This window comes from Larkinella harenae (genome assembly GCF_054780515.1).
Map to the genome: position 1 here is coordinate 57,672 of NZ_BAAGWE010000001.1, position 57,671 is coordinate 115,342.

The window sequence follows — 57,671 nt, forward strand, 5'->3', positions numbered from 1 at the left end:
TGGGTTCCAGCCGCGAACACGCGGCCTGGGCCTTGCACGACTACGGTTTTAAGGTGGTTATTTCCAGCTTTTTCGCGGATATATTCCGGAATAACGCCCTGAACAATTTTGTGTTGCCAGCCCAGGTATCGGATGCATTTCTGGCCGAAATTTTCAAGGCTATTGAAGCCGATCCCAAAACTGAAATCACGGTTGACCTGGTCAATCAGGAGATTGTGCTGGCAAACGGCCTGAAAGAATCGTTCGCCATCAATGCCTACAAAAAACAGTGCCTGATGAATGGATACGATGATATCGATTATCTGTTGAGCCTGAAAGAAGAAATCAAACAATACGATCTAGCCCATACTAATGCTGAATGAGTGAAGAGCGAATGAGCGAATAGCTTTGCAGACAAGCTATAATTGGCGGAGCTATTCCCTCATTCACCGCTCCGGCGGCCCGGTCATTCACTCATTCGCTCATTGAAAACGAATGAAGAAACACATTGTAGTCATCGCCGGAGACGGCATCGGTCAGGAAGTAACCGCTGTTGGAAAGCAGGTTTTAGACCGCATCGCGGAAAAATTTGGCCACGAGTTTACCTACGACGAAGCGCTGATTGGCCACGCGGCCATCGAAGCCACGGGTAATCCGCTGCCGGAAGAAACCGTTACCAAATCGAAACAGTCGGACGCTATTCTGTTCGGAGCCGTTGGGCACCCGAAGTACGACAACGACCCCTCGGCGAAAGTACGGCCCGAACAAGGCCTGCTGGGCATCCGGAAAGCACTCGGATTGTATGCTAACCTGCGGCCCATCAAGTTGTTTGATGAGCTGTTGCAGGCATCGAGCATCAAACCGGAGTTTTTGCAGGGTGCCGACATTCTGTTCTTCCGGGAGCTGACGGGCGATGTATATTTCGGCGAAAAAGGCCGTAAAGACGATGGAGATACCGCTTACGATCAGATGATCTACAGCCGTTACGAAGTGGAGCGGATTGCCGTTAAAGCGTTTGATGCCGCCATGACCCGCCGGAAAAAGCTGTGCTCGGTGGATAAAGCTAACGTGTTGGAATCGTCCCGACTGTGGCGCGAAGTTGTCCAGGAAGTGGCCAAACGGTATCCTGAAGTGGAAGTGGAGCATCAGTTCATTGATGCCGCTGCCATGCTGCTGATCAAAGATCCACGCCGGTTCGATGTGGTAGTAACGGGCAACCTGTTCGGCGATATTCTGACGGACGAAGCTTCCCAGATTGCCGGATCAATGGGCATGCTGGCGTCGGCTTCGGTGGGTGATACGACGGGCCTGTACGAACCCATCCACGGTTCGGCACACGACATTACGGGCAAAGGTGTTGCCAATCCGCTGGCGTCGGTGCTATCGGCTGCGCTGATGCTGGATATTTCGTTTGGTATGAAGGCCGAAGCCGAAGCCGTGGTTAGCGCCGTTGACCAGGTTTTGAAAGCCGGTTACCGGACCCGCGATATTGCGGATGCCAGCACCCCGGCTGACCGCATTTTAGGTACCGAAGAAATGGGAAAACAACTGCTTTCCCGTCTTTGATCACGAGCGAAAACTCTACCCAATCATATTTCTTTATCAACCATGAGCCAACGGATTTATATTTTCGACACCACCCTGCGCGACGGCGAGCAAGTGCCGGGTAGCCAGTTGACCACAGATGAAAAAATCGTGGTGGCGAAAGAACTGGAGCGTCTCGGCGTCGATATCATCGAAGCGGGCTTTCCCATTTCCAGCCCCGGTGACTTTCAGTCGGTCGTTGCCATTTCGAAAGCCGTTTCCGAACCGGTTATCTGCGCGCTTTCGCGGGCCAAAAAAGAAGACATTGATGCCGCTGGCGAAGCACTGAAGTATGCCAAAAGGGGGCGGATTCACACCGGAATCGGTTCATCGGATATTCACATCCGGAATAAATTCAACAGCACCCGCGAGCAGATTGTGGAACAGGCCGTGGCCGCCGTCAAACACGCTCGCAGCTATGTAGAGGATGTGGAGTTTTACGCCGAAGACGCTGGCCGGGCCGACCTTCAGTTTCTGGCTCAGTTGACCGAGGCTGTGATTGCTGCTGGGGCTACGGTTGTTAACCTTCCAGACACCACCGGTTATTGCCTGCCCGATGAATACGGTAAAAAAATAAAATACATCTACGAACACGTTTCCAATGTTCACCAGGCTACGATTTCCATTCACTGCCACAACGACCTCGGATTGGCCACCGCCAACACCCTGGCCGGTATTCAGAACGGCGCGCGTCAGGTGGAAGTGACCATCAATGGGATTGGTGAACGAGCCGGGAATACCTCGCTGGAAGAAGTGGTGATGGCGTTGAAAGTGCATAAAGAGCTGGGTTTTGAAACCGGTATTGATGCCAAACGGCTGTATCCGGTGAGCCAGCTCGTATCAGAAATGATGCGGATGCCGGTGCAGGCTAACAAGGCCATTGTAGGCCGTAATGCCTTTGCACATTCGTCGGGTATTCACCAGGACGGCTTCCTGAAACACGCGGAAAACTACGAAATCATGACTCCGCAGGAAGTGGGCGTACCTAAATCGTCGATTGTGCTGACGGCTCGCAGTGGTCGCCACGCCCTCAAACACCGACTGGAATTGCTGGGCTATCGGTATGACAAACCGACACTGGATACGCTCTACAAACGCTTCCTCGATATGGCTGATGTTCGTAAAGAAGTAAATGACAAGGACTTAATGGAATTGATTCGATAAGGAATTGCCATAAAGCCTGCCAGGCTTTTAAAAACTGGCAGGTTTCCAGACACATATCGGAAGGACAAGCCCCGCAAGCTTGTCCTTTTTTCGTTTCTTTACTGTATGAACTATACCGAAATACAACTGACGGTTTCGGCCGATTATACCGACATTCTTATGGCCGAACTGGCCGCCCTGGGTTTTGAATCGTTTGTAGAAACCGACGAAGGGCTGAGCGCCTATATTCTCCAATCGGATTTCGATGAAATTGCTATTCAGGAGGTTGTCGATAAATACGCCGATCAAACCGCAATAGCCTACCAGATCAATTCGTTAGAAAAAAAGAACTGGAACGAAGAATGGGAACGCAATTACCAACCCATTGAGGTTCAGGGTCAAATTCGTGTCCGGGCATCGTTTCATCAACCCAACGCTGAGTTTCGGTACAATGTGGTCATTAACCCGAAAATGTCGTTTGGTACGGGTCACCACGAAACAACGGCCATGATGCTTGAACATCAGTTGGGCGTTGATGCTGCCGGAAAAACCGTACTGGACGTGGGTTCGGGAACCGGAATTCTGGCCGTTCTGGCGGCTTTGCAGGGCGCAGAGCGGGTGGTTGCTTTCGATATTGAAGAATGGGCCGTCGAAAACGCGCGCGAAAATGCCGAGCTGAATGGTTGTTCGGTCATTGACGTGTTTCAGGGTACCATTCATGAGGTAAATCCGGCAGAACGCTTTGACATTGTATTGGCCAACATCAACCGAAATGTGTTGTTAGCGGATATACCGGCTTATGTGCAGTTGATGAAGCCAGAAGGAATTTTGCTGGTAAGCGGTTTTTACGAACAGGATGCCCCAGATATTGAAGAAAAAGGCCTTTCCGAAGGATTGATAAAAACCGGACAATTAGCCCAGAATAAATGGGTTTCAATAAAATTTAATAAACGTAGCCAAGAGCTTTAGCCCATATTTCTGACTCTGTTTGCGGGTTGGATGGCTGAGGCAGTGGATATGTCAGGAAGTTATGAGCAAGATATACCGTATAATCGTCGCCTTGTGGTTGGTTACCACCGCAGCAACGGCGCAAACCGTTAAGCTATCAGAAAATCCCGAGCAGTTTCTAACGGATTTGCAGAAACTAATGAATCCGGGGGGCGCATACACCCAAAAAGCCGGGAAAAACCTGGAAATGCTGTTTACGGAAAACCGGTTGTCGGCCCCGCAAAAAGAGCGGGTTGTGGCCCTGAGCCGGAAAATGAACGCCAAACGCTACCAGCCCGTTCAGCAGTTTGCACCGTTCTATGAGACCCTTTTTCATTTGCTCGTTACCCAGCAGGTCAGCCCGGCCGAAGTCGATAATTTTCTGACCATTGCGGAAAAATCGTTCGAAAAGTACGATCCCAAAACGTTGGCAAAAGTACTGGAAACCGTTCGTTTATTCGCCGAGAAACGGTTTTTGTATACCAGCAACTACAATAAATTACTCGCCAACGGAGGCACGTTTACGCTGCGCTTCGCGGATCAGACGAGTAACACGGCTATTGTTTCTGCCGACAGTGGTAAGACTGCCCAAAAACCGCAGCAATCCAAACCTGCCGAACCCGATGGCTGGGATTTGCCGCTCGACTCGACCGGAAAGGCCCAACCATTTCTCTCCGATTTCAACCGCAAACCTATGCCCGTCCTGACCGGGCCAGTTGTGGAAATCAGAGGTTCCGATCTGGTCATGACAACCGCCCATGATTCGGTCGTGGTGAAAAAAACCGACGGCGCATTGATGCTGAAAGACGGTATCTGGGTTGGCAAAGGTGGCTCCTTTTCGTGGGAATCAGCTGGGCAACCCGAGACGTTTGTTACCCTGGCCGACTACACATTTGCCGTCAATAACCCCAAATTTAGCGCCGATGACGTGACCCTGACGTTCAAACCGCTGGCAAAACCGGTAAAAGGAAAGTTTGAGTTTGACAGTAAAAAGCGGGTTGCCAAACAGCTTCCCTCCTATCCGCGGTTCATGTCCTGGTCGAATGATGTGAATTTGACCAATTTAGGCACCGGAATTTTGTATCGGGGAGGGATTGCGCTGGCCGGGACTCGGGTATATGGCTCGGCAGCTGATGGAAAGCCGGCCCTGTTGCAGGTCAGTTTTAAAGGGAAACCAGCTTTTAAAGCCAGCAGCCGACGGTTTGAGTTTGCCGATTCACTGATCGCCAGCCCGCTTGCGTCGTTTACGGGCTATATTGATGCCGCCGATACGCTTTACCATCCCGGTGTTACCTTCCGGTACGATCACACCACCGGAATCGCCCGATTGGGGAAAGCCGAAAAATCGGGGTATTCAGATACGTATTACAGCGACAGCTACCACAAGTTTTACATTCAGCCGGAGGTTGTTCGTTGGGACCTGCCGCGTCAGAAAGTGGATTTTTACCAGATAGCGGCTAAAAAAGAAGTGCCGGTACGATTTGAATCATTCGACTTCTTTTACCCGGAACGGTACGCCGGTATGTCGGCCGATTTTGGCTTTCATCCGTTGCAATTAGCCGCTAACTACATCACACAGAAGAAAACGCAGACGTTTTTTGCGGACGATCTGGCAAACCACTCCAAAATTAATCCTTCCGTAATGCGTACGGTTTTGCAGCGCATGGTGGCCCTGGGATATGTCGATATGAATCCTCGGACGGAGGAAATGCGCCTGAGCCGCAAAGGTGTGCTGTATGTACTGGCCAATGCCCGTCGACAGGATTACGACAGTTTTCTGATTCGTTCCACCTACGCATCCAACGATAGCACCACCAACGCGACCATCAGTCTGGCGGACAAATTTCTGACCATTCGGGGGGTTGAACAGTTCAGCATTAGTGACTCCTTAAAAATTACGGCAGTTCCGACGGATAAAACGCTGCGGATTGGCAAAAACCGTGCTTTTACACTGACAGGTCAACTGAAATCCGGTAACATGCGGTACACGGGCCGGGATCTGGGATTCAACTACGATCAGTTTTCGATGAATATGACCAAAATCGACTCGATCACGTTTACGCCCCAGGGTAAAAAACAGGAGATTGGCGGTGATATTCAGTATGAAAAGCCCGGAACGGTTTTTTTGGCCGACAAAGGAAACAAATCGGGTCGCCAGAAAGATAAAAAGACCACGCAGCGGCTGTTGATGCCGGAAGGAATGACGGTTTATTTCAACCAGCCTAACCGCGGTATACTGACCTACAACAAAAACGTTTACTTCAAAGTCCCGGCGGTGGACAATGACAGTCTGGGCAAAGGCGACATCGCATTTGATGGAACGTTCTACTCCGACGGTATTTTTCCGCCGATCAAAACGACGTTGAAGTCGATGCCCGACAACTCGCTGGGTTTTGAACACGCAGCACCGGCGGCTGGCTATCCCCTCTACGGGGGCAAAGGCAACCTGAAGTTTACGGGCAAGCTGGTGATGGATCGCAAAGGCCTGCGCGCTGAAGGAGTTATTTCGCACTTGAATGCTTCCCTACCCGCAAAAGATATTTTGATGATGACGGATTCGGTGGTGGCGTCAGGCGAGTCCGGACAGATCAAGGAAGGTTTACTCGGCAAAGCTTACTTTCCGGCGGTAGATCTCAAGAACTATACGATGAAGTGGTATCCCAAAGCCGACAGCATGAAGATTTCCACCACGGCCGATCATTTCAGTTTTTACAACGGTACTACGAATCTGGTGGGTGACTTGCTGGTACGCTCGGGGGGCTTGTTTGGAAAAGGTACCGTCAAGCGGACGGATTCGGAAGCACAATCGGAAAACATCAAATTTAACAAAGACGGTTTTACGGCGGGAAATGCGCAGTTTCGCGTAGTAGCTGATAAGGAGAGCAAAACCGCTAAACCGATGTTGCTGGGCACCCAGGTGGATGTCGATTTTAATCAGGTCAAAGGAGTCGTGAGCATTGCAACGACCAACGGAGGGACATCCATCAACGATACGCTTGTGTCAAGCCTAGAGTTTCCGAATGCTGCCTATAAAACGTCGATTAGCAAGGCTCAATGGAATATTGCGGCCAAAACCATCACGATGAAGTCGGCGAAAACGTCCACGTTTACCGCCACTGGCGAGGAGCAGGAAGGGCTGACGTTCAATGGTGCTTCGGCGGTTTACGATGTTGACAAAGCAACGCTTAATGTGAGTGGTGTTCCGTACGTCACGTCGGCCGATGCCCGGATCTATCCGGAAAAAGGACTGATTACCATCAAGCGCAACGGTGAAATGTTGCCGCTCAAGAATGCCCGTCTGGAGCTGGATACGACCAGTTTGTTCCATAAACTAAAGGGTGGTAATATTCAGGTTCAGTCACGAACGCGGTTTTCGGGGGATGCTGTTTATCAGTTCGTGGCGGCAAAGGGTGATACCGCCAACATTAAAATGGGTAGCTTCGAGTTGAAAGAAGCCGCCCCGGTTGCTTTGGCCTCCAACACCCGGAATGTGGGAAGAAGAGGTAAAAATAGCAATGAGCTCGCAAAAACGTATTATACCGTTGCCCGGGCTGATGTCGACGAACGGGACAATGTGATGCTGGCACCCAAAGTACAGTTTAAGGGCAGCATCACCATGATGGCTCCTGAACAGGATCTTAAACTGGAAGGGGCCATCAAGATGGCGCTGAAAAAACGGCCCAAGCTCGTGAGCGACTGGATTCCGATGAAGGAAAAAATTGGTGAAACATTCAGCATCAAAGTCGATGAGAATCTAAAGAACGACGGCAATCAGCCTTTGACGGCGGGTTTGCATTTCCGGGGGGCGGGGGCTGCCGGGCTTTATCCAACATTCTTATCAACGAAGGAAAGCGATAAGGACGATGATCTGTTTCGGGCGACGGGAGCGATGACCTACGACGAAAAAGGCAAGGTTTTCCGGATTGTGAAAAAAGATGCCACTGGGCTGGACGATATGGAAGGCGCTTTTACCTTCAACGATGCCACGGGCGTGATGAATTTCCAGGGAGCGCTCAATCTTATGAACACGGGATCGACGGGCAATACACCGAATAATTTTGTGTTTGCCGCCGGATCGGGCCGTGCTAATGTTGACAGTACGACGTTGCGGCTGAACGCCCTGGTTGGTTTTGCTCTGCCGATTCCACAGCCGGTCAACGCGGCCATTGCCGATAAAATGGTGAAAGCTAATCTGGATGAAAAGAACGACGAAGCTGCCGATGACGATCTGGACCGGCTGACGGCTAAACTGGCCGCTCTGATCGGGCAGAAAGCAACGGATGTTTACCGCAACAAGGCGCAGAATCAACACGTTTCGATTACCCAGGCAGCGCCCAAGTTTGCGGCTTCGCTGGTGTTGTCCAATGTTAATCTTCGCTGGTCGGATAAATACAATGCGCTGTATAGCATTGGTCCGGTTGGGGTGTCAAATATTGACAACGTGGATATCAATGCGCAAATGGAAGGATACGTAGAAATCCGGAAAGCCGATGGAGGTGATGAGGCTACAATTTACCTGGAAGCATCTCCGGATAGTTGGTTCTACTGGGACTACAAAGCCGGTGGTGGAGCCATGGCGCAATTGGCGCTGCTTACTTCCGATCAGGAGCTGAATGACCGCATCATGGCGGGCGGTAAAGCCGGGGGCAAGGGTTTGGCCATTGTTGCCGCTGATGCTTTCGAAAAGGATCAGTTTACGAATCGGTACCTGGATCAGTATAAGACTCGGGAGAAACCGAAACCGCAGCCGAAAACCGCCGGACCGAAAGAAGCACCGAAGAAAGTGGTTGAGAAGAAAAAAGAGAAAGAAGACGACAAGAAAGAAGGCTTCTGATCAGATTTTTTCGCCAAAAGCCAGATCGCCCGCATCGCCCAGACCCGGAACAATGTAATAATGGGCGTCAAGTCGTTCGTCAATAGCACCCAGCCAGAGATGGCATTGCGGCATTTTTTCCTGAACGTACCGCACACCTTCAGGACTGGCCAATACAGCAGCAATGTGCGTTTTCGCGGGTGTTCCGAAGCGAAGCAGTGCGTGATAAACTTTTTCCAGTGAGCGCCCGGTAGCCAGCATTGGGTCCATCAGAATAACGGTTTTGCCGCTGAGATCGGGGCTGGAAATATAGTCCATAGCCACTTCAAACTCTTCGCCAACGGGCAAATAACCACGGTACGCGCCAATGAATGCGTTTTCGGCCCGATCAAAATAGTTCAGGAAACCCTGGTGGAACGGTAGGCTGGCACGCAGAATTGTGGCCAACACCGGCGGTTGTTTGATCAATGGCGTAGAAGCAATCCCCAACGGTGTTTGTACTTTAACCAGCTGAAACAACATCGATTTGGATATTTCATAGGCCATCAGCTCGCCTAAACGCTCCAGATTACGCCGAAAACGCATTGGATCTTTCTGAATGGTTACATCACGGAGCTCGGCAATAAACTGATCGGCGATAGAAGGATGGTCGGCAAAAACAAACATGGGGGCTTTTTCAGCGTAATTTAACGGGAATGTGGCGGATAATCCAAACGCTTTCCCTAATTTGTGCAGCGAATCAAGTCCACGTCATTAAGGGCGCCGTCCGGTCGGTTGCCGTGTGAAAGTCCCAATGAGGAATTTTTTTACGATCGGGGTCGCTTTTGTGGGGCTATCATGGGGGGCAGCGCAAGCTCAGAGCCAAAAGATACCTTTAAATAGCGATTACTACCATCTGATTGATCGATTGGAGATCAAGCAGGGTCAATGGGCAACGGGTTTCCACAGTTCGGTAAAACCATATAACCGGCAGGCCGTTGTTCAATTAACAGATAGCATTCTGGACGACCCGTTTGTTCGGCTGTCTCCCGTCGACCGCTTTACGGTCCGATTTCTGCGCGACGACAGCTGGGAATGGGTTCCGACCTCCTATTCGGACTCGCTGCAATTGTTGCAGATGCGTACCGCCGAACTCCTTTCAAATGGGAAAAAGCCAGGTGACAGCCAACGTGCCATTGGCCCGTTTTATAAAAAGAAAAGCGATTTCTATAGTTACCAGCACAAGGATTTCGACATTCATATCAATCCGGCGGTTAATTTTAGTTATGGGGTCGAGTCCAACTCCGGTGAGATCGGAACATCGGTTAATCCCTACATTAACTCCCGGGGATTTGAAATTCGGGGCAACATTCTCAAACGGCTGAGCTTTTATTCCTTTTTGTCTGATAATCAGGTTCTGTACCCCCGCTACATCTGGGAATACGGTATGCAATACTCAACCCGTGAGGTTGATATGGGCTTTGCCCCTTTCGAGGGCTTTGTCAAGCGCATCGATGCCAAAGGGTCAACGTTTGGGGGGGCAGATTTTTTGTCGGCCCGGGGGTATATTACCTTCAATGCTCTGAAGATTATCAACATTCAGTTTGGGCACGACCGCAATGTGTTTGGAAATGGCTACCGCTCGCTCTTTTTATCGGACAATAGTTCACCCTACCTCTTCCTGAAGATCATTACCCGGTTGGGACGGTTTCAGTATACAAACTTGCTGGCGGAGTTTCAAAACCGGCAGGTGCCATTCAGCACCATTGTACCGATTGCGCAGAAATATACTGCCATGCACCACCTGAGTGTGAACATTGGCAAGCACTTAAACATTGGCTTGTTTGAAGCGGAGGTGTTCAACCGCAGTCAACTGGAATTGAATTATTTCAATCCGATCATTTTCTACCGTTTCATCGAATCGTACCGCGGGAGCGTAGACAACGCCATGGTAGGGCTTGATTTTAAAGTCAATTTTGCGGGCCAGTTTCTGGCGTATGGCCAGTTTTTGCTGGACGAATTCAAAATCAGCGAGTTGAGGGCGGGAAAAGGCTCCTGGGTAAACAAATTCGCTTTTCAAACTGGATTGAAATACGTGGATGCGTTCAAAATTCCCAACCTGGACTTGCAAGGCGAACTGAACCTGGCGCGTCCGTACACATACTCACACCGCTCGGGGCAAACCAACTACGTAAATTACAACCAGCCGGTGGCGCATCCGCTCGGGGCTAATTTCATCGAAGGGTTGGCGATTATACGGTACCAACCACTAGATCGCTGGAGCCTGACCGGTACATTCGGGCTCATGAAGTACGGGGTAGATCCGCCCAACAGCGTTAGCTATGGAGGTAACTTGTTGAAATCGTACGATGATCGAGTCGAATGGCCGAATCATCCGACGGGCACGGGCCATTTTATTGGTCAGGGACGTAAAACGCTGGTTTCATACGGTGACGTTCGGGTATCGTTCATGTTCAAACACAATCTGTTTATTGACTTTCAACAAATTTTCCGGAAAAGCGATAGCCAGGCGGCCCGGTTAAACTATAATACCTCGTCAACATCGTTCGCTCTGCGCTGGAACCTTCCGTATCGTACCCTGACGCTCTGAAAACTGCCCGGTTCCTGCTAATTGTGGCTGATGGAACCTTATTGAATAAATCCCATGCTCGATCATGTCATACGTCAGGAACTGGCAGAAGCTCAGTCAGTTCTTGATTCATTTTTGAAGGATGCCAACCAGATTGCCGCCATTGAACAGGCGGCCCGGCTGATGGCCGATGCTTTGAAAAGCGGTCATAAAATAATCTCCTGCGGCAATGGCGGTTCTCACTGCGATGCCATGCACTTTGCCGAAGAACTTTCTGGACGGTACCGCAACGAACGACGGGCCCTGGCTGCCATTGCCATCTCCGATACCAGTCATATTTCGTGCGTTGGAAACGACTACGGCTACGAATTTGTGTTTTCGCGATTCATTGAAGGATTAGGCAACGAAGGCGACGTACTGCTGGGGTTGAGCACCAGCGGTAATTCTGCCAACATTATTCGGGCTGTAGAAGCCGCCCGACAGCGGGGTATGAAGGTGATTTTGCTGACGGGAAAAGACGGCGGCAAGCTGGCGAATACTGCCGATGTCGAGATTCGGGTGCCGCACTTTGGGTACGCTGATCGCATTCAGGAAATTCACATCAAAGTCATCCATTTATTTATTTTACTGATTGAAAAACAGGTGATTGGTTAGTGAAAGGGCGACGGTTGGCGCATCAATAGCCGTCCTATACGCTCTTCGTTCTTGATTAACTCGGGCATGTACATTATGTGATGGTGGCATCTGCCTGATTTAAGGGCTTATTTATTCGGAACCGCTTTTCCAGAAACGGATTAAGGATCTCAGTACGGAACGTTTATTCGTATCGTTTTTCGGTGTATCTTCGTTATTACTACAGTCGGGTTGAAACGTGTATAGCTGAGAAAGCGGTTTTTATTGTGATTGAATGAGTAAGGTACAGGATTTTATTGCCTCCGGAATACTGAACGAGTATTGCCTTGGCCTGCTGCTTCCCGAGGAAATCCGGGAGGTAGAACGTATGGCCCGTCTACATCCTTTGGTGCAGCGCGCGATTGATCAAGCAAGGCAGACAGCAGAAAAGGAAGAGAGGGCACCGAAAATCTTGGATCCCGAGCTTAAAAACCGTGTGCTGGATGCGTTGGATCAACTCGGCGAACCCCCGGTTTTTGATTTGCAGAATTTGCCGCTTATCAACGTCTATTCGGACAACACGCAATGGCAACGGACCATCGCCGACCTGCAACCAGCAAGCGACTTTCGTAATCTTTATGCCCATCCGCTGCGCAATGATGGCGGTGTTGAGCAGTTCATTCTTTGGGTCAGGCAGGAAGTAAAGCCCGAAGAACATCACCACGAGCGCGAAAGCTTTCTGATACTCGAAGGCCAATGCGAATGTCAGATCGGCGAAGAAACTGTGCAGCTTTCGGCGGGCGATTTTGTAGACATACCGCTGGAAACCAAACATACGGTTCGGGTATTGTCGGCCGAGCCCGTAAAAGCCATTATTCAACGTGTGAAATTAGCGGTTTAAACTACCTGTATGAATTTTCCTGCTCACTACTGGATTGATGCGTATCAAATGCAGGCCCATCCGGAAGGTGGCTACTTTACCGAAACGTACCGATCAACCGAAACAATACCGCAGCAAGCACTGCCGGAACGGTTTTCGGGAAACCGCAGCTTTAGCACGGGTATTTATTTCTTGCTGGAAAATCATCATTTTTCGGCCCTACACCGAATTCAGGCGGATGAGATGTGGCATTTTTACGCCGGTGGGCCGCTAAACGTTTATGTAATTCACCCGACAGGCGAGCTGGAAACTATTCGTCTGGGCAATAATCCGGCTAATGAAGAAGTTTTTCAGGCGGTTGTACCGGCGGGCTGCTGGTTTGGTTCAAAACCAGCAGCCGAAACCGATTATTCACTGGTTGGTTGTACAGTGGCGCCAGGGTTTGATTTTGCCGATTTTGAGCTGGCTAATCGAGCGGACCTATTGCGGCAGTATCCGCAGCACCGAGCGGTTATTGAGTGGTTAACAACCGAAGGCTAACAGTTGCTTACTGGAATTTCACATCCCCGAATTGCGACACAACCCGTACTTTAGTGGTGGTGCCTTTGCCGACCTTGCCGCTGTATTGTTTTTTTAGCTGCGGTCCCCGGTTGTCATCGTTAGGCTGGGCGCTCAGCATAATCCGGCCATCAGACGGGTATTTAAAACCGCCGTAACTAACCGTTACATCGAAATTGTAGTCGTTGGCGTTGGCCATTGGCAACACAATGGATGAATAATTTGCCTGAATATCAATATTGTCGACGGATTTGGTCAGCTGCTCGATTTTAAAACCGCCCGAAAATTCCACTTTGAGGTTACAGGATTGTTTGACCGTTCCGATTTTGGCCCCCGAATAACCAATTTTACCATCTAGCCGGCTCACTTCACCAATCCAGAGCCCGCCAAACTGGTTGTTCAGGTTGATGTTATTGGCTTTCTCCAGTTGAAGTTTCGCGTATTGAATGTTGAGCTTGCCGTTTTCCATTGTCTGGATGTCGGCTTTACCAAACCGTACGTCCACATCTACCTGGTTGCTGTTCAGTTCGGTAGTCGAAAAATTACCGTGCTGCTGATTGATGGTAAGTGGGGCGCTGAAAGTTGGAATGTTGGTGTTGCCAAACGAGTTTTTGACCGTCAACGGATTGGTTTTAGGCATCGAAACCTGATAATCAATCTGTACACCGTTTTTTTCACCGTCTTTGTTGCGGTTCATGACCCAACTGCCGCCCGACCCTTTGTTAATGGTTGTTTTCAGAATAATCTGATCGCCGGTGCGCCGTTCACTGATCTCAACGGCATCCAGAAAGCGCTGAATTCGTTCTTCGGAGTTCGAATTGGCCTTGATGGCGATGTCTACCCGGATTTCGTCACGGTTCCACAGATTAATATTGACGTTACCAAACTGGTTATCAATGACGAGCTGGTCTTTAGCTGTAACGTCGTAAACTTTAACGATGGTTTTTTTTCGTTCACCCATCTCGCCGTTGTCGGCAAGCGTAACGCCAGCCGATAGCGTGATCAGGAACAAGATATTAAACAGGATTTTTATTCGGTTCATGGTTTTGTTGCTTGATACGTTGGATAATCATCAACTGCTGGTTGAGCAAGTCAATCTGGGTTTGCAGGTTTTGTACCATCGCCTGAATCATCATTTCCTGATTCGGGGTTTTGGGAAGTTCCTGCTTCAAGTTTTGGTAGGATTTTTCCAGCCGGTCCAAATCAGCCGCAAACTGTTGGTACAAGGCCGGATTGCTTTCGGTGACGGTTCTTAATTCCGTCCGTTTGTCTTCAATTAAGCGGGTGTATTGTTGCACGGTTCGGGCGTACATTGGACTAAAAGCAACCATTTCGGGTTGTTCGGTTACGCCATATTGGGTATTGAAGTACCAGAAGCCACCCAGGCCCACGATGAGCGCCACCGATGCAGCAATTTGCCAGACCATACGGCGTCTCATCCAAAGGGGCCGGCTCAGGCCCCACAGCGGACGTTCGTTGTGTCCGAGCTCTTTCTCCAAATCTTTCCACAAATCCGCTCGCGGCTCGAATACATCGAAATCTTCCCGGTTATCCCGGACAAATCGTTCTAATCTGTCTTTCATCATATCGCAATGAGTGAATGAGTGAATGACCGGGTCACCGGAGCTGTGAATAAGCGAATTGCTTCGCTACTTTCAATTCTCTGTGGAGCTATTTGCTCGAGGTCCCTGTCCATCATTCCGTATTATTTTAACATTTCTAAAAGCCGTTTTTTGGCCCGCATGTACTGCGTTCGGGAGGTGGTTTCGCTGATGCCCAGTACGGTCCCGATTTCCTCATGATCGTAGCCTTCGAACAAATACAGCGACAACACAACCCGGTACCCTTCCGGCAATTCCTGCATGGCCCGACGCACGCGGTCTACTTCCAGTTGAACGCCTTCTTCGTCGAACGGTTCGGTATCAGCCACATCCAAACCGTCGTCTTCGCCCAGTCGTTGCGAATCCAGATCGACCCATTGCATTCCCCCGCGGCTTTTGCGATTCCGGAGGTGATTAATGGACCGGTTGACCACAATTTGCTTCAACCACGCTCCAAACGTCGATTGATTCCGGAACGTGTGAAGATTGTTGAAGGCGTCCAGAAAAGCCTCCTGTAATACATCCTCAGCCTCACCCATATGGTTGAGGATTCGCATGCAAACGTTAAACATAGCCTTCGAGTAGTGCTTGTACAATTCGTACTGGGCACGCCTTTCGCCTTGTTTACATTTTTCTACGAGTTCGACATGTCGATCTATATACAACTTTGTTTCCAAGCAACTGAGGAACGGATGCGGCTGATTTTCTTCTTAATGACACCGGGTTGAATACCAACGTTGCACAATGTATTTAATTTTTTCAGCAAGCTGTACTAAAAACGATATCAAGACCGTTTTAAAACCTTCATATGAAAAAAGGCCCACCAGAAAAGATGCGCCTGGCTCCACTACCCGGACTTTTTTAGCCGATTACGGAACATTCACCGGAATTGACCTTGTCGTTTGGCAGCCATTGTGAGTCGCTGTGAATTGGTAGACGAAATTGCCGGAAGGTAGCGACTGGGTAACGGTTATTTCATTCAGGCCTCCCCCTGAATCTGGTAAGGGGTTCCCCGCCGGTGTTCGGCTCCAGTTTATGGATGTCCCTGAGGGTTGTGCTCTGGCCACCATCGTTAATCGATCGCAGTTGCAGCTTGATAGGGATATTGAGCCTGGCAATAGGAGCAGGGTAGGCTTAGGATTGACGGTAACCGCAACAACGGCCGTGCCGGAACACCTTCCGGCGTCGCTAACAACTAAGGTATAGCTGCCATTGGCGGCCGTTGTTGCGTTGGGAATCGTAAGGTTGACCGCTGTGCTGGTAAAATTAGCCGGCCCGGTCCAGCTATAGGTTGGGTTAGTCGTGCAGGATATGGAGGGGCTTAGTAAAATAGAATCTCCTTCACAAACCGTTTGGCTATTCATAGGTGTAATGGTAATACAATTTGTGTTTGTGCACACAATATTTTGTTTCAAAAATAAACTTCCCTCCTGGTCCAGCTGCGCAAGGAGAGTCGGATTGGTGTAGATGGCATTATGATCTCCGCCCTGGATCGCTACTAATTGATTAGGAATACCAACAGCGGTTGCCTGAGCTGCTAAAACAGAACTGCCATTTACGGCTGTGATGGGCACAACGATGGGTGGAGGGGAAGTAAGAAATCCTGAACCGTATGGAACAACCTCATCCTGTGTGCCATGCATCATAAATAATGGCGGATCGCATGAATCCATGTAAGTGTGGGCATCCAGTGCTCCAGAAAGGCTCCAAACGCCCTGTACCTGCGATGAGTAGCTAACGGCAGAGTTGGCAGGGTCGTCGGTATTTCCTTCTATACCGCCGTTTGCCGAAAAAACCGGAGTTAATGCGGATGGAATTTCGTTGGCATCGACATAAGCCGTATGAAGCGCTGTTATGGCTCCGGCTGAATAACCGCCAACGAGAATTAAATCCGGATCTATACCATACGTATTGTCAGTCAATGCATTTTTCCGGAAGAAGCGAACAGCCGCTTTCATGTCCGAAACCGCTTTTACCACTTCATCCATAAAAACGGAAGAATTCAGATAAGCAATAAGGCTACCGTCATAGAGTCGATAATCAATGGTAGCCGCAACATAACCTTTTTGGGCAAAATTGCGGGCGTAGCTGGCCATATCACTCCGTTGTCCAGCCAGAAACGACCCGCCAAATGCGAGAATAATCAGTGGACGTTTTACCGAGGCATCACCAACCGGCTGGTAAATATCCACCAGCAAGTTTTTGCTTACCCCGCCAACAGTAACATTTTGCCCGTATTTTACACCTGTGGTAACCGTCACCGACGAAAAAATAGCTGTGGAATACCGCGGAGAACTACAATCTGTTACCTGGGCATAAACGTTGGTTAGTAAACAATAGGCAACACAGACGGACCAAAAACGGTAGAATACAGAACACATAACGTTAACTTTTAGAATTTAGATTATCTCCAACCAGCTAACGTTGAGGTGCTTATAAGACGCTAAGAAGCAAACTCTAACACCGTTTTCTCGATGATGTCGCAGGCTTCGTTCATCTGCTCTTCGGTAATGATCAACGGTGGGGCGAAACGGATTTTGTCACCGTGTGTTGGCTTGCAGAGTAAGCCCGCATCTTTCAGGCGGAGGCAAATCTCCCAGGCGGTTTTTTCGCCGTAAGCCGGATGCTCAGCAATGACGATGGCATTTAGTAAACCTTTGCCACGTACCAACTTTACCTGATCCGTTTTTTCAATAAGGGCGTTCATGCGTTGGCGAAAAAGCTGCCCCATGACATCGGCATTTTCAGCCAGGTTTTCGTCTTCAACCACTTGCAAGGCGGCTATAGTGACGGCGCAGGCCAGCGGGTTGCCGCCGTACGTAGAACCGTGCTCGCCCGGTTTGATGGTCAGCATTACTTCATCATTTGCCAAGACTGCTGAAACCGGCATAGTACCGCCGGAAAGCGCTTTGCCGAGCACAAGCAAATCGGGTTTTACCCCTTCGTGATCGCACGCCAGCCGTTTACCGGTCCGTCCGATACCGGTTTGCACTTCATCAGCAATAAATAACACGTTGTAGGTTGTACACAATGCCCGAACTCCTTTCAGGTATCCTTCGTCCGGTACCAGCACACCCGCTTCGCCCTGAATTGGCTCAACCATGAATCCGGCAATAGTTGGATCGCTCCGAAAAACGGTTTCCAGCGCTTCCAAATCGTTGTATGGAACGAGCAGATAACCCGGCAGCAGCGGACCATAGTCGTTGGTGCTTTCGGGATCGGTCGATGACGAAATAGCCGCCAGCGTCCGGCCCCAGAAGTTTCCGACGGCGTAGACGGTTTTGGCCTGATTCTGAGCAATGCCCTTTACTTTATACGCCCATTTTCGGGTCAGTTTCAAGGCTGTCTCCCCTCCTTCGGCTCCTGAATTCATCATTAAGACTTTGTCGTAGCCAAAATAGTCACAAAGGTATTTTTCGCACTGCCCCAGCAAATCGGTGTGGAAGGCCCGTGAGGTCAAGGTCAGGCGTTGGGCCTGCTGGATGAGTGCGTCAATGATCCGTGGGTGACAGTGACCCTGGCTGACGGCACTGTAAGCGGAGAGGAAGTCGAAATATTTTTTGTCTTCTATATCCCACAGAAAAATGCCTTCTCCCCGATTCAAGACTACCGGAACCGGTTTATAGTTATGAGCGCCGTATTGCCATTCGAGATCAATTGCCTGCTGGGTAGCCGTGACCGAGGGTAGAGTTTCCATTGTTACAAGGGAGGTGAGTAAGTAAAACCGGCGGGCAATGCTTAATTTCGTGCCCGGCCTGCCGTTGAATTAAATTCAAAAATACAATTACTTGCTCAGTCAGACAAACCATGGCGACTACGCATTCCAAAAAGCTACAGATCGAAGGATTGGACGACGAGGACTACTATTTTAATGAGCAAGGGTACCTCGTATTTACAGAAGCCTATCATCTGAAAAGGGGATATTGCTGCAAAAATGGGTGCAAACACTGCCCTTACAAGAAAATTAAAAGTTAAAAAGCGCTACACAAAGCCTGCCTTAGGAAGGAGCTTCAGCCAATTTTTAATTCTTAACTCTTAATTTTTAACTCATTAAGGTTGGATATTTGTCGATTATTTAACAATTTTGCAGGCTCATTCAGAAAAAGGCATTGTTATGGCACGAGTTTGTCAAATTACAGGAAAACGGACGCGGGTTGGTAATAACGTATCACACGCTAACAATAGAACAAAGCGTAAGTTTTTTCCAAACTTGCAGAAAAAACGTTTCTTCCTGGAATCGCAGGGAGCATGGGTTACCCTGAAGGTTGCTACGTCGGCCATGCGGACGATCAACAAAAAAGGATTGGAAGCGGTCTTGAAAGACGCTCACCAAAAAGGAACGCTGACGGTATAAGCCAGCACGTTTTTCCTAGCGTTCGATGATTTCGGTCATCAGCTAAGCAAAAGGCGGAATGGAGCCAAAAGAAAGCTTTCTTTGGCTCCATTCCGCTTTTCTATGCATATAATCAAATCATTCGCTTCAGTGCAAACTGCGCATACACAATGGAGCCGTTCCGCCGGACGAGAATATTGATCTCCTTGCCTTCTCCTTTTTGTAGAATTTTGTAGATATCGCTCACATTCAGTTCGCCAGCGGGGGTGTTGTTGATATACAGGATTTCGTCACCATCTTGTAAACCGGAGCGGCCCGCGGGAGAGTTTTCAATTACTTTCTCAATGTAATAATTTCGGAAATTATCCCCCCGCGCCTTCAATTCCAAGCCGCTCATGTCGTGTTCGAACGACTGCTTCATAATTCGTTTGACGGGCTTCAATACCATGTATTTATCCTGGTAATTGAACGTTACGCGGAACCGGCGGAGAATTTCACAACCGATATTTCCGTTGCGCTCGGCATGTTCGGCGATCTTTAGTCCAAATGACGTACTATCCGGAAAGGAAGCTACTACGTTAGCCATCTCGAAGTTCCCTAACCGAATTTTCTCAATTCGGCCAAGATTGCCGTTAATAACCCCGCTCAGGCCCCGGCCCAATTGTGCCCGGATCAGTTTGTCCGGTAGCCGGACGTCGTCGCCGTTGCTGCGGTTGATCAGCAGCGCGTGGCCCGCACCGGTATCAATAACCACCCGAATAGGCAGCGTTTTGCCGCCTTCCAGAAGCGCCATAACGTCTGTATACGGTTTGGTGTCCTGAATAGCAATCGGATAACGCGAGCCATGTGATCGGCGGTAGCGGTAATTTTTCGGGTTATTGATCACCAGTTCCCGGCGCTGAAAGTCAATCGTGACAACGAAATTGTTGAAAATTTCGTAGCCAAAAATACCGTGGATCGGCACACCGACGTATTCCGACAGGCGCAGGATGTCGTCATCCAGCACAACCATGTTCTGATGGGTAGCTTGCATTTGTCCCATTTTCAGCTGGTTATCAATCGCAACGGAGGCCATCAACTGCCCGCCCTCTCCCGCTCCGGTTAGTTTTACTTTTCGGGTAAAACGCAACGGTTGCCGCCGGACAGCCGCCGGGTCGGTGATAATGATAGAGCTAACACCAGTATCTAAAATAAAGTGCAGGGTGTCCGAATTGTTGATTTGGACCGGAACGATGATCAGATTGGAGTGAAGTTGGAATGGAATTCGGGCTTGTTTGCGGCTATTACTAAGGAAATATCCGTATTTATCCGCATTATTCTGCTCGTCGTTGCCTGCCAGGACCCCTTGCCAGCAGAGCAGCATTCCGAAGAATAGAACAAACAGCTTCATGGTGCGTGCATCTTGAAATACGTGAGAAAGGTACAACTATTTTCCCTAATAACACAATTTTTTGTAAAACGTTAGTAAACTATCCGGATACTTTTGGGATGCATGGAAAATGCTGTTGAAAAACCGCTAATTTCGCCCCGCGAGCGGGTGAACAGAAACCGTCACCGAGGGTTTCTACTTTTAAAGTAATTGTATCCAGTTCGTAATCAGGATTTAAACATAAATAGGTTGCCAATGCGTAAAAAGATTGTTGCCGGAAACTGGAAAATGAACAAGACGCTCGATGAGGCTGTCTCGTTAGTGTCGGAAGTGACGAATATGATCAAGGATGAGGTGACGAGCGATGTGCAGGTTGTACTGTGTCCGCCCGCCCTGTATCTAACAACGCTCAAACCGTATCTGGAAGGGCAAACGCGCATTGCCTTAGGAGCGCAAAACTGCCATGAAAAAGCCTCGGGCGCGTATACGGGCGAGATTTCGGCGCCCATGCTGAAATCAATCGGTATTTCGTACGTCATTCTGGGCCATAGCGAACGGCGTCAGTATTTCGGTGAAACGAACGAGCAACTGGCTGAAAAAGTAAATAGTGCGCTGGCCAACGGGTTGACGCCGATTTTTTGCTGCGGTGAGTCACTGGAGCAGCGCCAGGGTGAAATTCACCTGGATTTTGTTCGTACCCAGCTAACCGAAAGCCTGTTTCACCTTTCGCCGGAAGAGTTTGCCAATATTGTTATCGCTTACGAACCCATCTGGGCGATTGGCACGGGCTTGACGGCTACATCGGAGCAGGCGCAGGAAATGCACGAAATTCTCCGGCAGCACATTGCTGAAAAATACGGTCCGGAAGTAGCGGACAACACGTCGATTCTGTACGGTGGCAGCGCCAACGAAAAGAACGCGGCCGAACTCTTCGCTCAGCCGGATGTCGATGGCGGTCTGATCGGTGGCGCTTCCCTGAAATCGCGGGAATTCACCATCGTCGTCAAAGCCAATAAATAGAGTTAAGAGCTAAGCATGAAGAGTTGGCTGATGCAATCAGTAAACGATTCTTCATGCTTAACTTTTATTTCCGCCACTTCCAGACGGAAAAACCGAGCCAGACGATGGAGCTACGGTTATCTCCTTTCTTGCTGAAAATGCGTCCCATGTCGCTGATACCCAGCGTGATTGGTCCCAGTCGGGTGGACATACCGACCGCAACCCGGCTGTTGGGTCCTAAAACGGAAATAGGCAGGCCAAATTCTACGTCTTCATCCTCGAACCGGGGCGTAACAATGAACATATCCGGCATTTGAGCCCGTTCGCTGGCTGTCAGGTTTTTCATTACTAATCCGTTGACGTAGAACGACCGGGCCAGGCGCATATCGGCTTCCAGATGCGCCATTCGGGGCAAAGCGATTCGATCTGGTTTGTAGGGCTGCGGATTGTTGTCAGACTCGGCCGTCAGAAAATCCGTGGGAGCGTTGCCAAACTTCTCGAGTTCTGGTTGCCCCTGAAAGGTGATTCGCCCCCGACCAGTAACGGTTTGGCCCGCCGGATAGCGGATACTACCACCGTTCATCAAAGCTGCCGATAGTCGCAACCAGTAAGCGGGCCGAGGATCTTTCATGGGCGTATCTGCATTATAACCCCGTCCTGTCGTTCGCTTACCAATTTCATAGGTAGCCCCAAAGTCGTAACCCCACCCGCTGCCGTACGCACTGGACAGCACCGAACCCAGGCCGAAATCTTTGCGGGCTGTAGTCTGGCCCAGCTCATAATTCAGATTGGTAATATCCAGCGTTTTGTCAGCATCGCCGTTGTTTTGCAGAATAGCGTAGTTGCCACGGGCATTGAGGTAACTTAGCTGCGCTCCCACAATACGGCGAATCGTTGCGCCGACTTTAAGCCGGTGCCATTTGCCGTCAAATACCTGCAAACCGTACGTCAGGCCGATTTCACCATAGCTATTGTGGGCCAGATCAAAATCAAAGCTCCCCGAAGAAGGCTGCAAATTTCGGTAGAAAAGCCGGTTTCGGTAGGCTTCGGTCAGGTTTTCGGGCAGGGCCGAACCATAGAAGTAGCTTTTCATCCGGGTGTGCAACGCAATGGTCTGATTGCCGTCGACATTGATCAGAAACGAAGGTCCGAGAATTTCGGAATACGACGTGGTTCGGGGGGCATCCGTAATCGAACCGATGGTTCGGAGAGGCATGCTAAGCTGTTGACTGTAGGGCAGCCGAACGGTTTGAAACAACCCTCGTGAAATGTACTTGGTATACAGCGAGTTGACGGAAGAAGTACCCGTAACGGCAACAAACTGAAATTTGTACCGGGAGCCGGCAATGGAGGACGGATTTTGGAGCATCCGGTGAATGCCGCCGTAATTACTACTCACTAGACCTGGCTGGTATTGCGCCCAAACCGTGGTTGAACCGGATAAGGCCAGGCCGGCGAGCAGCAGACGCGAAACGGATTTCTTCATAACTACTAATCGTTGATTCATTGTGGTACTGTATGCAAGTTGCCGGAGACATCGATCCGGAGCTGCTCGTTGGCTAGCATATATCGAATGATATCAGAAAGGCGTTGGGTGCTTACCTTCAGCTGGTCGGCCAGCTGACGGGGTGATAATCCTGCTCCGTTGGCCGCATCAAGCTGCTGAATAATCTGTTGCTGAACCAGATCGGCATCAGCCGGTGGCTGCTGGCGGCTCAGGCAATGATCGCAAATACCACAGGCTGCCCCCGTTTCTTCGCCAAAGTAAGCCTGCAACATCCGGGTCCGGCACTGAATCGGGTTTTGAACATACTCAACCACGGCGCGTACTTTCGCCAGATTGCGTTGTTTGCTTTCTTCCAGGGCCATCACGTTGATGGGCAGGTTTCGGGCGTCAAGGCGGGGCGTCAGAAACGTTAGCTGTGGCTTGTCTTTCTGCTTTTCGTAAACCAGAATTGAACGCTGCGCCAATTGTTCCAGCAACGAAAAAATCTCATCCTCCGGCATCCGGGCAGCTTTAGCCATCGCACTTTCGGAAATACTGACGAAATTGGAAAACAACTCCCCCCCGTACATCCGCAGCAACAGTTTGAGAAAAAGATCATAATGCGGATTCATAACTTGGAACTCGTAGAGCGCCCGGTTATCCACCGCCATCACAACCTTTGACGGACTAAAATACGTTTCACTTAATTCAATAAAGCCTTCCAGTTGCAGTTGCTTCAGGGCATAATGCGTTTCTGTGACCGGCAGTTGGAAAGCCTGACAAAAAGCCGTTAAATCGAAATCGATGTCGGTAAACTCCCCTCCGCCGACGGCAATATTAGCGTGGTTTGCTAAGGCCTGATAAACCCGCTTGAGCATTTCAATGGGCGGATATTGCTGGATTATCCGTTGTTCGATATCGCTCAAGTCTTTATGATTATACAGCAAAACCGCATATGCTTTCTTTTCGTCGCGCCCCGCCCGTCCGGCTTCCTGGTAGTACGCTTCCAGGCTATCGGGAACGTCGAGGTGAACAACCGTCCGAACATCGGGCTTGTCGATTCCCATGCCAAAGGCATTGGTGGCCACGATGATTCGAATGCGGTTGTGAAGCCAGGCATCCTGCTTATCCGATCGTTGCTTGGCCGTTAAGCCAGCGTGGTAAAAATCAGCACGGATGCCCTGGTGGTGCAACCATTCGGCAATTTCCTGCGTTTGCCGCCGGCTACGCACGTACACAATGGCCGAACCCGGTACACCCTGCAGTACTTTCAGCAAGCGGGTTTCTTTGTTCTCTTCGTAAAACGCGGAATACGATAAATTCTTGCGGGCGAAAGTTTGCCGGAATACGTGCGGTTGTCGCATTTCCAGCTTGTCCACAATGTCGCGCTGCACTTCGGGGGTAGCTGATGCGGTTAGGGCCACCACCGGCACGCTGGGCAGAAGTTGCCTAAATTCAGCGATTTGAAGGTAAGGTGGCCGAAAATCATAGCCCCAGGCCGAGATGCAATGCGCTTCGTCAACGGCCAGCAAACCCACGTTCATTTGCTTGACCCGTTCAATCAATATTTCTGTTTTGAGCCGTTCGGGCGATACGTAAAGGAAACGAACGTTGCCGTAAATGCAGTTGTCCAGCGCCCGGTCGATTTCGCGCCAGTGCATACCCGAATAGATAGCCACGGCCGAAATGCCGCGTCGGCGTAGTTGCTCAACCTGATCTTTCATGAGGGCAATCAGGGGCGTAACAACAATGCATACTCCGCCCAGCGCCAGGGCTGGAAGCTGGAAACACAGCGATTTGCCTCCGCCGGTTGGCAGCAAAACAAGCGTATCCTGCCGATCGAGCACGGAGTGAATGATATCCTCCTGCAAAGGGCGGAACGACTCGTAACCCCAGAATTGTTTCAGAATTTGGTGGATGGTCATACCGTCCGTAAAGATAAATCAATCCGAAAATAGTTTATGGTAGTAAGCAAACTTTCGGGTTACCGCCGAATGGATTAACAGACATATAGTTCACACAATCAATCCGAAAACCATGATTACAAAAGTCATAAAGACCGACGAGGAGTGGCGGCAGCAACTGACGCCGGAACAATACCGCGTGACGCGCCAGAAAGGAACCGAACGGGCGTTTACGGGCGAATACTGCGAAAGCCACGACCCGGGTGTTTATCAATGTGTGTGTTGCGGCACTGACCTGTTCGAATCCAAACAGAAATTTGATTCGGGCACGGGCTGGCCCAGTTTTACCGAACCCATCGACCCGGAGTTGATCCAGCTCGAAAACGATTACAGCTACGGCATGACGCGGGTTGAAGTGTTGTGTGCAGTTTGTGATGCTCATTTGGGCCACGTCTTCAACGACGGCCCACCGCCAACGGGTATGCGTTACTGCCTGAACTCGGTCGCTTTGCAGCTAAAACGAGCATAAGCCAAACATTGAAAACCGTCCGGAAGATTTCAGATCCGGACGGTTTTCTGTTTTTATACGCGTAAAAAAGCGTATTTTGGGGTATGAGATTCGCCGTATACCTGCTCTGCTTTTCCCTGCTTGTAACCAGTTGTGCGACCTATCGCCCGATCCAGCGCCAGCTTCGCCAGAATCCCCAGCTTACCGACCACTTCACCGGCTTTGCCCTCTACGATTGGGCGCAGCAAAAAATGGTGGTTCAGCACAATGCCGATCAATACTTTACGCCTGCATCCAACACCAAGCTGTTTAGCTTTTACGCAGGTTTGGTGACCCTGGGCGATTCCATTCCGGCACTGTGCTACGTGGCGCGGGCGGATTCGTTGATCTTCTGGGGAACCGGTGACCCATCCCTGCTGAATCGGAATTTACCGGACACAACGGTTTTGCGGTTTCTGCGTAACCGGCCCGAAAGGCTGGTTTTTTCGACGGCCAATTACAGCGGGCCGCGCTTTGGCCCTGGTTGGGCCTGGGATGATTACAACGATGATTATTCGACTGAACTGGCACCGTTGCCCATATACGGTAACTTCGTTCGCTTTACATCGCCCGACCGCGTGGCGCGGTTGGTCGTAGAACCGCGGTTTTTTCAGGATAGCGTGACGAGCGTTTCGTTACGGAAGTTCTCCCGGAGTGTGTTGCGGGCAGAAACCAGTAACCGGTTCGACCGGCCCGACGTGGTGCGCCCGTTCCGGCAAGATGTCCCTTTTCATTGGTCGCCGGAACTGGCCGCTCATTTGCTGGCCGATACGCTCCACCGCCCGGTTTCGGTAGCCGACATCCGGTTCGATCGGTCGGCAAAAACGCTCTACAGCCAACCCGCCGACTCGCTGTATAAGCGCATGTTGCAGGTGAGTGATAACACCCTGGCCGAGCAGCTCATGCTGTTGTGTTCGTCGGGGCAGGATACCCTTAATAGCTCCGTCGGTATTCAAACCGTACTGCAAAAACACCTGGCGGATTTGCCGGACAAACCCAACTGGGTAGACGGTTCCGGTTTATCGCGGTACAATCTGTTTACCCCACGTTCAATCATTGTGCTGTTGCAAAAAATTTACAAAACCGTTCCCCAGGAGCGGCTTTTCAACTTGCTGGCGGTCGGCGGCTCGTCGGGAACTATTCAGCGGGTGTACAAAACCGACCGACCGTTTGTATACGCCAAATCCGGTTCGATGACCAGCGTATATAACTTGAGCGGTTATTTGATTACCAAAAAAGGAAAGCTGCTGTTGTTCAGTATGATGAATAATAATTTTTCCGGGTCCGTAGCGGATATGCGCAACCGGACAGCGGCCTTCCTGACGGAGATTCATCAGCGGTATTAAAAACAGTTGATTAAAAACTGCGTTTACTCAAAAAAATGAAGGTTTTTGCGTTGAAAACCGTTTGGCAAGGCACTACTTTTGCTCCCATACTTGAATCACCGTACTTGAAAGACGCACATGCAGGAGGAATTAAATCTTGAGCAGCTACGCCAGAAAATTGTGAAAGTCTCTGGGGGCGAGCTGATCAGATTACAGTCGTTTTTAGAAAACGAAATACAGCGACGAAAACAGATTCTCAGCGAAATTCCAGCCATAACGCTGGACCAAATACCGTTACGCATTCAAACCCGAATGGCTTTTTATTCCGTAGTTCGGCGCCGGAAAGTCTGCAACCTGGCAGAAGTGGGGCGTCTGACGCTGAATGAGATGCTGGCGTTGTTGAAACCAGCAGACCTGCAAAGCCTGAAAAGCCTGAACCAACGCGCGTATACCGAGTTGGTCAACGAACTCGCCAAACTGAAGATTCCGCACGAATCCATCGCCATGTGGGATTTTAAAATGTTTGATACACAGATTATAAGCGCTGTTTCTGGCCGTACAGTCAATACCCGCGATTCCATTAGTGAGCAGTAGAGAACGTGTGTGATCTCCACTGGCTGCCTGCTTCGTTGTGTGTATAGAGTCAAAAGTCAAACCAACGGGCCGTATCGATGTTCGATACGGCCCGTTGGTTTTTTTGAGGTATAATTTCTGGATTTAGTGGTAATTTTTTGTAGTTTGTTGCTTCCTAAACCTCCAGAAATGAATCTCTTTCAACTGAAAAAGGCCCCCACGGTCTACGACGCTGTTGTTGTCGGATCAGGTGCGGGGGGCGGTATGGCGGCTTATCTGCTTACGAAAGCCGGTGCCAAGGTTTTGCTGCTCGAAGCGGGCGGGTATTTCGACCCCGCCGACCCCAAATACATGACGCAACTTAAATGGCCGTATGAATCACCTCGGCGCGGAGCCAACACAACGCGAGGGGGCGGTGATTTTGATGCGGCCTGGGGCGGCTGGGAAATCGATGGTGAACCGTATTCATCGAAACCCGGCGCCGACTTCCACTGGTTTCGGTCCCGAATGCTCGGCGGACGAACCAATCACTGGGGCCGAATTTCGATGCGGTTTGGTCCCGATGACTTCCGGCGTCGGTCGCTCACGGGGATTGGCGATGACTGGCCGATCACTTACGACGACCTAAAACCGTTTTACGACCGTGTGGATAAACTGATTGGAGTTTTTGGGTCTGTCGAAAACATGCACAACGAACCCGATGGTCACTTCCTGCCCCCGCCGAAACCACGGCTGCACGAGTTGATGATCAAAAAAGCGGCCACCAGCATTGGTATTCCGGTGATTCCGTCGCGCCTGTCGATTCTGACAAAACCGATCAACAACGAACGCGGGCAGTGTTTTTACTGCCGTCAGTGTAACCGGGGATGTTCAGCCTACGCCGATTTTTCGTCATCATCGGTGCTGTGTATTCCGGCGATGAAAACCGGTAACCTGACCCTGATCAATAACGCGATGGTGCGGGAAGTGCTCACCGACGCAAAAACCGGTCTGGCCACGGGGGTTTCGTACGTCGATACCGTTAGTATGCAGGAAATCTCGGTACGGGCCAAAACTGTCATTCTAGGAGCCAGCACCTGCGAATCGGCGCGGTTGCTGTTGAACTCCAAATCGGCACGATTCCCGAATGGCTTAGCCAATTCGAGCGGCATCATTGGTAAATATCTGAATGATTCGACGGGCGCGTCGCGGTCAGGATTTGTGCCGGCGCTGATGGACCGGAAGCGCTACAACGAAGATGGCGTGGGCGGAATGCACGTTTTTACGCCCTGGTGGCTCGATAATAGTAAGCTGGATTTTCCGCGCGGCTACCACATCGAATACGGCGGAGGCATGGGCATGCCTGGTTATGGTTTTGGGGGCGGCATTGAAAACCTGAACGGCCAGATTCCCGGCCGCGATGGCAAACTCAAACTAGCCGGTGGCTACGGCGCGGGTCTGAAAGATGACGTTCGACGGTTTTACGGCGCTTACATCAGCATGTCGGGCCGGGGGGAGCCGGTGCCGCTGGAAAGCAATTACTGCGAAATCGATCCGAATACTGTCGATAAATACGGGATTCCGACGTTGCGGTTTCACTATAAATGGTCGGATGCCGAAATCAAACAGGCCAAGCACATGCAGGATACATTCGAGGAAATCATTCATGCGATGGGCGGTATTGCGATGGGCAGCAAACCCGGCAAGGAGCAGAATTACGGCTTGGCCGCGCCGGGCCGAATTATTCACGAGGTGGGTACGGTTCGGATGGGCAACGACCCTGCCAAGTCCGCGCTGAACAAGTTTCAGCAGGCTCACGACGTCAAAAATCTGTTTGTGGTTGATGCCGCTCCATTCGTTTCGCAAGGCGATAAAAACGTAACCTGGACCATCCTGGCCGCTTCCATGCGCACGTCGGAGTATTTGATTGATGAGGTGAAGAAGAAGAATATTTGAGTATTTAGGATTTATAATTTAAAGTTATGGCAACGGTTCAGCGATTTGAAGATTTATCAGTTTGGCAGAAAGCAAGATTGCTAGCGGACGCGATTTATCAACTGACGCAAAACGGTTCGTTTTCCAAAGACTATGAACCAATCAATCAGATTAATCGCGCCAGCGGTTCCGTGATGGATACTATTGCTGAAGGGTTTGGTCGAGGGAGCCGTGCTGAGTTTAAGCAATTCTTAGGTTTCTCACTTGGCTCAATATCGGAAGTAAAGTCACAATTATATCGAGCAGCAGATGAGGCCATATTACACCCGATCAATTTAAAGAACTTTATAACGCTGCCGACAGTGTGACGAAAATGATCGTTGGCTTTATGAAGTATCTGGGGACTACAACTTATAGCGGAACCAAGTTCATGGAAGAGATGGTCGACTATCAAACCTATAAACCCTAAAGCCAAAATGAAACGCAGAGATACCTTAAAAGCCATATCACTCACGTCGCTGGGGTTGGCCGTGAATCCGGTGGAGGCTGCTGTACCGGAACCGCTCCAGCCTAAACCCAAACCGGCGGTTAAGCTGCTGCCGGGGCGTCAGCCATTCGAAGCGGAGCGGGATACCAAACTGCTCACGTCTACCGAACGGTTTTTTACCCCCGCCGAATTACAAACTGTTACGCTATTGAGTGATATCATCGTCCCGACCGATGCCAAATCGGGGAGCGCGTCGCAAGCAGGTGTGCCGGCTTTTATCGAGTTCATGATGCGCGACCAACCCCGGAATCAAACGCCAATGCGTGGAGGGTTGCGGTGGCTCGACCGAAAATGCGTTAGCCGGTACGGAAACCCGTTTGCGAAGTGCGCCAGAGATCAGCAAATCGACATGGTTGAACAAATCGCCTATCCTGGCAAAAAGGTGTCGCCCGACATGACGCAGGGCGTTGCGTTTTTTACAATGATGAGAAACTTGGTGCTGGGCGGCTTTTACACCAGTAAAATGGGGATTGAAGATCTGGGCTACGTGGGTAATACGCCCAACCAGTGGAACGGTGTTCCGGACGATGTGCTCAAACAGTACGGGTTGAGTTACGACGAACCGAAGAAATAGCCCCACCCCTAAAACGAGAAAACCGGGTCTTTTTAACCCGGTTTTCTCGTTTTAGGGGTGGAAGGCTCATGACTTGGTGAGTATGTCACCTAATTCTTTACCCAGCTTTTTGAATTTTGCGTAGGCTTTATCCGAATTCTTACGTTTGTCGAGCTTGAGGAACAGTTTACCGGGCGAAGATTGAATGTAAAAGATCGTCTTGTCGTCCAGCGACATGGTAGCGTCCAGTTCGGTATTTCGGAAAGACATCGAGCCCCGTTGCCGTAAATGATCGTCTAAACACGACTGCACCTTCCCGGTTTTGTCCGGATCGTACCTTGCCGAGACTTCGTAAAAAGAGTCCGAATCTTTTACGCTGAACGACGTTCGGTCGACGAAGGCCGGGGCAAAAGCCGTCAGGCTGAGGAATGCACAAAGTAGCCAGATCGTAGCGGTTTTCATAAGTATATGTTGTTTGGGTCGAAAACGTCCAAAGTGCACAAAAGAGCTATACAAAGAAAACGGAAAGGGATCAATGGCCTGGTAATCAGATAAGTGGTAAGGCCTCCGAATCCAGCAAGCGACGGTGGTAATTAATCTGCCCCAGGTGGTAGGTCAAATGGGTGGTTAAATGAACGAGCAAAAATTCCGTTGTGGTTTTTTCGTCAAATACCAGCAGAGGATAATCGGCCCGAAGCTGCGCTTCGCTAACGCGGTCCAACGAGCGTAAAACGACGTCGAGCGTATCATCTATTTGCTGCAGTAACTCGCTTCGGGGCACATTGCGGAGCGAAAACTCGCGGTCGCGGTGCCGGACGTAACCCGAGTTCCCCAAAACCGCTCCAATATACGTGTTGAGATTGCCGACCAGATGAAGGCATAAATTCCCGGCCGGATTGGCAATTTGTCCGTCTGTTACCCAGAGCTTTGTTTCGTCCCGGTACAACTCGATCTCGCGACGGAGCCGGTTCAGATCTCTGGTGAATAGGGTTTTGATAGTCTGAAGCATTCGATCTGCTAATTAAGGCGGTTTAACCATTTTACGCCCAGAAAGAGCGGATAGCTCAGCAGTATAAACCCAACGGCGTAAGCACTGCTGTACGGGTCGCTGTAAATAACCCCCATCAGAAATGCCAGTGATATAATCATCATGAGCCAGGTCGTTAGCGGATATCCCCAGGCCAGAAATGGACGTGGCAGCTCCGGAGCAATATGACGCAGGCGAATCAGGGAGGCAAAAGCCGCTGCGTAGCAGAGCACAAAAAAGAAGGAAGCAATATCAGATAATTTGCTGTAGGTGCCGGTCAGAATCATCAGAATGGACATTCCGGCGGTCAGAAACATGGCCGGGCCGGGCGTTCCGCCGGAATTGACGCGGGTGAAGTAGCGCGCAAACAAACCGTCGCGGCTGATGGCAAACAACACCCGTGGGTTGAACATAATCTGGGCGTTGATGATACCCATGATTGAGATCATCAGCAGCAGCGTCACCACTTTGGCACTCGCCGGACCGAACAGGACCTGAATGGCATCGGCGGCTGGAAGTTTGGATTGCGCCAGCTGCTCAATGGGTAACACATAAAAGAGTGCCAGATTGACCAGCAGGTAAATACCGACGATCAGCAAAACCCCAATCGTCATCGAGCGGGGTAGATTTTTGCTTGGATTGGTATCTTCTTCCGTAAAATAGGCTGCCGTGTGCCACCCATCGTAGGTATAAAAAACCGATTGCAAAGCCGCCAGAATACCGATAAACAACGAGCTTTCGATGGGGAGGCTATTGGTAGCCGAGAAGCGCAGCGGTTCGTCCGGCGTATAGAAAAAACAGACTCCCACAAAAGCCAGTAAACCAACGGCTTTGATAAAGCTCATGACTTCCTGCGCTCGACTCGCCAGTCGAACCCCAAACCAGTGAAAAACCGTAAAGGCTACTAAAATGCCGATGGCGATGACCTGAATATACGCCGACCAGTCCGGAACCAAAAGTGCAATGTATTCGCCCATGACAGCGGCCCCGAAGGCCATGGCCGATATACTCCCGAGCCAGCTGCTGATGCCGATCAAAAAACCGAAGTAGTCGCCGAAGGCCCGGCGTGCGAAGACATACCAACCCCCGGCTTTTGGCAGCATCGTGCCCAGTTCAATTACCTGCAAAGAGCCCACCAGCGCGTAGATACCCACCAGCGCCCAAACCAGCAACGCCAGCGATGGTTGACCTAATTCCTGCGCAATGGTTCCGGGTCGGCGGAGAATGCCGGTGCCGATCGTACCGCCGATGGTGACGGCAACGCCAAAACCTACGCCTAAAAGACGCAGTAGTTGGGAGGAACGGTTTGTTTCAGTGGGTGTCATGCTACAATAATAGACTTTTTCGCCAAAAACCGGCTATTTTTAGGCCTTGATTGAGCAGAAATGATGACGAATCCGTTTTGGCTGGTTTTTGTGGGGGGCGGTCTGGGCAGTGTAGCGCGATACGGTGTCGGCCGGTATGTCCAGCCGTTGTTCAAAACCGCGTATCCCGCCGGAACCCTGATCGTCAACGTAGTAGCGAGTCTGATTCTGGGTTTTCTGGTGGGCTGGCTAACGGCGCGGGCCTCTGGGCGCGAAACCTACCGGCTTCTAATCGGTGTCGGTTTTTGTGGCGGTTTCAGCACGTTTTCTACTTTTAGTACCGATACCTTATTTTTGATGCAAACCGGACGTTGGCTGGCCGCAGTGTCTAATGTTGTGTTGAATGTGGTGTTTTGCTTACTAGCGTCGCTGGCGGGTTTGTACCTGGGGCGGCCCTGATTTTCAAACCGGAACGAAGACGTTTTCCGGATAAACCGCGAACCGATATGTTGAAATTATCAACGGCCTTTTTACTCTTTGCGTTTAACTTCTTGCTAATGAACTCCGCCTACAGCCAGGATTTGTCTTTCTCCCGACAACTTTTTGATGCCTACGACACCTACCGTGAAAGTGCCCTGACCCATCGTCGTTTTAAGCAGGTGGATATTCTGCCTTTGATCGAGAAGCTGAAAACCGATCCCCGTTTTGAGGTGACCAAGGTGGGGGAGTCAGTCGAAAAACGTCCGATCCAGATGATCAAAGTGGGCAATGGGCCGCGAAAAGTGCTGCTATGGTCGCAGATGCACGGCGACGAACCATCGGCTACGATGGCGATTTTCGACATTTTCAATCTGATCCGGACCGACGGCCCGTTTGAGGATTTCAAAAAGCAGTTGCTGACCGAAACGACACTGTATTTTGTGCCAATGCTAAACCCCGACGGCGCCGAGCGGTATCAACGCCGGAATGCGCTGGATATTGACCTCAACCGCGATGCACTGCGGCTGCAATCGCCGGAGTCGGTTATCCTGAAAGGATTACAACAATCGCTCAAACCGGATTTTGGCTTTAATCTTCACGACCAGAGCACGCGCTACAGCGCCGGGCCAACCGCCAAACAAGCCACGATTTCGTTTCTGGCAACGGCCTACGACGAGGCCCGCAATATCAATCCCGTCCGCGAGCGGTCGATGCAATTGATTGTGGGTATGAATCGCGTACTTCAGCAGTTTATTCCCGACGGTGTTGGTCGATTTTCGGATGAGTTTGAACCCCGGGCGTTTGGCGATAACATCCAGAAGTGGGGTACGACGCTGATTCTGATTGAATCGGGCGGGTATCCGAACGATCCTGAAAAGCAGTTTATTCGAAAACTGAATTATATCGCTATTCTCTCGGGTCTGCAAGCCATCACAACGGATGCGTATAAGGCCGAATCCCGTTCGGAGTACAACACCATTCCGGAAAACGAGCGGTATTTGTTCGACGTATTGATTCGCAACGCGCAAATTATGCGCGGAGGCAAACCGGTAACAGTTGATCTGGGCATCAACCGCTACGAAGTAAACGTCGGTAACGCAGCCACGTACGGTTTTCGCAGTGTCATCGACGACTTCGGGGATTTGTCTACCTTTTTCGGTATTGAAGAAATCGATGCGACAGGACTGACACTAGCCCCCGGCAAAATCCATCCGGAAACATTGCGGTCGCTGGCGGATCTGAAGAAATACAACCTGGACTCGCTGGTGCAACAGGGCTTTACAACCTTTCGACTGGCTACTTTTTCGCGGGCAACCACACACCTGTCACCCGTTCACCTCCTGCAACCCAACACCACGGCGGTGCGGCCCGTGCAAACCGGCCGGATTCCGACCTTTGTGCTGCGCCGGGGTAATCAGTTGCGGTACGTGTTCGTGAACGGTTTTTGGTACGATGCGAACAGCGGAGACAACAAGCTGGCTACGGGCGTGGTGGAATAAGGAACGGTTTACTTCGCCGATGCAGGATACAACAACCGAAACGCATTGAAAATCGCCTGATGGGTGATCGTGGCGTGGTCTTCCTGCGGCAGATAATCAAAATGAACGGTCAGGTTTTTGTGCTGAGCGCTTTTGAGTTTGTCGGCCAATAGGTTGGCATCCACTTCCATAACGTGTGGTGTGCTTCCCGGCGTGAGCCCTTCTTTGCCAACGCCTATGTAAACAGCGGTTTTTTGCGGGAAGTTGGCCTGCAAAATAGCGGGCATCTGTTTGAGCAAAGAACCGTTGTCCCACCAGAGGCTTGGACTAATGATGATGTAGCTGGTAAACAACGCGGGCTTCTGGAAGAGGATTTGGGTGGCCAAAAGGCCGCCGAGCGACTGCCCGATCAGGGTTCTGGACGCAGTTGTCCTGTAGGTGTTTTCGATAAACGGTTGCAGCTCGGTTTCGATAAAACGAATGAATGGGTCGGATTGTCCGGTGGCCGGAAACCGCTTTTTATCGTCTTCAATGGTCGTCGGATACGTGAAATCCCGCTGGCGGTTGGTGTTGGCAATACCGACAACGATGGATTTCGGAACGCGGTTGATCCACGAAAAGGTGTTGAACTGCACCAGTCCCACCACATGAATAAAGTCCTCATCCGCCGAACCGTCCAATAGATAAATGACGGGGTAACGGGTCGTGTCGCTACGGTTGTAGCCTTCGGGTAAATAGATGTTCAAAACCCGTTTTTCGGCCAGTACATTCGACGTGATTTCGTCAATAACGCCTAATACAAATGGTTTGGGGGTTGCTCTGGACGCAACGGATTTTGGTTGACAAAAGCCCTGGACTGTGATGAATAGCAGGACGCAAAGAACCAGCGTTGTTCTCATGGCAAAGGTTTTCGGAGTTTATTGGAAAAGCCGGAAAAGCGTAATCAGAACAACAACACCAAATAAGGTTGTGTAAATCAACTTGGTATCTCGCGCCAGCCAATTGGGTAAATAAATATCAAAATTGTCGTTCGTAGAATTTGAATACTTCCGAGCGATCAGTGTCAGCGGGCACGTCCAGCGGAAAATAAGCAAGATTATACCTTCCAGTAAGACAAACCCGTAACCCATCCAAAGCCAGCGATCCAATTTATTCGCTAGCACAGCATAAAGCATGTAGAAAATAACTACGTTGAAGAAAATCCAGATAACCGTATGCAGGACCTTGATGGCTTTTAAAGCTACTTCGTTTGTCATTTCAACTTAGAACGTCGATCAATGCTTGGATAAGTTAACAACTGAGCTTAGGTTAAAACTCGATGTCAACGGTTTTATAGTCCTTAATCTGCTGCAATAGTTGCATCGATTTCATGACCGGTGTCCATTCCTTTCTGTCGCACATGGTTCGCTATTTATTGTCATCAAACCATTTCACAATAGAAGGCATATTTCTTTCAAAGCCGCCCGGAATAAAGAAGTTTAATACACCCGCTTTTTGCGCGGTTTTGTTTTTGAAATCGTGGGTTGTCTTTGCAGGAATTCTTAAAAATGTTCCTTTGGCGGCATCGACCCATCTGTCGCCAACCAGAAATGACATTGTCCCTTCAAGAACATAAAATACTTCGTCGTTTTCTTCGTGAGCGTGTGCTCCTGGTCCATCTGAGGTTGGCGCTAACCACCATTCTGAAACGCTATATTTCTCGTTGGTTTCGTTTTCGTCCGCTTTAAAAATTGCGGTTATTGTTCCGCAATTATAAACTCGTCCTTGCCCTTCGGTCAGGATTATAGGGTCTGTATGATTGTTTTTATGGTTCATTTCTTTTCGAAATTGATTGTAACAATTATTACTAACGGTTTGGGGCTTTGATTTTGGGCGGTTTTCGGAGTATAAAGTTTAAGATAGGCAGGTAAGTTCGCTTGACGCAAACGGCATAGTCCTCACTGAAGGTAAATCCAGGTTAGTGGCTGAACTTTTGTCAAACGCTTTCAAGTTGTTTTTTTAGTTGTCGTAAGTATTTTTTCATATCGCTGCCCGCTTTCAGAGAAATAATAAAATTAGGTAAACTAAAGCCTACCGCAAATTTTACAATGCTTTTATCAAAGTCAAGTTTATAAATCAGTTCTGTCGTGTTGTCAGAAACGGCTTTCACAAGTCGTTGACTTCTTAAATAGAATTTAGGATTATCAGGTGTTTCAAAAACCGCAATTTTGTTCTTTTCAAACTGCACACATTTCAATTCCAATAAATTGTTTGATTCCTTTTTTGATAAGTAAGAATATTCAGATACTGTTACACCTACTTGCAAGGGTCCGTCCAATAGGCTTTTATTTATTTCGGTTCGCCATAAGTTATCGTTGCATGGATTCGCGAAAAAGTCAAACACATCTTCCGCATTTTTATTGACCAAAATAGCCCCTGAATTCTTTATAAGATTTGTGTTCATCATTTTATCTGTTGTTTTTATTTTTTAGTGTGTAATAACCTTGACATTCAATTATACAGGATTTTTGATCCGATTTTACAATATCCAGAGTAGCTGAAAATTTAAAATGGCCGAAAGGCTACATTGGATAAGCGATCCAGCGGGCTTTTCATGTTTTTAATCGGTTTTTCGTCAATTGTATATACCGAAACAACAGCTTTCTATTGCTAGAGCCAATAGAATACCCTTGATCTCGGAAAAACACAATCCTCTCGTAATCTTGGGTTAACACTGAGGTAATATTGCCGCTCTACTTTTGGGTCGTTAAATAACGACACCAACATGAAACTGTTTTTTACGGGAATTAATCTTCTGCTCTTCAGTTTAGCGGCTTTCGCTCAGAGTGGGTCCATCAAAGGGACCATTAAAGATGCCAAAAATAACGATGTTATCATTGGCGCTACCATTCAAGTTGTCGGTTCCAACCCGGTAATTGGCTCCGTTACCGACATCGAAGGAAATTTTGAAATTGCTAAAGTACCAGCCGGCGTTCATCAACTGCAAATTAGCTACGTTTCGTACGCAACCAAAACCGTTGAAAATGTGCGGGTCGAAGCGGGCAAAACGACGCTGATCAACTCGGCACTGGAAGAAGACAACAAAACACTGGCGGAAGTGATCGTGAAAGGCCAACGGGGCACCAACACCGAAATGGCCGTCATCACCGAAATCAAGCAGATTGAGCAGGTCGCCGTCGGGATTTCGGCCCAGCAAATCTCCCGCAGTCAGGACCGCGATGCATCGCAGGTCATTCGCCGGGTACCGGGAATCTCGATTCAGGACGACCGGTTTGTGATCGTGCGGGGCCTGAACGAACGGTATAACACCGTGATGCTGAACGATATTATCACGCCTTCGACGGAGGTGGATATCAAATCGTTTTCCTTCGACCTGATTCCTAGCTCGGCCATCGACCGGATGCTGATCTTCAAATCGGGCGCTGCCGAATTGCCGGGCGATTTTGGGGGCGGGATCATCAAAATCTACACCAAAACCATCCCGGATGCCAATAGTTTCTACGCCGGAATCTCCACATCGTATCGCGCCGGAACCACGTTTCAGAATCACCATTCGTACCAGGGCGGCAAAACCGATTGGCTTGGTTTCGATGACGGAACGCGCCGGTTACCGTCCAACTTTCCGTCGCAGCGCCGGATTAACTCCTTCGGAGCTTCTTCAGAGCCTGTAGTGAACCGTTTTAAGGCACTGTCGCCCTATTTTACGCTGCAAAACCGGATGATGTCGCCGGATATGCGGGCACAACTGGGCTTCAGCCGCCGGTTTTACATCGGTAGCAAGGAACTGACCAACTTCACCAACATCAATTACACCAATACGCGCACATTCTCCAACGTTGAGCAATACCGTTATTTTGCCGCCGACCCGACCACCGGTCATAGTGAAATTCAATACGCGTACAACGATAAGCTTCTGGCGGAAAATACGCGGTTGGGTGTGCTGACCAACTGGGCGTTCATTCTGAACCCACGGACGAAATTTGAGTTCCGGAACCTGTTCAACCAGTTGGGAACGAAAGAAACCACCCTTCGGGATGGCTACAACGATAACAACCTCGAACTAAACAACTACGCGTTTCGCTACGAACAGAAAAGTATTTATACGGGTCAGCTGAGTGGTACGCACGAACTGAGCGGGCAGAGCCGTCTGCGCTGGACGGGTGGCTACGGTTTTACGAACCGCCAGGAGCCGGATTACCGCCGGTTTACCTCCAGCCGTCCGGAGGGCAGCAACCAGCCGTTCCGCATTGACGTTCCGCAGCAGCCCAGCCCAACTTTTCAAAATGCGGCCCGGTTTTATTCCAACCTGACAGAATATGTCACCACGGGGCGGGTCGATTACGAATATAAGAAGGCAGCCTCCGCCGAAACGGATGACAAACACATTCTGAAACTGCGGGCTGGGGCCTACACCGAGTACAAAGACCGTTCATTCCGGGCGCGGTATTTTGGAATTGTAAACCCCAATAATGTCAGCGCTGAAGTGCTGACGCAATCACCGGAACAGTTTTTCCAGCCCTCTAACCTGTCGTCAACGGGGCTGTACTACAACGAAGGGACGAACACACAGGACCGTTACGAAGCGCAGAACACCCTGGTGTCCGGTTACGTGGGAGCCTACATTCCGTTGTCGCCCCGCTTCAACGCTACCGTCGGTTTTCGGGGAGAATACAACCGGCAACAACTGCAAAGCGTCATCAACGGTTTTCAGCGCGTGAATGTCGACAATCCGTTGTTTAGTCCGCTGCCATCCGTCAACGCGTCGTATAATCTGACGGATAAATCGTTGGTTCGGCTGGCCTACAGCATGTCGGTCAACCGGCCCGAATTCCGGGAGCTGGCGCAGTTCTCTTACTATGACTTTAACTACGACGTGTCGCGCGTTGGGAATCCGAACCTGAAAACCGCCAAGATTCATAATGCCGATGCCCGCTACGAATTTTACCCATCGGAAGGCCAGCTGATTTCGCTGGCGGCCTTCTACAAATACTTTATCAACCCGATCGAAGCTAAAATCAACTACTCGGGTAGCGGGGTTTCTTACACCGTCGATAATGCCAACAACGCCTACAGCATGGGTCTGGAGCTGGAAGCCCGGAAGTCGTTGCGGGGTGTAAGCGGATCCGGTTTCCTGGATAACATGACGGTTTTGCTGAATGCCGCCCTGATCAAAAGCTCCGTTATCAACTCCTTTGTTGGCCAGGAAAACAACCGTTCGCTGCAAGGACAGTCGCCGTACCTGATCAACGCCGGTTTGTACTATACCGACGAGAAGCAGGGCTGGCAGGTGAATTTGCTCTACAACGTCATTGGCCGGCGGATCTTCGCCGTGGGTGACCGCTCGGTGCAACCCACTATTTATGAAATGCCGCGGAACGCCATCGACCTGACGGTGACCAAGCGGGTTGGGGAGCACTTCGAAGTGCGGGCCGGTATTCAGGACTTGCTCAACCAGCCATTCCGCCTGATTCAGGATTCGAACCTGGACAAGAAAATTACGGCTACTGACGACGTCTACCAGAAATTTCGGCGGGGCTCGTATTCAACAGTGGGTATATCGTATCGGTTCTAAATCATTCAGTACCAAAACAATAAAAACCAATAAACAATCAATTTGACGCAGTATGAAAAAGTTAACAACCTGGATGCTGGCCCTGCTGATGTGCGTGGTTACATTGGGCACTATGGTTTCCTGTAATAATAATGATGGCGATGATGATGACCTGGGGCCTGAGCCCGTTCCTGGACAGGTAACGGAAGTGAGCGGCAACATCACGCAGAATACAACTTGGGCTGCCAAAAACCAGTACCTACTGAAAGGATTTGTTTACGTTCAGCCGGGGGTAACGCTGACGATTGAACCGGGTACCGTCATCAAGGGTGATCAGCCATCAAAAGGGACGTTGTTTATTCTGCCGGGTGCTAAAATCATGGCTGATGGTACGAAAGAAAAACCCATCGTGTTTACGTCCAATCAGGCCGCTGGCCAACGCCGGGCCGGTGACTGGGGTGGTGTTGTGGTAATGGGTAAGGCTCCGGCCAACAAGAAGGACTTCAAAATTGAGGGAGAAGAAGTGTCCGTGGTACCGGGTGGGCCTACGGGCGATGCCGCTGACAATTCGGGAATCATCCGGTATGTCCGCATTGAGTTTGCCGGAATTGCTTTCCAGACCGATAAAGAAATCAATGCCCTGACGCTGGCCGGTGTTGGTAACGGTACCGTGATTGACTACGTACAGGTTTCGTATTCGGGCGACGATGCCTTCGAGTGGTTCGGCGGAACGGTAAATGCCAAACACCTGATTGCGTACCGGACGCTGGACGACGATTTCGATACGGATTACGGCTATAGCGGAACGGTTCAGTACGGCTGGATTCTGCGCGATCCGGCGGTTGCCGACCAGTGTACTTGCTCCGACTCAAACGGTTTTGAGTCGGATAACGACGGTACGGGTTCGACCGATTTGCCCCAGACTTCGGCTAAATTTGGTAACGTAAGCGTATTCATGGGCCCGGGTACGGTCAATAGCAAATTCCGTTCGGCTTTCCGGATCCGCCGGAATTCAGCCATCAGCATTTATAACTCAACGGTGGTAGGGGCTTTCCCGAAAGGTGGTCTGGAATTGGAAGGAACCGCTTCGCAGGACAACTTCAAAGGTGGTAAAAGCGATTACCGCGGTTTGACGATCGTAAATGGTAAGTCAGTGGTATCGGGTGATACAGTAATGCTGAAAGCGACTGAGCGTAAAAACACGTTCAACGCCGTTGAAAGCAACCTGAAACTGGCCAACAACTTCAATCTGCTGACGGGCAAGCCAGGCTTTGTACTGCAAACCGGTTCTCCGCTGCTGACGGGCGGTGTTACGCTGCCATCTGGCCTGGAAGCTACCAACTACATCGGTGCTTTTGGAGCAACCGACTGGACCGAAACCTGGACCAACTTCGATCCGCAAAACACGAATTACAGCTTGAAATAATCTCAATTCTTTATATTTGGTGTCGCACGAAAAGGCCGGGGCTTTGCTCCGGCTTTTTTCTTTTGGTGGTGGTTTATACCAGGGCCGTTTCTCCCGGCAAAATCCATTGGAAAACTTGCCTATCGGTTTTGAAATGATTAACTTGCTTAGTGGATAGCAAATTTAGATAGGTGCTTCGGGCGATAATTCGTGAATTCATTGCTATTCCAACACCGTGTTACTCCGGCAGCTTGGATGGATTAACCTGTCGGTTTTCACGCTACGATCTGATAGACCGGCAAATAGATTCATCCATTTATGTATTTTTTACTACGATCTGCACCAATTCAGCGGAGATGACGTTTATTTTGCCAGAGCCAGGGCGTATTTATCCCTAAACCGACACCTACTAACTTATAGCCATCGCACAATGATTTCAAAGAAAGCTAAATATGCTATTAAAGCGTTAAAGGTCCTGACCGAAGAATTTGGGAAAGGGCCGATATTGATATCGTACATTTCCGCGAAAGAAAATATTCCCAAAAAGTTTTTAGAAGCTATCTTATTGGAACTGCGCAACCACGGCATTCTGCAAAGTCAGAAAGGAAAGGGGGGGGGGTATCTGCTGCGGGTTGATCCCGAACGGGTGAATCTGGCGCAAGTGCTTCGGGTGATTGATGGGCCTATTGCGCCCACGCCCTGTGTTTCGCTTAATTTTTACGTCCGTTGTGACGACTGCAACGATGAAGTGGCGTGCGCGATCCGGCCCATTATGGAGCGTGTTCGGGATGCCAATCTGGCTGTTTACGAAAAAACAACGCTGGGTGCGTTTGCCCGCCGGGAAGCGGAGCACCAGGATGTAGTCGTAAACCTGGTTGAAACAGGAGAAAAATAGTCTACGGTTTTGGGTTTACGGCAAACGACATGTGAATATGAATTCGTCAACTACCGTAAACCCACTACCGTAAATCCAAAATTTACACCGGCTGGTGTTCCTTCCGCAGCAGATCATTCACGGTTTTTACCGGATTAAAGGTAATCAGCGGAACTTCCACAAAAACCGTATTCCAGTCGGCCATTGCGCCGTTCCACAAACCGGGCAGCTCCTGTGCTTTCAGCTCCTTGCCGTCTTTCGATTTTGACGTGATGAAACCCGTTTGCGGATCGCGGTAAGCGGGCAGGTTATATTTCTCACCGTTCCGGTTTTTCAGCGCACACACCAAATCAACCGGATTGAAGTGGGTTGCGGTATCAAAAATCTGCTTCTGCTCGGCGTTGTTCAGATCAATCTGGGCTGATTCTACAATTTGCAACGACACGGAACCGTCCGCATTTTTGGCCCAGAAGGGGCCTCCGCCCGGTTCGCCGACGTTTTTCACCATACCGCAGGCCCGAACGGGGCGGTCGAGTTTCTGCCGGAAATAGTCTACTTTCTCGTCCTGCGTCCAGGTTTCAAAACCGTCGGGGGGTAAAATGCAGAGCGTAGTCCGCAGAAATTCATCGAGTTCCGTCAGGTACCCTTCGCTGATCATATCGTCGTCCAGCAACTCCTGGAAACGGAAAATCTGCCGTTGTATGTCGAGCAAGATAGCTCCTACGACTTTCTTGTAAATAAACGTCTGTTCTTTCAGCGTATCCGGCACCACATTGTCGATGTTTTTGATAAACACCACATCCGCGTCGATATCGTTGAGATTCTCAATAAGAGCACCGTGACCCGCCGGCCGGAATAACAGCGAACCGTCGGCGTTGCGGAACGGGGTATTATCCGGATTGACCGAAATCGTATCCGTTGATTTCTTTTGTTCCGAAAACGTGATTTCAAACGTAACACCCAGCTTGGCTTCGTAATCGGGCAGAACGCGCTCGATCAGCTCTTCAAACCGGCTGCGGTGTTCGGGCGAAACCGTAAAGTGAATCCGGACGCGGCCATTTGAATTGGCGTAAGCCGCCCCCTCGATCAGGTGCTCTTCCACGGGCGTCCGGGGGCCTTCGGGGTAGCGGTGAAACAGCAGCAATCCTTTGGGCAAGTTGCCGTAATCCAGTCCCTCATCCGTCAACAGGGCGCTCAGAACATGCCGGTCCGTTTCGCCCGAAACGCCTTTCAGGACGTCATAAAATGCAAAATCGGACAGGCGCGAAAAGAATTCTTCCACCGACTTATCGGTTTTTCCTTCCAGAGCCGCAAACAGCGATTTAAACATCCGCGTAGCCGCACCCGACGCCGGAACAAATTTCAGCAACGACAGCGAAGGCGCCTGCTGATCGTATTGGGCAACGATGGAATCCAGCTTCTGCTCATCAACGCGAATGATGCCATCGCCTACGGTGGCGGCTTTGATTACGGGCAAAAACGGAAACGTATTGATAAAATGCTGGATCTGTTCGTCAACCTGCTCAAGGGTAGCGCCTTGCGCCAGAATTTGATGCTGATCTTGTTCGGTGAATTGCATAAATGAATTCAGTATAAAATGCGGTTTTGTACGAACGGCAAATTCGAAAATTTGTCGTACTGAATCAAGCCATTGGCTACTAAGTTCGTAAACGACGTTGCAGCCATGAGCCGGGCCGCAACTAAACCGATCAGTTCACTGGTCGGTCGGTTCTTCGGACGCTTTGCGCGAACGATGATGCCACGCGCTTAGGCTTTCTTCTTCCTTCTGGCGCATGAGCCGGACTTCGTCGTCGGTTTTATCGCCGTAGCCGCTGAGGTGTAACAAACCGTGGGCGAGTACCCGGCGTAGTTCCTGCTCTTCCGGTATATTCAGTTGCCGGGCGTTGTCGCGTACACGGTCGATGCTGACAAAAATGTCGCCTTCCAGCCGGTTTTCTTCCTCCGAATTATCGAATGTAATGATATCGGTATAGTAGTCGTGGGCCAGATACTCGCGGTTGACTTGCAGCAGGTATTCGTCGGAGCAAAAAATATAGTTCAGCTCGCCGATGCCAAAGCCCTCGCGTTTTGCCAGCGCGGTGAGCCATTGGCGAGTGGGTAATTTGTGCGGCAGATTGAACGGGGTGTCTTCTGTGAAAAATCGAATCATAGCGCAAAAATAACCAGTCGCTCAGCTTATTCGTGTTTTCTGGCTACAAAACCGTATATCCCAGCAAAAGAACGGTTTTCGCTAGATTTTTACGAAAATTTTGTGCCGGTACAACACATATAGCATCGTCCAGACGAGCCCCAGTGCGCCCAGCGCCCGCAAGGTATCATGCCACGGTTCGGCGGTATATTTATAAAAGCCCTCAAACAGGAGTTGCGAAGTGTGATCAAAATCAATAAACCGGTACGCCAAATACACTACGATTGAGTTCATGCCGATCACTTTGAAGAAGAACGACCATCGCCGGTAGCCCAGCACGTCGATGATTCCGTAAAACAGGGCCAGAAAATTGAGCGCCATGCCGGCCGTCAGCAGGATAAACGAACTGCTCCACAAATGTTTGTTGATCGGAAAATGCAGCCCCCAAATTACGCCAATGGCAATGCTATACAGGCCAGGCACGATCAGGTACAGGAGTTTGGTCCGGTCACTTTTATCGGACTGCAACAACTGACCCGCCACGGTTCCCAAAACAGTGAGGCAGTGCGCCGGAAACTGCGTCAACAAGGCGTTCTCGTCGTAGGTTTTCTGAAGCAGCCGCCCGGGCATGAACGTTCGGTCGAACCAGCCGACCAGATTGCCCTCGAACGACAGATCACCACTGCCAAAACCCGGAACCGGAATCAGGAAAAGGGCCGCATAATACAGGATCAGAACAGCGGCTACCCAGCCCAGCCGTTGTTTCCAGTCGAGATTCAGGAATAAAACCGTTGCGGCAAAACTGGCGATTCCGATGCGCCCTAAAACCGTACCAAAGCGAATGTGCGCCGGATCGAAAATGTCTAGCGGAATATTTTTGTCGAGAACGCCGAGCAGAAAAAGGATAAGAAACCTGCGAAATGCCTTGCGATACAGAATGGTTTTTTCGATTCCGTTTGCCAACCCCGCCGTTAATGAAAACGACAGCGAAACACCGGCAATGAATAGAAACAGCGGGAAAATGAAGTCGTAAAACGTAAAGCCGTGCCAGGCGGGGTGCGTTAGCTGGTCGGCCATCCAGTCGATCCAGGACAAGCCGGTTTTTCCTTTTAGCAGGACCAGAAACATTCCTCCACCGGCAATCAGCAGCATGTCAAATCCGCGGAGGGCATCGATGGAGAGCAATCGTTGGGGCTTCGTGATTTTCTGATGCTCCAAATGCAGCGGAGCCGAATCAGTATTGACGTCAGAAATCATTGGTTAAGAGGTGGTTTCCTCTAAAAGGCGCTGCCGCGGCTGGTATACTGTAATTGACTCAAAACGCTGCTAAACCTGTCAGGTCTGGGCGACCCCGTCTTTAGGATCTGACAGGTTTAGTAGCGGATTTAAGGAGAAACAATTTTTAGCTTTGCGAAACTTAGCAGCAGCGTTTTTTCGCCGGCAGTCTCGAATTTGATGATGGCTTTGCGATCGTTGCCGTTCTGATCAATTTTTTGGACCTCTCCGAAGCCAAACTTCATGTGTTCGACGCGCATGCCTTCGGCCAGTTTGGAGGTATCACTGGGCGCAAAATCGCTGGACGGCACGTGGGCGACGGTAGGTTGCGGGGCTTGCTGGCGGGCGGTTTTCTGCGCCAGGCTTCGCACAAAACTCATGGAGCCGCCGGATGGCGTATCGCGTTTTGCTTCGTCGTGGTCTTCCCGTTCGGTGCGCCGGATTTTGGCCATTTTAAGGAAGTTCGGGTCAATTTCCATCAAAAACCGGCTGGGTTCGCAGACTTTCAGGCGACCGTAATGATACCGGGACTCGGCGTATGAAACCGTTAATTTCTTTTCGGCGCGGGTGATGGCCACGTAAAACAGCCGCCGTTCTTCCTCCAGATCGGCCCGGCTTTCGAGCATCATCTGCGACGGAAACAAGTCTTCTTCCAGTCCGACGATGTACACATTCCGGAATTCGAGCCCCTTCGCTCCGTGAATGGTCATCAAGGTTACTTTGTCATTGTCGCCATCGTCATCTTTTTCGTCGGCGCTAGTCAGCAGCGAAACGACCTGCAAAAACGCACTCAGGCTTTTATCGTCGTTGTCGGGATTATCGACAAACTCCTTGACGGAGTTCAGCAACTCCTGAACGTTTTCGTAGCGCGACAACCCTTCAACGGTTTTGTCGTCGTACAGTTCTTTCAGGATTCCGGAGGTTTTGGCAACGTGGGCGGCCACCTCGTACGCATCCTTTTTATCAAGTAGCAGTTGAAAGCTTTTGATCAGGTTGGAAAAGGCTTCAATGGCAATGCCGGCCCGTCCGGCCACGTACCGGTTCACGTTGCTGACAACCTCCCAGATCGATACCTGGTTTTCGGCGGCCACCACCGAAATCTTGGCCACCGTTGTGTCGCCAATACCCCGTTTGGGCAGGTTGATGATGCGCTTGAACGCTTCTTCGTCGCTCTGGTTGACCGTAAACCGCAGATACGCCAGCAGGTCTTTAATCTCTTTCCGTTGGTAGAACGACAAGCCACCGATGATGCGGTATTTGATGCTCAACCGCCGGAGGGCCTCTTCAAACGCCCGCGACTGGGCGTTGGTGCGGTACAGGATCGCAAAATCGGTATTGTGCAGCCCTTCCTGCATTTTGGCCTCGAAGAGCGAAGTGGCCACCAGACGACCTTCCTCGTTGTCGGAAGAAGCTTTGAGTACGTCGATCAGCGTACCTTCTTCGTTATCGGTGAAAACGCTTTTGCGCAACTGCGCCCGGTTGCGGGCAATAATGGAGTTGGCCGCGTTGACGATCGTTTTGGTCGAACGGTAATTCTGTTCCAGCTTGATCGTGGTGACATCCGGAAAGTCCTTTTCAAAGTTCAGGATGTTCTCGATGTTGGCACCCCGGAAGGCGTAAATGCTCTGGGCATCATCGCCCACGACACAAATATTCTGGTTGACTGCGGATAACTTCCGGGTAATCAGGTACTGCGATACGTTGGTATCCTGAAACTCATCGACCAGCACGTGCTTGAATTTGTGCTGGTATTTGTTCAGAATATCGAGGTGATCGCGGAACAGCACATTGGTGTTGAATAGCAGATCGTCGAAATCCATGGCATTGGCCTGAAAACACCGCATGGCGTAAGCCTTATAAATCCGGCCGATTTCGGGCATCCGGGCAGCTGCGTCGTCGGCCTGAATCAATGGATTGGCGAGGTAATCCGCCCAGCCAACCAGTCGGTTTTTGGCGCCCGAAATCCGGGAAAAGACGACATTCGGACGATAAACCTTGTCATCCATGCCCATTTCCTTGATGATGCTTCTCAACAGGGATTTGGAATCGTCCGTGTCGTAAATGGAGAAGTTGCTGGTGTACCCCAGCGCCTGGGCTTCAATTCGGAGAATTTTAGCAAAAACGGAGTGGAACGTTCCCATCCAGATGTTGCGGGCTTCCGTACCAACTACGCTTTCGATCCGGTGCCGCATCTCTCCAGCGGCTTTATTGGTAAATGTCAGGGACAAAATCCGGAAAGGATCAACGCCCTTTTCAATCAGGTTGGCAATCCGGTACGTCAGCACGCGGGTTTTCCCCGAGCCGGCACCGGCAATAATCATCAGCGGCCCGTTGCCGTGCAATACGGCCTGCCGTTGAGGTTCATTTAAAGTTGAAATATAATCCGTCACAGCTCCTCCGCTTCAGTGTTTAATCATCTTGAAATAACATTCAAAACTACTAAAAAAGTTGCGGATGACCGGAAGTTATACCAATGGACTTTAGTGCGTCTGATGAAGAAGAAGACCAGGAATGAACGCTGCTTTTAATAAACGGCTGGTAACGAAGAACCGGAGAGAAAGATTAGGCGGTTTTCCATAAACGGATCAACCCGCCGTTATGGCCCAGCAGCGGATCGGTTTTGGGAAGGGGCACGGCCGCAATGTTCTGGTCGGCTCTGGGGCGGTCACCGGGCTCTCCGCGCAGCACATCATAGTCGCGCCCGTCGGGATAGGCACCGACGACGCCAAAATCCGCGGAAGCTTCAAGCCGTTTGTGTCCAACGCCCGCCGGAATGACGATGATATCACCCGCTTGAACGCGAACTTGCTGGCCACTTTCACCGCCGAGCTGCAGCAAGGCTGAGCCGCTGTAAACGCCCAATACTTCGTGCGAAGTACTGTGGTAGTGGTGGTACGGATAAACGCCGTTGCGCCAAGAGTTGGCCCAGTTGTGAGCGGCAAACCGTTTCTCCAGCCACGACGCGCCTGCTGAACCGGTTTCGGCAAACGCCTGGCGGTACAATAACAAGGGCAACTGGCTGTTCGGAATCGTGCCGTCGTCTTTAAAAAGAAGGCTTTCGGGTTCCGTTTGGGATTGGCTCATTGCGGTGAACGGTATGAAAAGTGCCGAGCCGCCGAGTAAGAGAAATTCACTTCGGTTCATGCGCTCGTCGTTGGTTGCTGTTGATCAGAAAACCGTCACCGCCTTTTTTTGTTTCAGCCGATAATACCGTTTAAGCCGCTTTCCGGTTGTAGAAACCCAGCGCAACGGTTTGTTGCTCCTGAACCTGATTCAGTAATGCTTCGGCGGGAAACTCTTCCGTGAAATCCTTATCTATATAGCTGAACTGAATTTGCCGATCCGGCGCGACCACAAACAGGGCGGGGTAGGGAACATCTTCCGTAATGCCGGCAATCCAGTTCCAGACCGGATCGTCGGTTGAGTACACCCCAAATTTTTCGGCGATCTGATTGTTGACGTCCTGCGCGATTGTAAACGTCAGGTCGTGCTGATCGGCCAGGGTTTGCAGCGAGTCGAGCGAATCGGGTGAAAGCACTAATAAATTACCCCCTGCTTCCTGAATCTGGGTGTGAAGCTGAATCAGTTTCGGCAGGTAGTTTTTGCCGTAACGGTTCCAGCCTGCGCTGTAGAACGCAACAACCAGCGGGCCGGCTTGCAGCCAATCGTGCAGCGAAGCGGTTTGGCTATAATTATAATGTGCAATGGTCCGCTGACGGTGTATGCTGAACAAAGGAGCCTTTTCGTTTACCCTGACGGGAGAAACAGGAACCAGTTTGCGAAATACCTGCGGAACGGAATATAAATCAGTGTCTTCGTGAACGGCGTCGAAATAGGTTGTCATTACAGTAGTATGTTTATAGACTTTGTATGTTTTTGTCGCAATCAAGTAGACCAGCCAGGACCGGTGTTGCCAGAACCCTAGAGGATCGAGCTGTTAAAAGAGTTAAGAAAAGCAGTAATCAGGAAGGGGAGATGGGTTCAACAACCCATAGAACAAAACCGACAACAACAACCGTTCATCGAAACGGATTTCAATACCATAACCGGCGGGAGCCGGTGTAGTGCGTTATGTTGTTCAGTAGATAACATTACTATACTTTGTCAATAGGATATGTGCAAATATAAGAAGCTAATCGAATTCACTCCAAATTTTTGGTCAACTATTTTAGGAAACGGCGGGTACAACTTGCGGACTACCTAGTCCCGCTTTTCGTGATGAATCACTCAAAAGAAAGCGCAAGAACTTTTCAGCAGGGCTATTCACGGACCAGCTTATCGATCAGTCGGTTAAAATCTTCGACGAACGCATCGTAATAGATGCCGGTGCCCGGTCCGCTAAAACCGGTATGAATTTGACGGACGACGCCTTTTTTATCGATCACAATGGTAGTTGGAAAACCAACCACCTGATTAAGCATCGGCAGGGTTTTCGAGGCCTCGGATTTGACGTTTGTACCCGCCAGGAGAACAGGGTAATCAATTTTGAAACGGTCGATCATGCGCTGAATTTTCGGGGCTGATTCGGCGAGTTCGGCCGATTTTTCGTAAGCCAGCCCCACGATTTCGACACCCCGGTTTTTATTTTTTTTGTACCAGGGACTCAGAAAATTGGTTTCATCCATGCAATTGGGACACCAGGAACCCAGAATTTGAATCACCACGACCTTATTCTGGAACCGCGCATCGTTCAGCGAAACCGGTTTGCCTTTTACATCCGGAAAGGTGAAATCGACGGTTTTATAACCCGGTTTAAGGAACGTGAGGCTATTGGCATCCGGCAGTTTGGCGTTCGGGTCAAAACGGGCCGTCCAGCTTTCGTACCCGCTTTCGCCCGACCAGAAACCGCCAACCAGCGTATTATCAGGTTTTCGCTTTGCCTTGAACAAATAAAGGTGGGTTCCGTCGAAGGTCGAAAGCAGCAGGCTGTCGCCCACCACGTTGCCTTCAAGGTAGCGGTAATCACCGGTTGGGGTCAGAAAAGTACCGGTTAGCGTCGTGCCTTTTTGTACGAAAACGCCCACGGCCACGGTTGAATCGCCTTCGGAGCGGAACGTCGTGGACCACGTCCCGGTTACGTTGATTTTAGGCATCTCGGTTACTGGCGTAAATCGATACGTAAGGCCATATTGAGCCTGAAAGGGGAGCGAAGTGTAGTTTTCGCCCGTCCGCCGGCGACGCCAGAAGCCGCGCAGCGTGTTGCCGTCTATTTTAGCCCGGATCTCGGCTTCGAAGATGTCAATCGTCAACCGAACGGAGTCGCCGGTCACCGTTACCTGATCAAACGCTAGCCGTTCCGCTCCGTTGAGGGCGTAAGCCGAATACGACGAACCGGTCAAAGTGATTTCCAGTCCGAATGGCAAGGCTCCACCTTTGCTTTCCAGAACGGCCCGCCAGACGCCATTTTTGAGTTTGGCGACCGATTGCGACCAGCCCGAAAATGGTAGCCAGAAAAGAATCAATACCCGTATTACGACGATTTTTTTCATACGATAAAAAATAGTAGATCCAGTTCTCTACGGGGTAGAAATAGGGGCGGTTTTGTTAAGTTTGTAACGGACGACGATTTTGTTTTAGTTCCGAAAAGGATTTTGAAACGGCGGGCAAATCGAAATTCTTCCAGAAACGAGCGAAACGAATTCGCAACGTTCGCGTAGATGCTGGATGACACTATTTTAGAACAAAGAATGGCAGTGACCAATTACCACGAACCGGTTTTATTGCAGGCTTGCGTAGAAGGATTAAATCTGAAACCCGGCGGCACCTACGTTGACGTAACTTTTGGGGGCGGAGGGCATTCCCGTGAGATTCTACGCCAGTTGCAGCCAGGACCCGATTCGGAAGGCCGCCTGATTGTGTTTGACCAGGACCCCGATGCACGCGCCAACGCTGACGCCATCGACGATCCACGTCTGACGTTTGTAGCGGCCAATTTTCGGAACTTGAAACGGTATTTGCGCTTGTATAAAATTGAGCAGGTCGACGGTATTCTAGCCGATCTGGGAATTTCGTCGCACCAGATTGACACGCCCGAACGCGGTTTTTCGACCCGTTTCGATGCCGATCTGGACATGCGCATGAGCCAGTCGGGCGAGCTGACAGCCCGCAAGGTGATCAATGACTATCCGGAAGAACTGTTGCACAAAATCTTCGGGATGTACGGCGAAATTATCAACGCCCGGACGCTGGCGAGCGCCATTGTGTCCAGTCGCGTAAACCGTTCGCTGGAAACCGTTAATGAGCTAAAAACCGTTTTGCAGCGGTATGCGCCCCGGGGTAAGGAAAACAAGTACTTTGCGCAGGTGTTTCAGGCGCTCCGGATTGAGGTGAACGAAGAGCTGGCTACACTGGAAGAGTTTCTGACGCAGGTGCCAGAAGTACTGGCGCCCGGCGGACGGCTGGTGGTGATGGCGTACCATTCGCTGGAAGACCGGCTGGTGAAAAATTTCATCAAATCGGGCAACTTCCGGGGTACTATCGAGAAAGATTTATACGGCAACGAGCTAAAACCGTTGCACTCCATCACGCGCAAGCCCATTGAGGCATCGGCGGAGGAAGTTGACCGAAACCCGCGGGCGAGGAGCGCGAAATTGCGGATTGCTGAGAAACGATAATTAGGAGGTGACGATATGGCACAGAATACGTACAAAACACCCAACAAAGCTCCCGTCGCTAAGAAAAAACGCGAAAACCGGCTGCTCAATTACCTGAACCACACGATTGGGTTTGACCGGCTTTTTGGGGAAGACAACCCCTGGCCGATTAAGCATTTCGACCGGATTATGTGGATTTCGTTCCTGCTTATTTTGTACATCGGCTTCAACCACAATGCGGAGCGGCTGGTACGGAATATCCAGCGGGTGAAAGCCCAAGTTGACGAAAAAAGGGCGAAATACACCACGCTTCAGGCCGACTTTATGAAAAGTGGGAAGCAGTCAGAAATTAGTAAGCAGGTGTTGGCTACGGGCTTGACAGAACCCGTAACGCCCCCTTTAAAAATTGTTGTCAAACCGGAGGAAACGCAGCCATGAACGTTAAGAAGATTATCATGCGCCGGGCCGCGCTGGCATCCGTGGCTATTTGTTTGTTTGCGCTGGGTGTTATTGGCAAGTTGATCCATGTGCAGTTTTTTCAGAAGCAGAACGGTCGGTTGTGGAAAGACCGTATCACCCAGTATCACATCAAGAAAGATACACTGCGGGCAACGCGCGGCAATATCTACTCGCACAACGGTAGTTTTTTGGCAACGTCACTTCCGTATTATTACGTTGGCATTGACCCCTGCGTGGCAAAGACGGATTCGTTCGAAAAGAAGATTGATTCGCTGGGTATTTTATTAGCGAAGAAATTTGGGGAAAAATCGCGGAACGAATACACGTACATGATCCGGAAAGCCCGCGAAAACGGCCGGAAATACGTGTTGCTCAGCCGAACCAAGGTAACGTTTCAGGACCGGATGGCGATGCAGAAATGGCCATTTTTTCGCCGTGACCGCTCGAAGGGCCTGGGTGGTGGCAAATTCGATCCCGTCTACCAGCGTTATCATCCCTACGGTCGGATGGCCCTGCGGACGGTGGGCTACCTGAATCCGGAAACGTCGAAAGGGTTGGTGGGGCTGGAAGCCAGTTTTCAGAACGAGCTGGCGGGAAAAGATGGTGTCGGGCTGGTAGAGGAGTTGTCGGGAGGAGTGCAGATGCCGATTGAAGACGGTTCGGATATCAAACCGGAACCCGGGCTGGACATTTATACAACGATCGATGTCAATTTTCAGGACATGGCCGAAACCGCTTTGTTGCACGGGCTGGAAAAATACAAAGCTGAGCAAGGATGCCTGATTGTGATGGAAGTGGAAACCGGTGAGATTCGGGCGATGGCAAATTTGACCCTCACAAAGGACGGCAGGTATGTCGAAAACTTCAACCATGCCCTGGCGGGAGGTACTGATCCCGGTTCAACGTTCAAATTGCCCACGATGATTGCGCTGCTGGAAGAAAAAGCCGTGCGACCCGAGCAGATGGTGCATACGGGCTCCGGCGTGACTACGTACTACGGCCGTCGAATCTCGGATGCTAAACGGAGTGGCCACGGCAGTATTACGGTTCAGCAGGTTTTTGAAAAGTCGTCGAATGTCGGCATTCACATGCTGATGTATAACTTCTACAACCGACCGGAAACCTACTGCCGCTACATGCGTCGTTTTAAACTCGACAAACCCATTGGGCTGCAACTCAACGGTGAAACGAAACCGGTGGTGCCCAATCCGCAGTCGCCCGGCTGGAGCCGATTGTCATTGAACTCGATGGGAATCGGTTACGAATTGAAACTGACGCCGTTGCAAATGCTGACGTTCTACAATGCGGTGGCCAATGATGGCAAGTGGGTGCAACCAATGCTGGTCAAGCAGGTCCGGCGCGCCAATGAGGTGGTGAAAGAGTATGAGCCGTATGTTTCGCAGGACCCGATTTGCAGTCAGACAACCATCCGGCAGGTGAAAAAAATGCTGGAAGGCGTGGTGGAGCGGGGCACGGCCAAAAAGAGCCAAAGCCCTTACTACCGGTTTGCGGGGAAGACCGGTACAGCCCAGAAATTGATTAACGGTCGGTATCAGGTAGGAAAATATTATACCTCTTTCATCGGGTATTTTCCGGCTGAGAAACCGAAATACAGCATCGCGGTTGTGGTCGACACGCCCCACGGTGCCAACATCGATCTGTTGTACGGAGGTAGCGTTTCAGCGCCGGTTTTCCGGGAAATAGCTGACCGGATTTATGCGTATGATATCCACATGCACCGGCCCGTCACCATAGCTTCCAAGTCCGTTCGGCAGTCGGGTAAAGGCGTGAAAGCCGGTTTTGCGGAAGATATCCGAACCATTAGTTCCGAGTTGAACATCAATGCGCAACCTACTCCCGACGGTTGGGTTAAGGCCGAAAATAGCGCGTCAAAGACGCAATGGGTTAGCCAGTCGGCCCAGAATAAAGTCCCTGATCTGCGCGGAATGACGTTGCGGGATGCCCTGCATCTGCTCGAAAACCGGGGGTTTCGCGTTCGGTTTGAAGGCTACGGTAAAGTTGTTGATCAATCGGTTCCGCCGGGCGATCCGTTGCCGCAGCCGCGTAAAATCACCCTGACCCTGCGGCAAAGTGCCCGGCCTGATACGTTGGTTGTCAGCCTGGACAAAAAAAATCAATCCGGAAAATAACGGTCGAAAAACCGTCTTTGCTTGTTCGTATGCAGTTAACCACCTTATTGTATAAAGTACCGTTGCTGTCGACTTCCGGCAACATGAACGTCGACGTCGAGCAGTTAACCATGGATTCGCGGCAGGCTGCACCCGGCCGTTTATTTGCCGCCATCCGCGGGACTCAGACCGATGGCCATCGGTTTATTGAAAAAGCCGCAGAACAGGGAGTAACGGTTGTTTTGTGCGAAGAAATGCCCGAAAACCGTTCGGAAATCGTAACATACGTTCAGGTGCAGGACAGCAGCCAGGCGCTGGGGCTGATTGCCGCCAACTTTTACGACCATCCATCCAAAAAGTTGAAATTGGTGGGTATAACGGGTACCAACGGCAAAACTTCAACGGCCACCCTGCTTTTCCGCCTGTTTCGGCAACGCGGTTACCGAGCAGGCCTGCTTTCGACCGTTCAGAATCAGATCGACGAAACCGTTATTCCGGCCACCCATACGACACCTGATACCATTGCGCTGAATGAGCTGCTGACGCGAATGGTTCAGCACGGCTGTACGCATTGTTTTATGGAAGTAAGCTCGCACGCGATGGTGCAGCAACGGGTTGCCGGGCTGCATTTTGCCGGCGGTATTTTCACAAATATTACCCACGATCACCTCGATTTTCACCAGACGTTCGATAACTACATCAAAGCCAAAAAAAGCTTTTTCGACCAGTTGCCAGCATCGGCTTTTGCGCTGACGAATCTGGACGATAAACGTGGTTTGGTGATGCTGCAAAATACCGCAGCGCAGAAAGAAAGTTATTCCCTGCAGACGCTGGGCTCGTTCAAGGGGCGAGTCATGTCGGAAGGACTGTTCGGAATGCAAATGGAAATCGATGGTCGGGAAGTGTGGTTTAAACTGACGGGCCGTTTCAATGCTTACAACTTGCTGGCGGTGTACGGAGCGGCCGTTTTACTGGGCGAAGATCCCGAAGAAACCCTGACGCAACTGTCCAGTTTGCCGAGTCCGCCGGGCCGTTTCGAAATGGTTATTTCCGACAACAAACGGGTGGGTATTGTCGATTACGCCCACACGCCCGATGCGTTGCAGAATGTACTGGAAACCGTTGCTGGGTTGCGGCAGGGCAACGAGCGGATCATAACCGTGGTGGGTTGCGGAGGAAACCGCGACACGGCTAAACGTCCCATCATGGCCGAAATCGCCTGCAAATTCAGCGATCAAGTGATTCTGACATCCGATAATCCCCGCAACGAAGATCCGCTGGAAATTCTGGCGCAGATGCAGGCTGGTGTACCGCCCGTTGCGTTCAAAAAAACCCTGACTATTGCCGACCGGCACGAAGCCATTTTCCGGGCCGTAGCCATCGCCGAACCCCACGACGTTATTCTGGTGGCTGGGAAAGGCCACGAAACGTATCAGGAAATCAAGGGCGTTAAATACGATTTTGACGATCGGAAGATTCTCCGCGAAGCCTTTCAACAACCAATGGTTGGAAAACCGTAACTTTGGCCTGTGCCGGTATGAAGGGATAAAGGTGTGAGGGAATGAGTTGAATGGCTTTTCCCTTTGCAGCTGCACGCCCTGACGCCCAATCTCTCAACAAACCATTATGTTATACTATCTTTTTACGTACCTCGATCAGCAGTTTGACTTCCCTGGTGCGGGGGTTTTTCAGTATCTATCATTTCGGGCCGGTGCCGCCATTACCCTGTCACTGTTGATTGCAGCGGTTTATGGGCGCCAGATCATCGATATGCTCCGAAACCTGCAAATTGGGGAGGAAATCCGGGATTTAGGGCTGGAAGGACAGATGCAGAAACGCGGGACGCCAACGATGGGCGGGTTTATTATTCTGGCATCACTGGTTTTTCCGACCCTGCTGTTTGCCAAACTGACCAACGTATATATTGTTTTGTTGCTGGTTTCTACCATCTGGACGGGGCTGATCGGGTTTCTGGACGATTACATCAAAGTCTTCAAGAAAAATAAGGAAGGGCTACAGGGTAAATTCAAGGTTGTCGGACAGGTTGGGCTGGGGTTGATTGTTGGTCTGACGTTATATTTTAATGACTATGTCCGAATTCGGGTTTACAAACCGGGCGTCATTAACACATCCATCGGCCAGGTGGAATTCGGAGCGTATCAGGACATCAAATCCATGTCAACCACGGTGCCGTTTCTGAAAAATAACGACTTTAATTACAGCTCGTTACTGCCTGATTTTATTCCAGACGAATACACTTGGATTTTATATGTAGCTATTGTCATTTTTATCGTTACGGCGGTTTCTAATGGGGCCAACATTACCGACGGTATTGACGGTTTGGCGGCTGGGACCTCCGTCATCATCGGCTTGACGCTGGGGGTATTCGCTTATCTATCGAATAATAAAACTTTTTCTCAGTACCTGAACATCATGTACATCCCGAATTCGGGCGAGATGGTTATTTTCTGTGCGGCTTTTGTGGGGGCTTGTGTGGGCTTTTTGTGGTACAATTCCTACCCGGCGCAGGTGTTCATGGGCGATACGGGAAGCTTGATGCTGGGCAGTATCATTGCGGTACTGGCGCTGGCAACCCGGAAAGAATTGCTGATTCCGATCATGTGCGGTATTTTTCTGGTCGAGCTCGTTTCGGTGATCATGCAGGTCAGTT

The 57,671-nt window shown here is 50.4% G+C and carries 51 protein-coding genes (2 of these 51 cut by a window edge); 28 read left to right on the top strand and 23 right to left on the bottom strand.

The features are described from left to right. The 5 genes from leuD to ACYVH9_RS00235 all read left to right on the top strand — a co-directional run. Nucleotides 1-362, top strand: partial view of a 3-isopropylmalate dehydratase small subunit gene (leuD, locus tag ACYVH9_RS00215; protein ID WP_460634271.1) — the 3' portion only. The gene continues 241 nt to the left of window position 1, outside the view; the window shows 362 of its 603 coding nt (coding positions 242-603); the start codon falls outside the window, past its left edge; it ends in the stop codon at nucleotides 360-362. A gap of 112 nt (nucleotides 363-474) precedes the next feature. After that, complete coding sequence (gene leuB / locus ACYVH9_RS00220; RefSeq protein WP_460634272.1) at nucleotides 475-1,545, top strand: 3-isopropylmalate dehydrogenase; 1,071 nt, start codon at nucleotides 475-477, stop codon at nucleotides 1,543-1,545. A 42-nt stretch (nucleotides 1,546-1,587) separates the two neighbouring features. Further along, nucleotides 1,588-2,727, top strand: coding sequence for a 2-isopropylmalate synthase (locus ACYVH9_RS00225; protein ID WP_460634273.1), 1,140 nt, complete (start codon nucleotides 1,588-1,590; stop codon nucleotides 2,725-2,727). Nucleotides 2,728-2,832: 105 nt separating this feature from the next. Continuing rightward, nucleotides 2,833-3,675, top strand: coding sequence for a 50S ribosomal protein L11 methyltransferase (gene prmA, locus ACYVH9_RS00230; protein ID WP_460634274.1), 843 nt, complete (start codon nucleotides 2,833-2,835; stop codon nucleotides 3,673-3,675). Between the two features lie 61 nt (nucleotides 3,676-3,736). Continuing rightward, nucleotides 3,737-8,527 carry a hypothetical protein gene (locus ACYVH9_RS00235; protein WP_460634275.1) on the top strand — a complete coding sequence of 1,597 codons (4,791 nt, stop codon included), beginning with the start codon at nucleotides 3,737-3,739 and terminating at the stop codon, nucleotides 8,525-8,527. Here the strand turns inward: ACYVH9_RS00235 and upp are convergent, their stop codons facing one another. After that, nucleotides 8,528-9,172 carry a uracil phosphoribosyltransferase gene (upp, locus tag ACYVH9_RS00240; RefSeq protein WP_460634276.1) on the bottom strand — a complete coding sequence of 215 codons (645 nt, stop codon included), beginning with the start codon at nucleotides 9,170-9,172 and terminating at the stop codon, nucleotides 8,528-8,530. A gap of 241 nt (nucleotides 9,173-9,413) precedes the next feature. Between upp and ACYVH9_RS00245 the strand changes: the two genes are divergently transcribed. From ACYVH9_RS00245 to ACYVH9_RS00260, 4 genes are all read left to right on the top strand, one after another. Beyond that, a complete protein-coding gene (locus ACYVH9_RS00245) occupies nucleotides 9,414-11,096 on the top strand; it encodes a hypothetical protein (RefSeq protein WP_460634277.1) in 1,683 nt (560 codons plus the stop codon). A gap of 54 nt (nucleotides 11,097-11,150) precedes the next feature. After that, nucleotides 11,151-11,729, top strand: coding sequence for a D-sedoheptulose 7-phosphate isomerase (gene lpcA / locus ACYVH9_RS00250; RefSeq protein ID WP_460634278.1), 579 nt, complete (start codon nucleotides 11,151-11,153; stop codon nucleotides 11,727-11,729). 253 nt (nucleotides 11,730-11,982) lie between these two features. Next, a complete protein-coding gene (locus ACYVH9_RS00255; protein ID WP_460634279.1) occupies nucleotides 11,983-12,588 on the top strand; it encodes a cupin domain-containing protein in 606 nt (201 codons plus the stop codon). A gap of 9 nt (nucleotides 12,589-12,597) precedes the next feature. Continuing rightward, complete coding sequence (locus ACYVH9_RS00260; RefSeq protein WP_460634280.1) at nucleotides 12,598-13,107, top strand: cupin domain-containing protein; 510 nt, start codon at nucleotides 12,598-12,600, stop codon at nucleotides 13,105-13,107. A gap of 7 nt (nucleotides 13,108-13,114) precedes the next feature. Here the strand turns inward: ACYVH9_RS00260 and ACYVH9_RS00265 are convergent, their stop codons facing one another. The 5 genes from ACYVH9_RS00265 to rocD form a co-directional block, all read right to left on the bottom strand. Beyond that, nucleotides 13,115-14,167 (bottom strand): hypothetical protein, encoded by a 1,053-nt coding sequence (locus ACYVH9_RS00265; RefSeq protein ID WP_460634281.1) that lies wholly within the window; start codon nucleotides 14,165-14,167, stop codon nucleotides 13,115-13,117. Then, nucleotides 14,142-14,708 carry a hypothetical protein gene (locus tag ACYVH9_RS00270; RefSeq protein ID WP_460634282.1) on the bottom strand — a complete coding sequence of 189 codons (567 nt, stop codon included), beginning with the start codon at nucleotides 14,706-14,708 and terminating at the stop codon, nucleotides 14,142-14,144. Before ACYVH9_RS00270 ends, ACYVH9_RS00265 begins: the two co-directional genes overlap by 26 nt. A gap of 122 nt (nucleotides 14,709-14,830) precedes the next feature. Next, on the bottom strand, nucleotides 14,831-15,403 hold the full coding sequence (locus ACYVH9_RS00275) for an RNA polymerase sigma factor (protein WP_460634283.1): 573 nt from the start codon (nucleotides 15,401-15,403) through the stop codon (nucleotides 14,831-14,833). Between the two features lie 192 nt (nucleotides 15,404-15,595). After that, nucleotides 15,596-16,924 (bottom strand): hypothetical protein, encoded by a 1,329-nt coding sequence (locus ACYVH9_RS00280; protein WP_460634284.1) that lies wholly within the window; start codon nucleotides 16,922-16,924, stop codon nucleotides 15,596-15,598. A 245-nt stretch (nucleotides 16,925-17,169) separates the two neighbouring features. After that, on the bottom strand, nucleotides 17,170-18,423 hold the full coding sequence (gene rocD, locus ACYVH9_RS00285) for an ornithine--oxo-acid transaminase (RefSeq protein WP_460634285.1): 1,254 nt from the start codon (nucleotides 18,421-18,423) through the stop codon (nucleotides 17,170-17,172). Between the two features lie 110 nt (nucleotides 18,424-18,533). Between rocD and ACYVH9_RS00290 the strand changes: the two genes are divergently transcribed. Together ACYVH9_RS00290 and rpmB are read left to right on the top strand one after the other, a co-directional pair. Further along, complete coding sequence (locus ACYVH9_RS00290) at nucleotides 18,534-18,701, top strand: DUF5522 domain-containing protein (protein ID WP_460634286.1); 168 nt, start codon at nucleotides 18,534-18,536, stop codon at nucleotides 18,699-18,701. Nucleotides 18,702-18,840: 139 nt separating this feature from the next. After that, complete coding sequence (gene rpmB / locus ACYVH9_RS00295; protein ID WP_460634287.1) at nucleotides 18,841-19,080, top strand: 50S ribosomal protein L28; 240 nt, start codon at nucleotides 18,841-18,843, stop codon at nucleotides 19,078-19,080. Nucleotides 19,081-19,192: 112 nt separating this feature from the next. Here the strand turns inward: rpmB and ACYVH9_RS00300 are convergent, their stop codons facing one another. Continuing rightward, on the bottom strand, nucleotides 19,193-20,449 hold the full coding sequence (locus ACYVH9_RS00300) for an aspartyl protease family protein (protein ID WP_460634288.1): 1,257 nt from the start codon (nucleotides 20,447-20,449) through the stop codon (nucleotides 19,193-19,195). A 234-nt stretch (nucleotides 20,450-20,683) separates the two neighbouring features. Here ACYVH9_RS00300 and tpiA point away from each other — a divergent pair, with 234 nt between their 5' ends. Beyond that, entirely contained in the window at nucleotides 20,684-21,448 is a 765-nt protein-coding gene (gene tpiA, locus ACYVH9_RS00305) for a triose-phosphate isomerase (protein ID WP_460634289.1), read from the top strand. 64 nt (nucleotides 21,449-21,512) lie between these two features. On the opposite strand, the gene ACYVH9_RS00310 is transcribed toward tpiA, so the two are convergent. Together ACYVH9_RS00310 and ACYVH9_RS00315 are read right to left on the bottom strand one after the other, a co-directional pair. Continuing rightward, nucleotides 21,513-22,913 carry a DUF5723 family protein gene (locus ACYVH9_RS00310; RefSeq protein ID WP_460634290.1) on the bottom strand — a complete coding sequence of 467 codons (1,401 nt, stop codon included), beginning with the start codon at nucleotides 22,911-22,913 and terminating at the stop codon, nucleotides 21,513-21,515. A gap of 17 nt (nucleotides 22,914-22,930) precedes the next feature. Beyond that, entirely contained in the window at nucleotides 22,931-24,838 is a 1,908-nt protein-coding gene (locus ACYVH9_RS00315; protein ID WP_460634291.1) for a RecQ family ATP-dependent DNA helicase, read from the bottom strand. Nucleotides 24,839-24,950: 112 nt separating this feature from the next. Between ACYVH9_RS00315 and msrB the strand changes: the two genes are divergently transcribed. The 6 genes from msrB to ACYVH9_RS00345 all read left to right on the top strand — a co-directional run bounded on the left by msrB (nucleotide 24,951) and on the right by ACYVH9_RS00345 (nucleotide 30,297). Then, nucleotides 24,951-25,346: a peptide-methionine (R)-S-oxide reductase MsrB gene (gene msrB, locus ACYVH9_RS00320; protein WP_460634292.1), complete on the top strand. Its 396-nt coding sequence runs from the start codon at nucleotides 24,951-24,953 to the stop codon at nucleotides 25,344-25,346. 83 nt (nucleotides 25,347-25,429) lie between these two features. Beyond that, the gene (locus ACYVH9_RS00325) at nucleotides 25,430-26,710 is read left to right on the top strand and encodes a D-alanyl-D-alanine carboxypeptidase/D-alanyl-D-alanine-endopeptidase (protein WP_460634293.1); all 1,281 of its coding nucleotides are present in this window, start codon (nucleotides 25,430-25,432) and stop codon (nucleotides 26,708-26,710) included. A 117-nt stretch (nucleotides 26,711-26,827) separates the two neighbouring features. Further along, nucleotides 26,828-27,283: a hypothetical protein gene (locus tag ACYVH9_RS00330; RefSeq protein WP_460634294.1), complete on the top strand. Its 456-nt coding sequence runs from the start codon at nucleotides 26,828-26,830 to the stop codon at nucleotides 27,281-27,283. Between the two features lie 168 nt (nucleotides 27,284-27,451). After that, on the top strand, nucleotides 27,452-29,197 hold the full coding sequence (locus ACYVH9_RS00335; protein WP_460634295.1) for a GMC oxidoreductase: 1,746 nt from the start codon (nucleotides 27,452-27,454) through the stop codon (nucleotides 29,195-29,197). Nucleotides 29,198-29,223: 26 nt separating this feature from the next. After that, entirely contained in the window at nucleotides 29,224-29,544 is a 321-nt protein-coding gene (locus ACYVH9_RS00340) for a four helix bundle protein (RefSeq protein ID WP_460634296.1), read from the top strand. A gap of 108 nt (nucleotides 29,545-29,652) precedes the next feature. Next, on the top strand, nucleotides 29,653-30,297 hold the full coding sequence (locus ACYVH9_RS00345) for a gluconate 2-dehydrogenase subunit 3 family protein (RefSeq protein ID WP_460634297.1): 645 nt from the start codon (nucleotides 29,653-29,655) through the stop codon (nucleotides 30,295-30,297). A 66-nt stretch (nucleotides 30,298-30,363) separates the two neighbouring features. Here the strand turns inward: ACYVH9_RS00345 and ACYVH9_RS00350 are convergent, their stop codons facing one another. The 3 genes from ACYVH9_RS00350 to ACYVH9_RS00360 all read right to left on the bottom strand — a co-directional run bounded on the left by ACYVH9_RS00350 (nucleotide 30,364) and on the right by ACYVH9_RS00360 (nucleotide 32,628). Continuing rightward, on the bottom strand, nucleotides 30,364-30,738 hold the full coding sequence (locus ACYVH9_RS00350; protein ID WP_460634298.1) for a hypothetical protein: 375 nt from the start codon (nucleotides 30,736-30,738) through the stop codon (nucleotides 30,364-30,366). Between the two features lie 85 nt (nucleotides 30,739-30,823). Then, entirely contained in the window at nucleotides 30,824-31,285 is a 462-nt protein-coding gene (locus ACYVH9_RS00355; protein WP_460634299.1) for a DUF1572 family protein, read from the bottom strand. 8 nt (nucleotides 31,286-31,293) lie between these two features. Continuing rightward, nucleotides 31,294-32,628, bottom strand: a complete 1,335-nt coding sequence (locus ACYVH9_RS00360) for an APC family permease (protein WP_460634300.1) — start codon at nucleotides 32,626-32,628, stop codon at nucleotides 31,294-31,296. A 63-nt stretch (nucleotides 32,629-32,691) separates the two neighbouring features. Between ACYVH9_RS00360 and crcB the strand changes: the two genes are divergently transcribed. Together crcB and ACYVH9_RS00370 are read left to right on the top strand one after the other, a co-directional pair. Then, entirely contained in the window at nucleotides 32,692-33,066 is a 375-nt protein-coding gene (crcB, locus tag ACYVH9_RS00365) for a fluoride efflux transporter CrcB (RefSeq protein WP_460634301.1), read from the top strand. A gap of 98 nt (nucleotides 33,067-33,164) precedes the next feature. Continuing rightward, the gene (locus tag ACYVH9_RS00370) at nucleotides 33,165-34,586 is read left to right on the top strand and encodes a M14 family metallopeptidase (protein WP_460634302.1); all 1,422 of its coding nucleotides are present in this window, start codon (nucleotides 33,165-33,167) and stop codon (nucleotides 34,584-34,586) included. Nucleotides 34,587-34,594: 8 nt separating this feature from the next. Here ACYVH9_RS00370 and ACYVH9_RS00375 read toward each other — a convergent pair whose 3' ends face one another. From ACYVH9_RS00375 to ACYVH9_RS00390, 4 genes are all read right to left on the bottom strand, one after another. After that, the gene (locus ACYVH9_RS00375) at nucleotides 34,595-35,464 is read right to left on the bottom strand and encodes an alpha/beta hydrolase (protein ID WP_460634303.1); all 870 of its coding nucleotides are present in this window, start codon (nucleotides 35,462-35,464) and stop codon (nucleotides 34,595-34,597) included. Nucleotides 35,465-35,482: 18 nt separating this feature from the next. Then, entirely contained in the window at nucleotides 35,483-35,821 is a 339-nt protein-coding gene (locus ACYVH9_RS00380) for a hypothetical protein (protein WP_460634304.1), read from the bottom strand. Between the two features lie 151 nt (nucleotides 35,822-35,972). Then, entirely contained in the window at nucleotides 35,973-36,380 is a 408-nt protein-coding gene (locus ACYVH9_RS00385; RefSeq protein WP_460634305.1) for a cupin domain-containing protein, read from the bottom strand. Nucleotides 36,381-36,540: 160 nt separating this feature from the next. Continuing rightward, entirely contained in the window at nucleotides 36,541-37,008 is a 468-nt protein-coding gene (locus tag ACYVH9_RS00390) for an SRPBCC family protein (RefSeq protein WP_460634306.1), read from the bottom strand. A gap of 321 nt (nucleotides 37,009-37,329) precedes the next feature. Here ACYVH9_RS00390 and ACYVH9_RS00395 point away from each other — a divergent pair, with 321 nt between their 5' ends. The 3 genes from ACYVH9_RS00395 (at nucleotide 37,330) to ACYVH9_RS00405 (ending at nucleotide 42,416) form a co-directional block, all read left to right on the top strand. Next, on the top strand, nucleotides 37,330-40,137 hold the full coding sequence (locus ACYVH9_RS00395) for a TonB-dependent receptor (protein WP_460634307.1): 2,808 nt from the start codon (nucleotides 37,330-37,332) through the stop codon (nucleotides 40,135-40,137). A 52-nt stretch (nucleotides 40,138-40,189) separates the two neighbouring features. Then, the gene (locus ACYVH9_RS00400) at nucleotides 40,190-41,542 is read left to right on the top strand and encodes a T9SS C-terminal target domain-containing protein (protein ID WP_460634308.1); all 1,353 of its coding nucleotides are present in this window, start codon (nucleotides 40,190-40,192) and stop codon (nucleotides 41,540-41,542) included. A 409-nt stretch (nucleotides 41,543-41,951) separates the two neighbouring features. Further along, nucleotides 41,952-42,416 (top strand): RrF2 family transcriptional regulator, encoded by a 465-nt coding sequence (locus tag ACYVH9_RS00405; protein WP_460634309.1) that lies wholly within the window; start codon nucleotides 41,952-41,954, stop codon nucleotides 42,414-42,416. Nucleotides 42,417-42,498: 82 nt separating this feature from the next. Here ACYVH9_RS00405 and ACYVH9_RS00410 read toward each other — a convergent pair whose 3' ends face one another. The 7 genes from ACYVH9_RS00410 to ACYVH9_RS00440 all read right to left on the bottom strand — a co-directional run bounded on the left by ACYVH9_RS00410 (nucleotide 42,499) and on the right by ACYVH9_RS00440 (nucleotide 51,308). Then, nucleotides 42,499-43,974: a DUF4301 family protein gene (locus ACYVH9_RS00410; protein ID WP_460634310.1), complete on the bottom strand. Its 1,476-nt coding sequence runs from the start codon at nucleotides 43,972-43,974 to the stop codon at nucleotides 42,499-42,501. Between the two features lie 135 nt (nucleotides 43,975-44,109). Beyond that, nucleotides 44,110-44,565, bottom strand: a complete 456-nt coding sequence (gene ybeY / locus ACYVH9_RS00415) for an rRNA maturation RNase YbeY (RefSeq protein ID WP_460634311.1) — start codon at nucleotides 44,563-44,565, stop codon at nucleotides 44,110-44,112. Nucleotides 44,566-44,646: 81 nt separating this feature from the next. Further along, complete coding sequence (locus ACYVH9_RS00420; protein ID WP_460634312.1) at nucleotides 44,647-45,801, bottom strand: acyltransferase family protein; 1,155 nt, start codon at nucleotides 45,799-45,801, stop codon at nucleotides 44,647-44,649. A gap of 128 nt (nucleotides 45,802-45,929) precedes the next feature. Continuing rightward, nucleotides 45,930-48,209 (bottom strand): ATP-dependent helicase, encoded by a 2,280-nt coding sequence (locus ACYVH9_RS00425; protein ID WP_460634313.1) that lies wholly within the window; start codon nucleotides 48,207-48,209, stop codon nucleotides 45,930-45,932. Between the two features lie 172 nt (nucleotides 48,210-48,381). Next, nucleotides 48,382-48,903, bottom strand: coding sequence for a cupin domain-containing protein (locus tag ACYVH9_RS00430; RefSeq protein ID WP_460634314.1), 522 nt, complete (start codon nucleotides 48,901-48,903; stop codon nucleotides 48,382-48,384). A 130-nt stretch (nucleotides 48,904-49,033) separates the two neighbouring features. Then, a complete protein-coding gene (locus tag ACYVH9_RS00435; RefSeq protein ID WP_460634315.1) occupies nucleotides 49,034-49,663 on the bottom strand; it encodes a redoxin domain-containing protein in 630 nt (209 codons plus the stop codon). 415 nt (nucleotides 49,664-50,078) lie between these two features. Then, the gene (locus ACYVH9_RS00440) at nucleotides 50,079-51,308 is read right to left on the bottom strand and encodes a peroxiredoxin family protein (protein ID WP_460634316.1); all 1,230 of its coding nucleotides are present in this window, start codon (nucleotides 51,306-51,308) and stop codon (nucleotides 50,079-50,081) included. A 204-nt stretch (nucleotides 51,309-51,512) separates the two neighbouring features. Here ACYVH9_RS00440 and rsmH point away from each other — a divergent pair, with 204 nt between their 5' ends. The 5 genes from rsmH to mraY all read left to right on the top strand — a co-directional run. Then, a complete protein-coding gene (gene rsmH, locus ACYVH9_RS00445) occupies nucleotides 51,513-52,433 on the top strand; it encodes a 16S rRNA (cytosine(1402)-N(4))-methyltransferase RsmH (protein WP_460636430.1) in 921 nt (306 codons plus the stop codon). A gap of 15 nt (nucleotides 52,434-52,448) precedes the next feature. Beyond that, entirely contained in the window at nucleotides 52,449-52,850 is a 402-nt protein-coding gene (locus ACYVH9_RS00450) for an FtsL-like putative cell division protein (RefSeq protein WP_460634317.1), read from the top strand. Next, on the top strand, nucleotides 52,847-55,021 hold the full coding sequence (locus tag ACYVH9_RS00455; protein ID WP_460634318.1) for a penicillin-binding protein: 2,175 nt from the start codon (nucleotides 52,847-52,849) through the stop codon (nucleotides 55,019-55,021). Before ACYVH9_RS00450 ends, ACYVH9_RS00455 begins: the two co-directional genes overlap by 4 nt. 29 nt (nucleotides 55,022-55,050) lie before the next feature. Further along, on the top strand, nucleotides 55,051-56,520 hold the full coding sequence (locus ACYVH9_RS00460) for a UDP-N-acetylmuramoyl-L-alanyl-D-glutamate--2,6-diaminopimelate ligase (RefSeq protein ID WP_460634319.1): 1,470 nt from the start codon (nucleotides 55,051-55,053) through the stop codon (nucleotides 56,518-56,520). 106 nt (nucleotides 56,521-56,626) lie between these two features. After that, on the top strand, nucleotides 56,627-57,671 hold the 5' portion of the coding sequence (mraY, locus tag ACYVH9_RS00465) for a phospho-N-acetylmuramoyl-pentapeptide-transferase (protein ID WP_460634320.1). It continues 173 nt past the right edge of the window; only the first 1,045 of its 1,218 coding nucleotides appear in the window; the start codon lies at nucleotides 56,627-56,629; its stop codon lies beyond the right edge, outside the window.

Excerpts from the sequence above, each read along its gene's own strand:
- ACYVH9_RS00345 (WP_460634297.1), top strand. The coding sequence starts at position 29,653 with ATGAAACGCAGAGATACCTTAAAAGCCATATCACTCACGTCGCTGGGG.
- ACYVH9_RS00310 (WP_460634290.1), bottom strand. The coding sequence starts at position 22,913 with ATGAAGAAATCCGTTTCGCGTCTGCTGCTCGCCGGCCTGGCCTTATCC.
- ACYVH9_RS00460 (WP_460634319.1), top strand. The coding sequence starts at position 55,051 with ATGCAGTTAACCACCTTATTGTATAAAGTACCGTTGCTGTCGACTTCC.
- ACYVH9_RS00370 (WP_460634302.1), top strand. The coding sequence starts at position 33,165 with ATGAACTCCGCCTACAGCCAGGATTTGTCTTTCTCCCGACAACTTTTT.
- ACYVH9_RS00385 (WP_460634305.1), bottom strand. The coding sequence starts at position 36,380 with ATGAACCATAAAAACAATCATACAGACCCTATAATCCTGACCGAAGGG.
- leuB (WP_460634272.1), top strand. The coding sequence starts at position 475 with ATGAAGAAACACATTGTAGTCATCGCCGGAGACGGCATCGGTCAGGAA.
- ACYVH9_RS00375 (WP_460634303.1), bottom strand. The coding sequence starts at position 35,464 with ATGAGAACAACGCTGGTTCTTTGCGTCCTGCTATTCATCACAGTCCAG.
- ACYVH9_RS00335 (WP_460634295.1), top strand. The coding sequence starts at position 27,452 with ATGAATCTCTTTCAACTGAAAAAGGCCCCCACGGTCTACGACGCTGTT.
- msrB (WP_460634292.1), top strand. The coding sequence starts at position 24,951 with ATGATTACAAAAGTCATAAAGACCGACGAGGAGTGGCGGCAGCAACTG.
- upp (WP_460634276.1), bottom strand. The coding sequence starts at position 9,172 with ATGTTTGTTTTTGCCGACCATCCTTCTATCGCCGATCAGTTTATTGCC.
- ACYVH9_RS00235 (WP_460634275.1), top strand. The coding sequence starts at position 3,737 with ATGAGCAAGATATACCGTATAATCGTCGCCTTGTGGTTGGTTACCACC.
- ACYVH9_RS00450 (WP_460634317.1), top strand. The coding sequence starts at position 52,449 with ATGGCACAGAATACGTACAAAACACCCAACAAAGCTCCCGTCGCTAAG.
- ACYVH9_RS00455 (WP_460634318.1), top strand. The coding sequence starts at position 52,847 with ATGAACGTTAAGAAGATTATCATGCGCCGGGCCGCGCTGGCATCCGTG.
- ACYVH9_RS00390 (WP_460634306.1), bottom strand. The coding sequence starts at position 37,008 with ATGAACACAAATCTTATAAAGAATTCAGGGGCTATTTTGGTCAATAAA.
- ACYVH9_RS00270 (WP_460634282.1), bottom strand. The coding sequence starts at position 14,708 with ATGAAAGACAGATTAGAACGATTTGTCCGGGATAACCGGGAAGATTTC.
- ACYVH9_RS00405 (WP_460634309.1), top strand. The coding sequence starts at position 41,952 with ATGATTTCAAAGAAAGCTAAATATGCTATTAAAGCGTTAAAGGTCCTG.
- crcB (WP_460634301.1), top strand. The coding sequence starts at position 32,692 with ATGACGAATCCGTTTTGGCTGGTTTTTGTGGGGGGCGGTCTGGGCAGT.
- ACYVH9_RS00420 (WP_460634312.1), bottom strand. The coding sequence starts at position 45,801 with ATGATTTCTGACGTCAATACTGATTCGGCTCCGCTGCATTTGGAGCAT.
- ACYVH9_RS00360 (WP_460634300.1), bottom strand. The coding sequence starts at position 32,628 with ATGACACCCACTGAAACAAACCGTTCCTCCCAACTACTGCGTCTTTTA.
- ACYVH9_RS00325 (WP_460634293.1), top strand. The coding sequence starts at position 25,430 with ATGAGATTCGCCGTATACCTGCTCTGCTTTTCCCTGCTTGTAACCAGT.
- ACYVH9_RS00340 (WP_460634296.1), top strand. The coding sequence starts at position 29,224 with ATGGCAACGGTTCAGCGATTTGAAGATTTATCAGTTTGGCAGAAAGCA.
- ACYVH9_RS00255 (WP_460634279.1), top strand. The coding sequence starts at position 11,983 with ATGAGTAAGGTACAGGATTTTATTGCCTCCGGAATACTGAACGAGTAT.
- rocD (WP_460634285.1), bottom strand. The coding sequence starts at position 18,423 with ATGGAAACTCTACCCTCGGTCACGGCTACCCAGCAGGCAATTGATCTC.
- ACYVH9_RS00330 (WP_460634294.1), top strand. The coding sequence starts at position 26,828 with ATGCAGGAGGAATTAAATCTTGAGCAGCTACGCCAGAAAATTGTGAAA.
- ACYVH9_RS00430 (WP_460634314.1), bottom strand. The coding sequence starts at position 48,903 with ATGAGCCAATCCCAAACGGAACCCGAAAGCCTTCTTTTTAAAGACGAC.
- ACYVH9_RS00300 (WP_460634288.1), bottom strand. The coding sequence starts at position 20,449 with ATGAAGCTGTTTGTTCTATTCTTCGGAATGCTGCTCTGCTGGCAAGGG.
- ACYVH9_RS00440 (WP_460634316.1), bottom strand. The coding sequence starts at position 51,308 with ATGAAAAAAATCGTCGTAATACGGGTATTGATTCTTTTCTGGCTACCA.
- ACYVH9_RS00395 (WP_460634307.1), top strand. The coding sequence starts at position 37,330 with ATGAAACTGTTTTTTACGGGAATTAATCTTCTGCTCTTCAGTTTAGCG.
- ACYVH9_RS00435 (WP_460634315.1), bottom strand. The coding sequence starts at position 49,663 with ATGACAACCTATTTCGACGCCGTTCACGAAGACACTGATTTATATTCC.
- ACYVH9_RS00290 (WP_460634286.1), top strand. The coding sequence starts at position 18,534 with ATGGCGACTACGCATTCCAAAAAGCTACAGATCGAAGGATTGGACGAC.
- ACYVH9_RS00350 (WP_460634298.1), bottom strand. The coding sequence starts at position 30,738 with ATGAAAACCGCTACGATCTGGCTACTTTGTGCATTCCTCAGCCTGACG.
- ybeY (WP_460634311.1), bottom strand. The coding sequence starts at position 44,565 with ATGATTCGATTTTTCACAGAAGACACCCCGTTCAATCTGCCGCACAAA.
- ACYVH9_RS00355 (WP_460634299.1), bottom strand. The coding sequence starts at position 31,285 with ATGCTTCAGACTATCAAAACCCTATTCACCAGAGATCTGAACCGGCTC.
- ACYVH9_RS00225 (WP_460634273.1), top strand. The coding sequence starts at position 1,588 with ATGAGCCAACGGATTTATATTTTCGACACCACCCTGCGCGACGGCGAG.
- ACYVH9_RS00265 (WP_460634281.1), bottom strand. The coding sequence starts at position 14,167 with ATGAACCGAATAAAAATCCTGTTTAATATCTTGTTCCTGATCACGCTA.
- ACYVH9_RS00260 (WP_460634280.1), top strand. The coding sequence starts at position 12,598 with ATGAATTTTCCTGCTCACTACTGGATTGATGCGTATCAAATGCAGGCC.
- rpmB (WP_460634287.1), top strand. The coding sequence starts at position 18,841 with ATGGCACGAGTTTGTCAAATTACAGGAAAACGGACGCGGGTTGGTAAT.
- tpiA (WP_460634289.1), top strand. The coding sequence starts at position 20,684 with ATGCGTAAAAAGATTGTTGCCGGAAACTGGAAAATGAACAAGACGCTC.
- prmA (WP_460634274.1), top strand. The coding sequence starts at position 2,833 with ATGAACTATACCGAAATACAACTGACGGTTTCGGCCGATTATACCGAC.
- ACYVH9_RS00380 (WP_460634304.1), bottom strand. The coding sequence starts at position 35,821 with ATGACAAACGAAGTAGCTTTAAAAGCCATCAAGGTCCTGCATACGGTT.
- lpcA (WP_460634278.1), top strand. The coding sequence starts at position 11,151 with ATGCTCGATCATGTCATACGTCAGGAACTGGCAGAAGCTCAGTCAGTT.
- ACYVH9_RS00400 (WP_460634308.1), top strand. The coding sequence starts at position 40,190 with ATGAAAAAGTTAACAACCTGGATGCTGGCCCTGCTGATGTGCGTGGTT.
- ACYVH9_RS00410 (WP_460634310.1), bottom strand. The coding sequence starts at position 43,974 with ATGCAATTCACCGAACAAGATCAGCATCAAATTCTGGCGCAAGGCGCT.
- ACYVH9_RS00315 (WP_460634291.1), bottom strand. The coding sequence starts at position 24,838 with ATGACCATCCACCAAATTCTGAAACAATTCTGGGGTTACGAGTCGTTC.